Below are 40527 nucleotides of genomic sequence, written 5' to 3'. Positions count from 1 at the left end.
ACGTCCAGTACGAGGACTTCCGGCCGGCACACCGAGAGCACGCACCGGACGCCGCTCCTTGACGGGCAAACGTTGCCTGCCGCGGCACTAGAGGTCGAGGCGGCTTGCGTCGGCGATGGCTTCGGCGAGGTCGGCGACCTCCTTGTCCTCGGTCTTCCGCGTCAACGCGTCGGCCGTTTCGCCGAGTTCGCCCAGTGACGGGGCGTCGGGCAGCGAGCGCTCCGCGTCGCGCAGGGCGTCGGCGAAGTAGGCGGCCGTCGTGGTGACCTGGAAGCGGACGGGTGCGTCGGTGAGGTCGTCGTGCAGGGCGTCGGTCTCCAGCTGTCCGGAGGTCTCGTGCGGGGTGCGGGTGTCGGGGTCGAGCCAGCGGACGGTGGCCGTGGCGAGGTGGCCGTCGGCCCCGGACTTGGTGCGCACGGCGTACAGGGCGGTGACGGTGTGGCCGGGGCCCACCTCGCCGCCGTCGACGCGGTCGTCGCGGAAGTCGTCGTCGGCGACGCGGCGGTCGTCGTAGCCGACGAGGCGGAACTCGGCGACCGTCTCGGGGTCGAAGGCGACCTGGGCCTTGGCGTCACGGGCGGTGAGGTCGACGTTCTGCGGGAGGTCGGTGGAGAAGACCTTGCGGGCGTCCTCCTCGTTCGAGACGTAGGCGGTGTGGCCGTCGCCCTTGTCGGCGAGGCGTTCCATCAGGGCGTCGCCGTAGTCGCTGCCGACGCCCACACCGAAGAGGGTGATGCCGTGTTCCTCGCGGGCGTCGGAGATGCGGTCCAGGATGGAGTCGGCGTCCGTGTCGCCGGTGTTGGCGAGGGCGTCGGAGACGAGGACGACCCGGTTCGTGGCGCCCTTGCGCAGGCCCTCGACCGCGGTGTCGTAACCGGTCTCCACACCGGCGCCGAGGTTGGTGGAGTCGGTCGGCTCCAGGCTGTCGATGGCGTCGTGGACGCGGTCGCGGTGGTCGCCGAGCCGGGTCATCGGCAGGACGGTCTCGGCCTCGCCGCTGAAGGTGACGATGGCCACGGAGTCGTCGTCGCGGAGGCGGTCCGTCATCGTGCCGAGGGCGGACCGGGCGAGGTCCAGGCGGCCGGGTTCGGCCATCGAGCCGGAGACGTCGATGACGAAGGTGAGGGCGGCGGGCGGGCGTTCGCCCGCGGCGGCGGCCTTGCGGGTGGCGAGGCCCACGCGGACCAGGGACCAGTCGTCGTCGCCGGTGCGGGCGCCGTCGACGGTGACCGAGAAGCCGTTGCCGTCGGGGCGTTCGTAGTCCTGGCGGAAGCTGTTGACGAACTCCTCGGGGCGGACGGTCGAGGGGTCCGGGAGCCGGCCTTCGGCGAGGGTGCGGCGGGCGTAGCCGTAGGAGGCGGTGTCGACGTCGAGGGCGAAGGTGGAGAGGAGGTCGGGGGCGGCCTTGCGGTCCTCGTCCGTGAGGCCCTGCTCCGCGCGGGACTCGCCCGGGGCGGGGAAGCCGTCGCTGCGGTTCGCCGCTCCGTCCGAGGCCTTGCCGCTGTCGGAGTCGGCGCCCGCTCCGCAGCCGGTGAGCAGGAGTGCCGTGGCCGCCGTGGCGGCGAGGAGTCGTGGTATCCGGTGCGTCTTCATGTCCCGTGCCCCCTGTGTCCGTCGATGTCTGTGACTGTGACGGGGCAGGGGGCCGGAACGTGCGGCACGGGGGGTTGCGGATACGTCTCGAAGAGGGCACGGCGGCCGGTCTTCGAGACCGGTGGGTGATCTTCCGGTGACCTAGGAGACGACGTCCTTGCGGGCGAAACCCCTGAAGGCCAGGGCGAACAGGACGAGCGCGTACGTTACCGAGACGGCGGTGCCCTGGATCATGCCGGACCACTCGGGGGTGGGCTGGACGGCGTCGGCCCAGGCGAACTGCCAGTGCGCGGGCAGGAAGTCGCGCCAGTCGCCGAGGGCGGTGACGGCGTCCAGGACGTTGCCGACGATGGTCAGGCCGACCGCGCCGCCGACCGCGCCGAGCGGGGCGTCGGTCCTGGTGGAGAGCCAGAACGCGAGCCCCGCGGTGACCAGTTGGCTGACGAAGATGAACCCGATCACTATCAGCAGCCGCCCGGCCGCGGTGCCCGGGGCGAGCTCGCCGCCGGTGGGCAGTTCCAGCGGGCCCCAGCCGTAGGCCGCGGAGCCGACGGCGAGGGCGACGACCGGCAGCAGGACCATCGCGGCCAGGCTGAGGCCGAGGCCGACGACGAGCTTGGACCACAGCAGCCGGGCCCGGGGCACGGGCGCGGCCAGCAGGTAGCGCAGGGAGGACCAGCCGGCCTCCGAGGCGACCGTGTCCCCGCAGAACAGGGCGACCGGGATGACCAGCAGGAAGCCCGCCGAGACGAACAGGTTGACGGCGGCGAAGTTGGCGCCGGACGCGGTCGCGGTGTCCATCAGGGACACCGTGTTGTTGCGGCCGCCCGGCTCGCCGCCGATGGCGAAGGCGATGAGCAGGACGAACGGGAGGGCGGCGAGGACGGCGCCCATGACGATCGTGCGGCGGCGCCCCAGCTGGCGGACCAGCTCGACGCGCAGCGGCAGGGTGCGGCGGGCCTGGTAGCCGGAGGCGACCTCGGTGAGCGTGCTCATGCGGAACCTCCGATCAGGGTGAGGAAGGCGTCCTCCAGGCGGCGGTGCGGGCCGACGGAGGTCACGGGCACGTCGAGCCGGACGAGTTCGGCGACCAGGCGCTGTGCGGTGCCGTCGGCGTCCAGGCGGACGAGGAGTCCGAGTCCGTCGTCGGTGACGGCCGCGGAGGCGATGCCGGGCAGCGCCGAGATCTTCTCCACGACGGGCTCCTCCACCGGGGCGACGGTGCCCACGAGGAGGGTGTCGCCGGAGCCGATGATCGCGGCGACCGGGCCGGCCTGGACCAGCCGGCCCCGGTCCATGACCACGAGGTGGGTGCAGGACTGCTCGACCTCGGACAGGAGATGGCTGGAGACGATCACCGTGCGGCCGGCGGCCGCGTAGCGGATCATCACCTCGCGCATCTCGCGGATCTGCGGCGGGTCGAGGCCGTTGGTCGGCTCGTCGAGGATGAGCAGGTCCGGGAGGCCGAGCATGGCCTGGGCGATGGCGAGGCGCTGGCGCATGCCCTGGGAGTAGGTGCGCACCGCGCGGGCGAGGGCGTCGCCGAGGCCGGCGATCTCCAGGGCTTCGGCGAGATGGGCGTCCTCGGCCGGGCGGCCGGTGGCCTGCCAGTACAGCTCCAGGTTCTCCCGGCCGGTCAGGTGCGGGAGGAAGCCGGCGCCCTCGACGAAGGAGCCGACGCGGGAGAGGACGGGGGCGCCCGGGCGGATGGCGTGGCCGAAGACGCGGATCTCGCCGCCGTCGGGCTTGATCAGGCCCATCAGCATGCGCAGGGTCGTCGTCTTGCCCGCGCCGTTCGGGCCGAGGAGGCCGAGGACCTGGCCCTTCTCGACCTGGAAGGAGAGGTCGCGGACGCTGTAGCGGTCGCCGCCCGCGTACTTCTTGCTCAGGTCGGTGATCTGGAGCGGAACGTCGGCCAGCTCGGGGTCGGGTGCGGGGGCGGTGGTGACGCGGCGGCGGGCGGTCAGCAGCAGGGCCAGCGCGACGCCCGCGCCGGCGAGGGGCAGCCACCAGACCCAGGACGGGAGCGCGGCTGCCGCCGTCGTCACGGCCGGGGCGGTGGGGACCTTCAAGTCGCTCTTCAGGGAGACCGTGTACGTCGCCGGGGTCAGCGGGGAGGCGTAGCCGAGGTCGGTGGAGGCGAGGACCAGGCGCAGCCGGTGGCCCTCGTCGACCTCGTGGTCGATCGCCGGGAGCGTGATCGTGACGTCCTTGCCGGCCTTGGCGCCCTCGACCCGGACCGGGGCGACGAGCTGGGCGGGCAGCACCTGCCGGGCGCCGTCGGCGCCGACGTCGTAGACCTTGGCGAAGAGGACGGCCTGGTCGGTCGTCGACTTGACGTGGACGGTGACCGTCGGGGAGCCGGTGACGCGCAGGTCGCCGGTGACCGGGGCGGAGTCGAAGGAGGCGTACTGGCCGGGGAAGTCGAGCGAGACGCCGACGCCGAGGGAGGAGAGCTGGGAGAGACCGCCGCCGCCGAGGCCGGGCAGGGCGGAGACGGCGGGCGGGCTCGCGCCGGCCGGGTTGGCGAAGGACTGCTCCGCGCGGCGGCCGGCCAGCGGGAACGAGCGGTCGCCGCTGGTCAGGCCGGGGTAGCTGGTCGAGCTCGCGCCCCTGAGCAGGGCGGCGCCGTCGGTGGAGTCGACGCCTCCGGTGCGGGTGACGCGGAAGGCGGGGCCGGTGTCGGCGGCGGTGTCCTTCTTGAGGTACCGGTCGAACCAGGAGGTCACGCGGGCCTGGACGCGGCTGTTCTCCAGGTCGCCGCCGTCGTGACCGCCCGCGATCCAGTCGACGTCGACGGGTGCGCCGTTGGCCTTGATCGCCTTCTCGGCGGCGTCGGACTGGGCGAGGGTGAAGAGGGAGTCCGTCTGGCCCTGGATGAGGAGGGTGGGGACCTTGATGCGGTCGGCGACGGCGGACGGCGAGCGCTGTTCGAGGAGCGCGCGGGCGGCGGCGTCGGGCGTGCCGGACTCGGCGACGCGCTCGTACATCGAGGCCAGCGCGGGTTCGAAGTGGGCGGCGCCGCCGCCGGTGTTGAAGAAGATGCCGGCCCACAGCTTCTTGAACACGCCGTCGGGGAACAGGGCGTCCGCGAGGTTCCAGTAGGTGATCGCGGGGGCGATGGCGTCGACGCGGTCGTCGTACCCGGCGGCGAGCAGCGAGATCGCGCCGCCGTAGGAGGCGCCGGCCACGCCCACGCGCGGGTCGCCTCTCTTGTCGAGCTGGACCTGGGGCTGCTTCGCGAGCCAGTCGATCAGCTTCGAGACGTCGGCGACCTCGCCCTTCGGGTCGTTCAGCCCGATCTTGCCGGTGGACTCGCCGAAGCCGCGCGCCGACCAGGTGAGCACCGCGTACCCGTCCTGGGCGAGCTTCTCGGCCTGCCCGCGTACGTCGTCCTTGCTGCCGCCGAAGCCGTGCCCGAGGAGGACGGCGGGGCGGCGGCCGGATCCGCCGGCGGTGAAGTAGGAGGTGTCCAGGCGCACGCCGTCCACCGCCATGACCCGGTCGGCGCGGTGCACCGCGGGCGTGTCGTCGTCGGAGGCGACGGCCGTCCAGGTACCGGCACCGGCGAGTACGACCACTGCGGCCGCGGCGGAGATGATCCGTCGCGGCCGCCATGGTCCTCGCAGACCGGGCAATCGAAGATCCATGCTTCAACGGTACGGCGTCAACCTGTCGTGAAGTTGTCGACCGTAGACCGAACTGGCCGACCTCCTGAGGGCGTACGCGGCCGGCCGCGTGTACCGCGGGCGCGGTACGCGGCCCGAACACGATCAAGGGAAAACGTGAGGACGTTCGACGTACGGGCGTGTCAGTGTGACTCGTTGGAGTTCGGGGTCACAGACGATTCACAGGGGTGGGGCACATGAGACCGGGGCACAGCGCTGTCTGGGTGGGGATCACGGCGGCGGCGCTCATGGCGAGTACCGGGTGCGGCACACAGGCGGCGCAGGGGGCCGCCGAGGGCACGGCCGAGGTCGTGGACGACAGCGCCGCGATCCTGGCGGCGCTGACCCGGGCGGGCGACCGGACCGAGGACCTGGGGTCCGCCGAGGTCAGGATGACGACCGATCTGGGAACCGGGCAGCCGGTCGCCATGGACGGCGTCTACTCCTGGGGCGGCGGCTATGCCTTCGACGTCCGGATGGACACCGCGGCCGCCCAGTTGCAGACGCTGCAGGACTCCCCGAAAACCCGCATGCTGTTCGTCGACGGCGCCTACTACTACGACGTCGACCCGCAGCCCGCCGGCCCGCTCGCCGGCAAGGAGTGGATGAAGGTGGACGCGTCGGCGTTCTTCGGCGAGAAGGGCGCGCAGGCCTTCGCCGGGAGCGGCAGCGGCAGCCCGGCGGCCTCCATGCGGAGCCTGAAGTACGCCGACGACGTGGACGATCTCGGCAAGGAGACCGTCGACGGTCGGAGCACGACCCACTACCGGGCCGTGGTCGACAAGAGCCGGATGGGCAAGTTCAAGGACGCCTATACCGACGACGACACCCTGTTCAACTCGGTCACCGGCAGCACGGAGACCATCACCATGGACATCTGGGTCGGCGACAAGGACCTGCCGGTCCGGCTGAAGCAGACCGCCGGCAAGGTGACGGTCACCATGGACTTCGAGAAGTTCGGCGAGACGGCCGCGGTGAAGGCCCCGCCGGCCGCGCAGACCGGCGACCTCACCGAGGTCATCGAGGAGGCCGGCGCCGCACAGTGACGCGACCGCGCCCTGCCCCCTCGCGAGAGCGGGAGGGGCAGGGCGCGGTCGGGCGTCGGGCCTCGGGCGGTCGGGCCTCAGTGGTTGCGGGGGAAGCCCAGGTCGACGCCGGAGGGGGCGTCGGCCGGGTCGGGCCAGCGGGTGGTGACGACCTTGCCCCGGGTGTAGAAGTGGGTGCCGTCGTTGCCGTAGATGTGGTGGTCGCCGAAGAGGGAGTCCTTCCAGCCGCCGAAGCTGTGGTAGCCGACGGGGACCGGGATCGGGACGTTCACGCCGACCATGCCGGCCTCGATCTCCAGCTGGAAGCGGCGGGCCGCGCCGCCGTCCCGGGTGAAGATCGCGGTGCCGTTGCCGAAGGGGGAGCTGTTGATCAGCGCCACGCCCTCGTCGTAGGTGTCCACGCGCAGGACGCACAGGACCGGGCCGAAGATCTCGTCCTGGTAGGCCTTCGCCGTGGTCGGAACCTTGTCGAGGAGCGAGATGCCGATCCAGTGGCCGTCCTCGAAGCCCTCGACCGTGTAGCCGGTGCCGTCCAGGACGACCTCGGCGCCCTCGGCCGCCGCGCCGGTGACGTAGGAGGCGACCTTGTCACGGTGGACAGCCGTGATGAGAGGGCCCATCTCGGAGGTCGGGTCGTTGCCGGGGCCGATCTTGATCTTCTCGGCCCGCTCGCGGATCTTCTCCACCAGCTCGTCGCCGATCGCGCCGACCGCGACCACGGCCGAGATGGCCATGCAGCGCTCGCCGGCCGAGCCGTAGGCGGCGGAGACGGCCGCGTCCGCCGCCGCGTCCAGGTCCGCGTCGGGCAGGACCAGCATGTGGTTCTTCGCGCCGCCGAGCGCCTGCACGCGCTTGTGGTTCGCGGAGGCCGTGGTGTGGATGTAGCGGGCGATCGGGGTCGAGCCGACGAAGGAGACGGCCTTGACGTCCGGGTGCTCCAGGAGGCGGTCGACGGCCGTCTTGTCACCGTTGACGACGTTGAACACGCCGTCCGGCAGGCCGGCCTCCGCGAGCAGCTCGGCGAGCTTCAGGGACGCCGACGGGTCCTTCTCGGACGGCTTCAGCACGAAGGTGTTGCCGGTCGCGATCGCGATCGGGAACATCCACATCGGGACCATCGCCGGGAAGTTGAACGGCGTGATGCCCGCGACGACGCCCAGCGGCTGACGGATCGACGACACGTCGACGCGGCTGGCGACCTCGGTGGACAGCTCGCCCTTCAGCTGCACGGTGATCCCGCACGCCAGGTCGACGATCTCCAGGCCGCGCGCGACCTCGCCGAGCGCGTCCGAGTGCACCTTGCCGTGCTCGGCGGTGATCAGCTCGGCGATCTCGTCGCGGTGCGCGTCCAGCAGCGCCCGGAACTTGAAGAGGATCGTGGTGCGCTTGGCGAGGGACGAGGCGCCCCAGGTGGCGTAGGCGTCCTTCGCGGCCGCAACCGCCGCGTCGACCTCTTCGACCGAGGCGAACGCGACCTTCGTGGTGACCGCGCCGGTCGCCGGGTCGGTGACCGGCCCGTAGTTGCCCGACGCGCCTTCGACGGTCTTGCCGCCGATCCAGTGGTTGACGATCTTCGTCATGACCGAGTGCTCCTTCACAGATGGCGGCGTCGGGTAGAGACGTGCCGTTCGTACAGCTCACGTGCCTTCACCGCGGACGGTCGTGTCGCGGTCTCGGCCACAGGTACATCCCACCAGGCCTGCGCGGGCGGCGGGCCCGACACAGTGTCGGCCGTTTCGGTCTCCACGTAGACACAAGTGGGAGTGTCGGCGCGGCGCGCCTCGGCGAGCGCCTCGCGCAGTTCCTGGACGGTCTTCGCGCGCAGGACGCGCATCCCGAGGCTGGCCACGTTGGCGGCCAGGTCGACGGGCAGCGGGGCCCCGGTGAAGGTGCCGTCGTCCGAGGTGTAGCGGTACGCGGTGCCGAACCGCTCGCCGCCGACCGACTCCGACAGACCGCCGATCGAGGCGTAGCCGTGGTTCTGCACGAGCAGGATCTTGATCGCGATCCCCTCCTGCACGGCCGTCACGATCTCGGTCGGCATCATCAGGTACGTGCCGTCGCCGACCAGCGCCCAGACGTTGCGCTCGGGAGCGGCGAGTTTCACCCCGATGGCCGCCGGGATCTCGTACCCCATGCAGGAGTAGCCGTACTCCAGGTGGTACTGGTCCCGGGAGCGGGCCCGCCACAGCTTGTGCAGGTCGCCGGGGAGGGAACCGGCCGCGTTGATGACGACGTCCGACTCGTCGGCGAGGGCGTCCAGCGCGCCCAGCACCTGCGGCTGCGTCGGGCGCACGTCGGGCTCGTCGGCCTCGTAGCAGGCGTCGACGCGCTGCTCCCAGCGCTCCTTGTCCTCGGAGTACTCGGTGACGTAGGCGTCCGCGACGCGGTGGCCGTGCAGTCCGAGGGCCTGGGTCAGCTCGCCGAGGCCGCTGCGGGCGTCCGCCACGAGGGGCAGACCGGCGAGCTTGTGGCCGTCGTAGGGGGCGATGTTGAGGTTGAGGAAGCGGACTCCGTCACCGGTGAACAGGGTGCCCGAGGCCGTGGTGAAGTCGGTGTAGCGGGTGCCGACGCCGATGATCAGGTCCGCGGTGCGGGCGAGTTCGTCGGCGGTGGCGGTGCCGGTGTGGCCGACGCCGCCCACGTCCTGGGGGTGGTCATAGCGCAGCGAGCCCTTGCCGGCCTGGGTGGAGGCGACCGGGATGCCGGTGGCCTCGGCGAACTCGGCGAGCGCCTCCTCCGCGCGGCTGTGGTGGACTCCGCCGCCGGCGATGATCAGCGGGCGGCGGGCGGCGCGTATCGCGCGGACCGCCTCCGCGAGTTCGGTCGGGTCGGCGCCCGGGCGGCGGACGACCCAGGTGCGCTCGGCGAAGAACTCGTCGGGCCAGTCGTAGGCCTCGGCCTGGACGTCCTGGGGCATCGCGAGGGTGACCGCGCCCGTCTCCACCGGGTCCGTCAGCACCCGCATCGCCTGGAGGGCGGCCGGGATCAGGGCCTCGGGGCGGGTGACGCGGTCGAAGTACCTCGACACCGGGCGCAGCGAGTCGTTGACCGACACATCGCCCGCGTAGGGGACTTCGAGCTGCTGGAGCACCGGGTCGGCCACGCGGGTCGCGAAGACGTCGCCGGGGAGGAGAAGGACCGGGAGGTGGTTGACGGTCGCGAGGGCGGCGCCGGTGACCAGGTTGGTCGCGCCGGGGCCGATGGACGTCGTCACCGCGTGCGTGGAGAGCCGGTTCGACTGGCGGGCGTAGCCCACGGCCGCGTGCACCATGGACTGCTCGTTGCGGCCCTGGTGGAACGGCATCTCGGCGCCGTACTCGATCAGCGCCTGGCCGAGGCCGGCGACGTTGCCGTGGCCGAAGATGCCCCAGGTCGCGCCGATCAGCCGCTGCCGTACGCCGTCCCGCTCCGTGTACTGGGCGGCGAGGAAGCGCACCAGCGCCTGGGCCACGGTCAGCCTGGTGGTCGTCGAGGTCGACGTCATCGGTAACCCCCTGTGCTCTCTACGTGGTCCGGGTGGAAGCAGATCCGCCACTCCCGGGTCTGGCCCGGTCCCGCCATGACGTTCAGGTAGTACATGGCGTGGCCCGGCTGGGCGATGGCCGGACCGTGCCAGCCGTCCGGGACGAGGACGGCGTCACCGGAGCGGACCTCGGCGAGGACGTCGGCGCCGCCCTCGCGCGAGGGGGACACCCGCTGATAGCCGAAGCCGTTCGGGCCGTCGATCTCGAAGTAGTAGATCTCCTCGAGCTCGGCCTCCTCGCCCGGCCGGTGCTCGTCGTGCTTGTGCGGCGGGTACGAGGACCAGTTGCCGCCGGGGGTGATCACCTCGACGGCGATCAGCTTGTCGCAGTCGAAGGCGTCGGCGGAGGCGAAGTTGCGCACCAGACGGGCGCAGTTGCCGCTGCCGCGCTCTTCGACGGGGACCTCCGGCGCGGGGCCGTAGCGGGCGGGGAGTTGTCGCTCGCACTTCGCTCCTGCCAGGGCGAAGCGGCCTCCCGCGCCGGAGGCGATCTGGACCCGGGCGTCTCGGGGAACGTACGCGAAGTCGGAGACCGACGCGAACACGCTTTCCCTGCCCAGGAGTTGGAACTCGTTTCCGTCTGTTTGTACGGTACATCCGCCTTCGAGCGGAAGCACGATCCACTCACTGTCACCGGTGGTGAAGGTGTGCGTGCCACCCGCCTCCAGCTCGACGATCCGCAGACTGCTGTGGGTCCAGCCGGCCCGCTTCGGGTCGATGTCGAGAACGTAGTGCGCGTCGGCGGTGGCGCCGCGCGGAACGTACAGGCTGTTGTTCGTCATGCGGCCCTCACAGCAGTCCGACGGCGGTGTCCACGGCGGCGGCGACATCCCCGTCCGCCGGGTAGAGCAGCGAACGGCCGACCACCAGGCCCCGCACGGTGGGCAGTTGCAGCGCCCCGCGCCACTTCTCGTACGCGCCGTCCTGGTCGTCGCCGACCTCGCCGCCCAGCAGGACGGCGGGAAGCGTGGACGTCTCCATGACCTCGGCCATGTCGTCGGGGTTGTCGGTGACCGGGACCTTCAGCCAGGTGTAGGCGGACGTGCCGCCCAGCCCGGAGGCGATGGCGATCGACCTGGTCACGGCCTCCGCGGACAGGTCGTTGCGCACCTTGCCCTCGGGGGTGCGACGGCTGATGAACGGCTCGACGAAGAGGGGGAGCCTGCGGGCGGCCATGTCGTCGATCGCGCGGGCCGTGGTCTCCAGGGTGGTGAGGGAGCCCGGGTCGTCGTAGTCGATGCGCAGCAGCAGCTTGCCCGCGTCGAAGTTCAGCCGCTCGATGTCCTCGGCGCGGTGGCCGGTGAAGCGGTCGTCGAGCTCGAAGACGGAGCCCTGGAGGCCGCCGCGGTTCATCGAGCCCATGACGACCTTGCCGTCGAGAGCGCCGAGCAGCAGCAGGTCGTCGAGGATGTCGGCGGTCGCGAGAACGCCGTCCACGCCGGGGCGGGAGAGCGCCAGGCAGAGGCGCTCCAGCAGGTCGGCGCGGTTGGCCATGGCCAACCGGTCGCCGCCGACGCCGAGCGCGCCACGGGCCGGGTGGTCGGCCGCGACGATCATCAGTCGGCCGGAGTCGTTCAGCAGCGGCCTGCGCGGGCGGCGGGCGGCGGCCTCGGCGATCGCCTCGGGGTACTGCGTGCGCAGCCGGACGAGTTCACAGACGTCGACGGTCGTGGTCCCGGTCGGGATCTCGGGCTGGGCCTGGGGCACGGGCTCGCTGCTGCGTGGCTGCGTGGTCATGCCGAGGCAGCCCGTGTCGTCGGTCTCGTCGGTGGCACCGCGCTTGCGGCCCGCCATCACAGCACCGCTCCGGCGGCGATCGCGGCCTCGACCTCGGCGGCGGTCGGCATCGCGGAGGAGCACTCCAGGCGGGAGGCGACGATCGCCCCGGCCGCGTTGGCGTGACGCATGATCTTCTCCAGGTCCCAGCCCGCGAGCAGGCCGTGGCAGAGGGAGCCGCCGAAGGCGTCACCGGCGCCGAGGCCGTTGAGCACGTTCACCGGCAGCGGCGGGACCTCGGCGGACTCGCCCTTGCTGTTGACGGCGAGGACGCCCTTGGGGCCCTGCTTGACGACCGCGAGTTCGACGCCGGCGTCCAGCAGCGCCTGCGCCGCGGCCTGCGGCTCGCGCACTCCGGTGGCGACCTCCACCTCGTCGAGGTTTCCGACGGCGACGGTGGTGTGCTTGAGGGCCTCGGTGTAGAAGGGGCGGGCCGATTCCGGGTCCGACCAGAACATCGGGCGCCAGTCCAGGTCGAAGACCGTGGTGCCGGCCCTGGCCCGGTGGCCGAGCGCGGCGAGGGTCGCGGTACGGCTTGGCTCCTCGCTCAGGCCGGTGCCGGTGACCCAGAAGACGCGGGCCTCGCGGACGGCGCCGAGGTCGAGCTCATGGGCGTCGATCTCCAGGTCCGGGGCCTTGGGCTGCCGGTAGAAGTACAGCGGGAAGTCGTCCGGCGGGAAGACCTCGCAGAAGGTGACGGGCGTCGGCAGCCCGGGCACGGCGGTGACCCAGCGGTCGTCCACGCCGAAGCCGCGCAGGGCCTCGTGCAGATAGACGCCGAAGGGGTCGTCGCCGGTGCGGGAGATCACCGCGGTCTCCCGGCCGAGCCGGGCGGCGGCGACGGCGACGTTGGTCGCCGATCCTCCCAGGAACTTCCCGAAGGACGTGACCTGCGGGAGTGGCACACCCGTCTGCAGCGGATAGAGGTCCACTCCGATCCGCCCCATGGTGATCAGGTCGTACGCCATCGAGTTCCCTTCGCATTCGGCTCGCCCCGGCACACGTCCCTCGTCCACGCCCGGTGTCGGCTCTCACGGCTTTGTAGCCCCGCGCGGCGGGCCCTGTCAATGTTTTGTCCAGACATTCGGACCAGCCCTTGACACCCCCTTCGGGGAGACCGCACGCTGACGTCCATGACGTCGTTGTCACCTGAGTCCTCACTTTCCCGCATCCGGATCGGATCGGCCCCCGACAGCTGGGGCGTCTGGTTCCCGGACGATCCCGCCCAGGTCACCTGGCAGCGCTTCCTCGACGAGGTCGCGCAGTCCGGCTACGAGTGGATCGAGCTCGGCCCCTACGGGTACCTGCCGACCGATCCCGCAGTCCTCACCGAGGAGACGACCAGGCGCGGCCTGAAGGTCTCGGCGGGCACGGTCTTCACCGGCCTGCACCACGGCGAGGCCGTGTGGGAGAAGACCTGGGCGCACGTCGCGGACAACGCGGTGCTCGCGCAGGCGATGGGCGCGAAGCATCTCGTCGTCATCCCGTCCTTCTGGCGGGACGACAAGACCGGCGAGGTGCTGGAGTCCGACACGCTGACGCCCGAGCAGTGGCGCAATCTCACTTCGCTGACGGAGCGGCTGGGGCGGGAGGTGCGGGAGCGGTACGGGTTGCAGATCGTCGTCCACCCGCATGCCGACACCCACATCGACAGCGAGGAGAACGTCGTCCGGTTCCTGGACGGCACCGACTCCGACCTGGTCTCGCTGTGCCTGGACACCGGGCACTACGCGTACTGCGGCGGCGACAGCGTCAAGCTGATCGAGACGTACGGGTCGCGGATCGGGTACCTGCACCTCAAGCAGGTCGACCCGGCGATTCTGGCGGACGTGAAGTCGAAGGGCACGCCGTTCGGTCCTGCGGTCGCGCAGGGTGTGATGTGTGAGCCGCCTCGGGGCGTGCCGGAGCTGGGTCCCGTCCTGGCGGCGGCCGGCAAGCTCGACGTCGATCTCTTCGCGATCGTCGAGCAGGACATGTATCCGTGCGAGCCGGACACTCCGTTGCCGATCGCTCAGCGGACCAGGGCGTTTCTGCGGTCCTGCGGGGCGTAGTTCGTCGCCTGTGGGGCGTAGTTCGTTGCCTGCGGGACGTAGTTCGTCGTCTGCGGGACGTAGTTCGTTGCCTGCGGGACGTAGTTCGTCGTCTGCGGGGCGTGGGGGATGGTCGCGCAGTTCCCCGCGCCCCTTTCAGGACGTCGCCCTGCCGTAGCACCATGGGCACCCATGGCTGCCAGCACCGTGCACACTCGGTCGGGACAAGGACCAGGCGGGTCCTGGGAGTTCGCCATGGGCTCGCCGCACCCCCGGCTGCGGCCAGGTGTGATGAGTTATCGCGGGATTCGGCTGGCGCTCGACCGGCCCCGGCGGCGACTGGAGACTCCCATCGGCGCCGCCACCCTGCTGTTGGGGTTCGACCAGCCTGTCCGCATCTCACGGACAGGCCGAAGTCCCGACACCCTCGTGTCCGTGTACTGCGCGCCGACGACCATGCCGGCCGTCGGCGAGCACGGCGGGCGGATGTCGGGCATCGAGGTGCTGCTCACGCCCTGGGCCGCGTTCACGCTCTTCGGCACGCCTCAGCACGAGCTGGTCAACCGCACCGTCGACCCCGACGAGCTGCCGCACGCGCTGGCCACCTCCGTCGGGGAACTCGCCGCCGCGCTGGCCGCGTTGCCCGGCTGGGAGGAACGGTTCGGGCTGCTCGACGAGGTGTTCGCCCGGTGGTGGGCGGCCGGCACGCCGAGTTCGGAGCGGGTGGCCCGGGCCTGGGCCCTGCTGGTGCGGACGGGCGGCTCGATACCGGTGCCCCGGCTGGCCGAGGAGGTCGGCTGGAGCGTTCGGCACCTGGAGAATCGTTTCCGGGAGCAGATCGGGCTCGGCCCCAAGGCGGCGGCCCGGGTGCTGCGGCTGCAACGGGCCCGTCGGCTGCTGGCGGACGGACAGAGCGCGGCCGAGACCGCGGCGCTCTGCGGCTTCTACGACCAGGCGCATCTCAGCGGCGAGTTCAAGGCGATGACGGGGTATACGCCGAGGGAGTTCGCGCAGGCCAGACAGGGTCCGGTGGCGGTGTCCCCGGCGGCGGACCGGCTGAGCGGGGAGGCGACGAGCCTGGTCCTGCCGGTGCGGCCGAACGATTGGTCCGTACCGGGTGCGCATTTTTCCAAGACCTGGCGCGTCGGCTGAATACAGGCTGGGTCCCGCCAGTTGATCCGGTTGTTCCGGGGGGATGGCGGGGAACGGAGTCGGGTCGGGCCTGTCGCAGCGGGTCCGGCCCGCCTCCTGTCGACGGCCTTCTCCGACGACCTTCACCGACTGCCCGGGGCGTGCCTGGGGTGTCCGTTGGGGCATTCCCGGGGCGTTTGTCGACGCGCCCCTCCCGCGGGCCCCGCGCACGCCTATGCGTCACGTCTGTCACAAACACCCCCTTCTTGTCACACATGTCGCGTGTACGCGGGCCTTGCGTCACACGCGGTCAACAGCCGCCTCCCGACGGTCACCGAGCGTCGTTCACCGGGCACAGGCTTGGTGATCGCCAACGCAGCGCCGGGCTCCCCCGGGCGGCCTCCCGGCCGCCGCCCCCGCGCGCGCAGGAGGTGCAGCTCATGACCGACCGAAGGCTCTGGTCCTACAAGGAGATCGCGGCGCACATCAGGGTGCAGCCGGACACCGTACGGTCCTACCGCAAGCACGGACTGCTGCCCCCGCCCGACCACGTCGAGGGCGGCAAGCCCTTCTGGTACCCCGAGACCGTCCGCATCTGGGTCGCCGCCCGACCGGGCAATCGGGGGCGCAGGCTGGACTGACCCGCGGCGAAGAACGAGCCGGCTGTGCCCCACCGTCGCGTGGGGCACAGTGCTGTGCGCGGGAAAGGAGCACCGCCCTTGAAGGCCGCGGTCGGGTCTCAGGCCCACGGCTCGATCACCGTCGCTCCCGCGCCCGGCGTCGTGCCCAGCGCCGCCAGTGCGTCCGGGACGGCGTCCAGTGTGATCGTCGACGTGACCAGCAGGTCGGGGCGCAGCACCCCCGCCCGGACCAGCTCCAGCAGCTGCGGGTAGGCGTGGGCGGCCATGCCGTGGCTGCCCAGGATCTCCAGCTCCAGGGCGATGGCGCGGGCCATCGGGACGGGCGTGGCGCCGTCCGCCGAGGGGAGCAGGCCGACCTGGATGTGCCGGCCGCGGCGGCGCAGGCCGTTCACCGAGGCGGCGCAGGTGGCGGGGGAACCGAGGGCGTCGAGGGAGAGGTGCGCGCCGCCCCCGGTCAGCTCACGGACCGCCTCCGCGGTGTCCGGCACGTCCGTCCCGTCCACGCACTGCGCCGCGCCGAACTTCCGCGCCAGCTCCAGGGCCTTCGGCGAGACGTCCACGGCGACCACCCGCGCTCCCGAGGCCGCCGCGATCATCACCGCCGAGAGGCCCACGCCTCCGCAGCCGTGCACCGCCACCCACTCCCCCGCGGCGACCCGGCCCTGCTGCACGACCGCCCGGAACGCCGTGGCGAACCGGCAGCCGAGGGAGGCGGCGGTGGCGTACGACAGGTCCTCGGGGATCGCGACCAGGTTCACGTCGGCGTGGTCCAGGGCCACGTACTGGGCGAAGGAGCCCCAGTGCGTGAAGCCGGGCTGGGTCTGGCGTTCGCACACCTGGTGGTGGCCGGCCGTGCAGGAGGGGCAGTTGCCGCAGCCGCACACGAAGGGGACGGTGACTCTGGCGCCGGGACGCCAGTTCTTCACTCCGGCGCCGACCTCCTCGATCACCCCGGCCAGTTCGTGGCCCGGAACGTGCGGGAGTGTGATGTCCGGGTCGTGGCCCTGCCAGCCGTGCCAGTCGCTTCGGCAGAGGCCGGTGGCTTCCACCCGGACGATGACTCCGTGCGGGGCCGGTCGGGGGTCGGGGACCTCGCGTACCTCAGCGGGTCGACTGAACTTCTCGAAGATCACCGCTAGCATCCGGGCTCCTGTCGCCGTCGTTGTCTGCGGGTACATCGTGGCTGGTCGCGCCGGTCCCCGCGGCGCCGAGTTCCTCGCGGAAGCGCCGGACGATGAACAGGGCGTAGTCGACGGCCAGGCCGAGGCCGAGCGCCGTGGTGAGGTTGATCGCGAAGACGGAGACGTCGGTGAACCGCGTGAGGCCGCTGAGGACCGCGTTGGTGCCGAGGATCGCGACGATGCCGACGCCGAGCGGCAGCAGGGCGGCGACGGCGCTGCCGAAGACCGTCACCAGCAGGATCAGGGTGATCGGCAGGGCGATCAGCTCGGCTCGCGGCTCTGCAGAGCGCCGGGTACGCGTTCAACGCGGCGGGTACGCGTTCAACGCGGCGGGTACGCGTTCAACGCGGCGGGTACGCGTTCAACGCGGCGGTCTCGACGGAGGGCGTCGATCTGCGTGCGCTGCTGGAGACGGAGCTGCCGCACGGGCTGCTCGCCCCCTTCGGGCACGGCCTGTGGACGGCGATCGCGGGGGGCGCGCTGCTGGCGTGCCGCCGCCCGGACGGGCGTTTCCGGTTCGCCGCGCCCGTCGCCGGAACGTTTCTCGGCGTCTCGTTGCTGCACGCCTTGTGGGACTCGACGCACGGCATCGCGATCTGGCTGGTGGCGCGGCTGACCGTGGACGGCCCGCACGGCGGGCTGTTCGCCGAGGGGTACCTCCCGCGGCCGACGGCCGAGCAGGATCATCTGTTCGCCTTCTTCTCGATCGGCGGGACGGCCCTCGTGGCACTGCTCGGGGTGGCCTGGGTGCGCTCGGCGACGCGGCGGGACCCTTCTTGGAGAAATACCCCCTAGGGGTATAGTGTGGAGCAACGGGAGGCCCCTCGCGGCCCCGTCAGCCCCACCTGCCGCTACGAGGAGAACGACATGACCGCTCAGATCGACACCCCGGGCTCCGTCACCACCGTCTACAAGGTGAGCGGCATGAGCTGCGGCCACTGCGAGGGAGCCGTCTCCGGCGAGCTCTCGGAGCTCCCCGGTGTCACCTCGGTGAAGGCCGTCGCCTCGACCGGCGAGGTCACGGTCGCCTCCACCGCCGCGCTCGACGAGGCGGCCGTACGCGCCGCCGTCGACGAGGCGGGATTCGAGCTGGCCGGCCAGGCCTGAGGCACCCGTTGCCCACCACCCCCTCCTCCACCCACCGGGCCGTACCGACCAGCTGATACTGGTTCCGTGCGGTCCGGCCCGCTTCCTGGAGCACGGACATGACCAGCACCGCCACCGCGGACACCCCGACAGCGTTCCCGACCTCCGAGGTCGAACTGCTCATCGGCGGGATGACCTGCGCCTCCTGCGCGGCCCGCGTCGAGAAGAAGCTCAACCGCATGGACGGCGTCACCGCGACGGTCAACTACGCGACCGAGAAGGCGAAGGTCAGCTATCCGGCCGGCACCGAGGTCGCCGACCTGATCGCGGCCGTGGTGAAGACCGGGTACACGGCCGAGGAACCCGTGCCGCAGCCGCCGGTCCAGGACGCCGACCCCCAAGATCCCGATCCCGAACTGGCGGGCCTGCGCCACCGGCTCATCGTCTCCGTGCTGCTCGCCGCGCCCGTCGTGCTGCTGGCGATGGTTCCGTCCCTGCAGTTCGACAACTGGCAGTGGCTCTCGCTGACGCTCGCCGCTCCGGCGGTCGTCTGGGGCGGCGGGCCGCTGCACAAGGCCGCGTGGACGAACCTGCGGCACGGCGCGGCCACCATGGACACGCTGGTCTCCGTCGGCACGCTGGCCGCGCTCGGCTGGTCGCTGTGGGCGCTGTTCTTCGGTGACGCGGGCATGCCCGGCATGCGGCACCCCTTCGAACTCACCGTCTCGCGCACGGACGGCGCCTCGGCGATCTATCTGGAGGTCGCGGCGGGCGTCACCGCCCTCATCCTGCTGGGCCGCTACCTGGAGGCCCGCTCCAAGCGGCGCGCGGGGGCGGCCCTGCGGGCGCTGATGGAGCTCGGCGCGAAGGACGTCACCGTCCTTCGGGACGGCCGCGAGGTGCGGATCCCCGTCGACCGGCTGGCGATCGGAGACCGGTTCGTCGTGCGGCCCGGCGAGAAGGTCGCCACCGACGGGACGGTCGTGGAGGGCGCGTCCGCCGTGGACGCGTCGATGCTGACCGGTGAGTCCGTGCCGGTGGACGTCGGGCCGGGCGACGCGGTCACCGGGGCCGCCGTGAACGCCGGCGGGCGGGTGGTCGTCGAGGCCACCCGGATCGGCGCGGACACCCAGCTCGCGCGCATGGCCAAGCTGGTCGAGGACGCGCAGACCGGCAAGGCCGAGGTGCAGCGGCTCGCCGACCGGATCTCCGGGATCTTCGTGCCGGTGGTACTGCTGCTCGCGGTCGCCACCTTCGGCGGCTGGCTCGGCGCGACGGGCGACACGGCCGCCGCGTTCACGGCGGCCGTCGCGGTCCTGATCATCGCCTGCCCGTGCGCGCTCGGGCTCGCCACGCCCACGGCGCTCATGGTCGGCACCGGGCGCGGCGCCCAGCTCGGCATCCTCATCAAGGGTCCCGAGGTCCTGGAGTCCACGCGCCGCGTCGACACCGTCGTACTCGACAAGACCGGGACCGTCACCACCGGCCGGATGACCCTCCAGGACGTGCACGTCGCGGACGGCACCGACGAGCGGGAGCTGCTGCGGCTGGCCGGCGCCCTGGAGCACGCCTCCGAGCATCCGGTCGCCCGGGCGGTGGCGGCGGGCGCCGGGGAACGGGTCGGGGAGCTGCCGGCGGCCGAGCGGTTCGAGAACGTGCCGGGGCGGGGCGTGCGCGGGCTCGTGGAGGGCCGCGAGGTGGCTGTGGGACGCCTTTTCGAGGCCGTCCCGGAGAAGTTGGCGCGCGCCAAGGACGAGGCCGAGCGGGGCGGTCGTACGGCCGTCGTCGTCGGGTGGGACGGAGTGGCGCGCGGGGTGCTGGCGGTCGCCGACGCGGTCAAGGAGACCAGCGCCGAGGCGGTGCGGGAACTACGCGCGCTGGGGCTCACGCCGGTGCTGCTGACCGGGGACAACGAGGCGGTCGCGAAAGCCGTCGCCGAGGCCGTCGGGATCGACCGCGTCATCGCCGAGGTGCTGCCCGAGGACAAGGTCGAGGTCGTGCGGCGGCTGCAGGGCGAGGGGCGGGTCGTCGCCATGGTCGGGGACGGCGTCAACGACGCGGCCGCGCTCGCGACGGCCGACCTCGGGCTGGCCATGGGGACCGGCACGGACGCGGCGATCGAGGCGAGCGATCTGACGCTGGTGCGCGGGGATCTGCGGGCGGCCGCGGACGCCATCCGGCTGTCCCGGCGGACGCTGACCACGATCAAGGGCAACCTGGTGTGGGCCTTCGGCTACAACGTGGCCGCGCTGCCGCTGGCCGCGGCCGGGCTGCTGAACCCGATGATCGCGGGGGCGACGATGGCGTTCTCGTCGGTCTTCGTCGTGACGAACAGCTTGCGCCTTCGCTCCTTCAAGTGACCGTCCGGAAAAGTCATACCCCCTGGAGTCCCGGGCGCGCCTCACATAAGCTCTTCACAAGGCTCGCGCATCATCCTTACGCTTGGGCCTCGATCGCCGTATCTGGTCTCTTGCGCATCTAACGGACATATGCAAGAGACTCAGATCACAGTGATGTGAACGTAACCATCGAAGGGGCTCGACGGTCTAAGTTGACGATGTCAGGAAGCGTCTTGGGGGGCGTGACCTGACGTCTGGGGATGTCTTGGGGGACTTCCTCAGAGATGCGTTGCCGGGGCACGTACACCGGGAAGCTTTGAGCGGCCCTCCCAGCGTGCGCTGTCCCGGCAGATCGCACACAGGTGGTAGTACGACGAGTTCTGCTCGTTCTGCTCAACCGCAGGCACAACAACCGCACATGGTTACAAAACAGCGAATTCAGGCGCTGTCCTCACAACGCCCGGCCGGATCCCGTGGGGGGAATCCGCACCGGGACATGGGAAGGCGCCCTGGTCGTCGGCCCGTGGGGGGACCGCCGCCGGGGCGCCTTCCGTATGCCTACGCGCAGGCGGCGTGAGCAGGGACCTTTGAGTGGGACCGGTCGAACTGCCCGAGGGGCGCGGAGAACCGCGCGACCAGCCCCACGCACCCGCCGCCGAAAACGCAGCCGACAACGAACGGCGGGGAACCAGCCGGCCCCCCGCCGGAGGCGTCAGCGCTGCTCGACCGGAACGAAGTCGCGCTCCACGACGCCCGTGTAGATCTGGCGCGGGCGGCCGATGCGGGAGCCGGGCTCCTTGATCATTTCGTGCCACTGGGCGATCCAGCCCGGGAGGCGGCCGAGGGCGAAGAGGACCGTGAACATCTCGGTCGGGAAGCCCATGGCCCGGTAGATCAGGCCGGTGTAGAAGTCGACGTTGGGGTAGAGGTTGCGCGAGACGAAGTAGTCGTCGGAGAGCGCGTGCTCCTCGAGCTTCAGCGCGATGTCCAGCAGCTCGTCGGACTTGCCGAGGGCCGAGAGGACGTCGTGCGCCGCCGCCTTGATGATCTTCGCGCGCGGGTCGAAGGACTTGTACACCCGGTGGCCGAAGCCCATCAGGCGGACGCCGTCCTCCTTGTTCTTCACCTTGCGGATGAAGGAGTCGACATCGCCGCCGCCCGCCTGGATGCCCTCGAGCATCTCCAGGACGGACTGGTTGGCGCCGCCGTGCAGCGGGCCCCACAGCGCGTTGATGCCGGCCGAGATCGACGCGAACATGTTCGCCTGGGACGAGCCGACCAGACGGACCGTGGACGTCGAACAGTTCTGCTCGTGGTCCGCGTGCAGGATGAGCAGCTTGTCGAGCGCGGAGACGACGACCGGGTCGAGGTCGTACTCCTGGGCGGGGACCGAGAAGGTCATCCGGAGGAAGTTCTCGACGTAACCCAGGTCGTTGCGCGGGTAGACGAACGGGTGACCGATCGACTTCTTGTAGGCGTACGCCGCGATCGTCGGGAGCTTGGCGAGCAGCCGGATCGTGGAGAGGTTGCGCTGCTTCTCGTCGAACGGGTTGTGGCTGTCCTGGTAGAACGTGGACAGCGCGGAGACCACCGACGACAGCATGGCCATCGGGTGGGCGTCCCGCGGGAAGCCACGGTAGAAGTTCTTGACGTCCTCGTGCAGCAGGGTGTGCTGCGTGATGTCGTTCTTGAAGACGCTGAGCTCGTCGACGCTCGGCAGCTCACCGTTGATCAGCAGGTAGGCGACCTCGAGGAAGGTCGAACGCTCGGCCAGCTGCTCGATCGGGTAGCCGCGGTACCGGAGGATGCCCTGTTCGCCGTCAAGGTACGTGACGGCGGATTTATACGCGGCGGTGTTGCCGTAGCCGCTGTCCAGGGTCACCAGACCGGTCTGGGCGCGAAGCTTCCCGATGTCGAAGCCCTTGTCGCCGACGGTGCTGTCGATCACCGGGTAGGTGTACTCGCCGTCGCCGTACCGCAGTACTACAGAGTTGTCGCTCACGTCATCCCTCACCGACGTTGTGCCTCTTCTTCGAGGTTGCCCTGACTGTCTCTACCATCCCCCATTTGGCGCAGGAGAGTGCACTCGGGGTCGCCCATTGGGCTTATTGGCGGCACTCAGTGCCGCCAACTACTTCATCCTGCCGCCTTGGTCACGGTTGGGGAAGTGCCCTGTGACCTTTGTGACTCATTTGATCGATCATTTATTACGATGACCCGCGAGCCGGAAGTCCAGGGCCGTGCAGCGCCGGCCCGCCGACACCGTGCGCACTGCCTGGCCGATCGCCTTGCGGGAGCCGACGAGGACGACCAGCTTCTTCGCGCGGGTGACGGCCGTATACAAAAGGTTGCGCTGCAACATCATCCATGCTCCCGTGGTGACGGGGATCACCACGGCGGGATATTCACTTCCCTGTGAACGGTGGATGGTCACCGCGTACGCGTGCGCCAGTTCGTCCAGTTCGTCGAACTCGTACGGAACCTCCTCGTCCTCGTCGGTCAGCACCGTGAGGCGCTGGTCGACCGGATCGAGCGAGGTCACGACGCCCACGGTGCCGTTGAAGACACCGTTCTTCCCCTTGTCGTAATTGTTGCGGATCTGCGTGACCTTGTCGCCGACGCGGAAGACCCGGCCGCCGAACCGCTTCTCGGGGACGTCGGGGCGGCCCGGGGTGACGGCCTGCTGGAGCAGCCCGTTGAGCGCGCCGGCCCCGGCGGGCCCGCGGTGCATGGGCGCGAGCACCTGGACGTCCCGGCGCGGGTCGAGGCCGAACTTGGCGGGGATCCGGCGGGCCGCCACGTCCACCGTGAGCCGGCCGGCCTCCTCGGTGTCGTCCTCGACGAAGAGGAAGAAATCCTTCATGCCGTCGGTGAGCGGGTGCTGTCCGGCGTTGATCCGGTGGGCGTTGGTCACCACGCCGGACTGCTGGGCCTGGCGGAACACGCGCGTGAGGCGCACGGCCGGGACGGGACTGTCGGCGGCGAGCAGATCGCGCAGCACCTCGCCCGCGCCGACGCTGGGGAGTTGGTCCACATCCCCGACGAAGAGCAGGTGGGCGCCCGGAGGCACGGCCTTGACCAGCTTGTTGGCAAGGAGCAGATCCAGCATCGACGCCTCGTCGACCACGACCAGATCGGCGTCCAGCGGGCGGTCGCGGTCGTAGGCCGCGTCGCCGCCGGGCCTGAGCTCCAGCAGGCGGTGGACGGTGGAGGCCTCGGCGCCGGTGAGTTCGGCGAGGCGCTTGGCGGCGCGGCCCGTGGGGGCGGCCAGCACGACCTTGGCCTTCCGGGCGCGGGCCAGCTCCACGATCGAGCGGACGGTGAACGACTTGCCGCAGCCGGGGCCGCCGGTCAGTACGGCGACCTTCTCGGTCAGCGCGAGTTTGACGGCCGCCTCCTGCTCGGGCGCGAGCTCGGCCTTCGTACGGCCCTTCAGCCAGGCCAGCGCTTTGTCCCAGGCCACGTCGCGGAAGGCCGGCATCCGGTCCTCCTCGGTGCGCAACAGCCGCGACACCTGGGCGGCGAGGGCGAGTTCGGCGCGGTGGAAGGGGACCAGGTAGACGGCGGTGACGGGTTCCGGGCCGCCTTCGGGGCCCGGGACCTTCTCACGGACGACGCCCGGTTCCTCGCCGTCCTCGCCGGGCGCCGCGAGTTCGGCGAGGCACTCGATGACAAGGCCGGTGTCGACCTGGAGGAGCTTGACCGCGTCGGCGATCAGCCGCTCCTCGGGGAGGTAGCAGTGGCCCTGGTCGGTGGCCTGGGACAGCGCGTACTGCAAGCCCGCCTTGACGCGCTCCGGGCTGTCGTGCGGGATGCCGACGGACTGGGCGATCTTGTCGGCGGTGAGGAAACCGATGCCCCAGACGTCGGCCGCGAGCCGGTAGGGCTGGTTCTTGACGACGGAGATCGAGGCGTCGCCGTACTTCTTGTAGATGCGGACCGCGATGGACGTGGACACCTCGACGGTCTGGAGGAAGAGCATTACCTCCTTGATCGCCTTCTGCTCCTCCCAGGCGTCGGCGATCTTCTTCGTGCGCTTCGGACCGAGCCCGGGGACCTCGATGAGCCGCTTCGGCTCCTCCTCGATGATCTGCAGGGTGTCCATGCCGAAGTGCTGGGTGATGCGGTCGGCGAAGACCGGGCCGATGCCTTTGACCAGGCCGGATCCCAGGTAGCGGCGGATGCCCTGGACGGTGGCGGGCAGGACGGTCGTGTAGTTCTCGACGGTGAACTGCTTGCCGTACTGGGGATGGGAGCCCCAGCGGCCCTCCATGCGCAGCGACTCGCCGACCTGGGCGCCAAGCAGCGCGCCGACCACCGTGAGGAGGTCGCCGGCGCCTCTGCCGGTGTCGACCCGGGCGACCGTGTAGCCGTTCTCCTCGTTGGCGTACGTGATGCGCTCGAGCACGCCTTCGAGCGCGGCCAGTCGCCGTTCTCCCGCCTGGGCGGCCCCCGCCTGATCGGTCATGGTCAGACGGTACCGCCCGGCACTGACAGGCCTGGCCGGCACTGACAGGCCCGGCCGGGACAGGCCCGCCCGCCCGTGCGCCGGCGGGCAGCCCGGAGGATCCGTGTCCCATTCATCACAATCGGGCCTCGGGATGCGGCCGAAGCCTTGCTTTCTCGCATGTAATCGATTCCAATCGACTGCGCAGGGAGATGTAATCGATTCCATGCGCACCCACAAGGAGGTGGTCCTGCGATGGCGAGCATCAAGGATGTCGCTGCCGAGGCGGGAGTATCCGTCGCCACGGTGTCGCGCGTCCTCAATCACCATCCGTCGGTCAGCGACGACGCACGCACGCGCGTGCTGGCCGCCGTCGAGGCGCTGGGTTACCGCCCGAACGCCGTCGCACGATCACTGCGCACCGACCAGACCCGCACCCTCGGCCTGGTCATCAGCGACGTGATGAATCCTTACTTCACCGAGCTGGCCCGCTCCGTCGAAGAGGCGGCCCGGGCGCTCGGCTACAGCGTGATCATCGGCAACGCCGACGAACGGCCCGAACTCCAGGACCACCACGTACGGACCCTGTTGGACCGCCGGATCGACGGACTCCTCGTCTCCCCCACCGACGGCGGCTCGCCGCTGATCCTGGACGCCGCGCGCGCGGGGACGGCCATGGTGTTCGTCGACCGGTGGATCCCGGGCGTGGACGTGCCCGTGGTCCGGGCCGACGGACGGGCCGCCGTACGGGAGCTCGTCGCGCATCTGTACGCGCTCGGGCACCGGCGGCTCGCCATCATCGCGGGCCCGGCGGCCACCACCACCGGCAGCGAGCGCGTGGAGGCCTTCCGGGATGCCATGGCCGAGTACGGGCTTCCCCTCCCGGACGCCTACATAGGCCAGGGCGACTTCCAGGCCGCGAGCGGACGGCGGGTCACCGAGGGCTTCCTCGACCTGCCCGAGCCGCCCGAGGTCGTGTTCGCGGCCGACAACCTGATGGCACTGGGCGCGCTCGACGCCGCGCGCGCGCGTGGGTTGCGCGTTCCGCACGACCTGGCGCTGGCCGCGTTCGACGACATCCCCTGGTTCGTGCACACCGATCCGCCGGTCACGGCGATCGCCCAGCCGACGGGCGAGCTGGGGCGGGCCGCCGTGCGGGCGCTCGTCGACCGCATCGAGGGACGCCCCCCGCAGTCCGTCACCCTGCCCGCCCGCCTGGTCGTACGCCGCTCCTGCGGCGAACCGGCTCTCGGCGAGCCGCCGACGTCCTTGACGTCATCCCCTCCCCCGGAGCCGTCTGCGCAGGCACGTTCTGCGCAGTCCCCAGTAATGAACAGGAGCCAGACGTGAGCAACGCGGACGAACTGTTGCGCATCGAAGGCATACGCAAGACCTTTCCCGGTGTGGTCGCGCTCGACAGCGTCGACTTCGACCTGCGTCGGGGCGAGGTGCATGTGCTTCTCGGTGAGAACGGCGCGGGCAAGAGCACCCTCATCAAGATGCTCTCCGGCGCCTACCGGCCCGACGCCGGGCGGATCCTGGCCGGCGGCGAGGAGGTGCGCATCCATGGCGCGCAGGACTCCGAACGCCTCGGGATCGCCACCATCTACCAGGAGTTCAACCTCGTCCCCGATCTGACGGTCGCCGAGAACATCTTCCTGGGGCGGCAGCCGCGCCGCTACGGGATGATCGACCGCAAGCGGATGGAGGCCGACGCGGCCGTCCTGCTGGAGCGGGTGGGCGTGGCCGTCTCGCCCCGCGCGCTCGTGCGTGAACTCGGCATCGCGCGGCTGCAGATGGTCGAGATCGCCAAGGCGCTCAGCCTGAACGCGCGCGTGCTGATCATGGACGAGCCGACCGCCGTGCTCACCTCCGAGGAGGTCGAGAAGCTCTTCGCCATCGTGCGCAAACTGCGCGAGGACGGCGTGGGCATCGTGTTCATCACGCACCACCTGGAGGAGATCGCCGCCCTCGGCGACCGGGTCACGGTCATCCGGGACGGCCGGTCCGTCGGCCAGGTGCCCGCCTCCACGCCCGAGGACGAGCTGGTCCGGCTCATGGTGGGCCGCTCCATCGAGCAGCAGTACCCCAGGGTGCGTGCCGAGGAGAGCGCCGAGGCGGGCGCGGCCCTGCTGTCGGTCGAAGGGCTCACGAAGGACGGCGTCTTCCGCGACATCAGCTTCGAGGTGCACGCCGGTGAGGTCGTCGGCATCGCCGGGCTCGTCGGCGCGGGTCGTACCGAGGTCGTACGGGCCGTCTTCGGGGCGGACCCCTACGACCGGGGAGCGGTGCGGGTCGCGGGTGCGAAGCTCGCCCGGCACGACGTGGTCGCGGCGATGGCGGCCGGGATCGGGCTGGTGCCCGAGGACCGCAAGGGTCAGGGACTGGTGCTCGACCAGACGGTCGAGGAGAACCTCGGGCTCGTGACCATGCGCTCCGCGACCCGTGGCGGGCTGGTGGACCTGAAGGGCCAGCACGAGGCGGCGGCCCGGATCGCCGAGCAGCTCGGCGTGCGGATGGCCGGCCTCGGCCAGCATGTGCGCACCCTTTCCGGCGGCAACCAGCAGAAGGTCGTCATCGGCAAGTGGCTGCTGGCCGACACCAAGGTGCTGATCCTCGACGAGCCGACGCGCGGGATCGACGTCGGCGCGAAGGTCGAGATCTATCAGCTCATCAACGAGCTGACGGCCGCCGGCGCCGCCGTGCTCATGATCTCCAGCGATCTGCCCGAGGTGCTCGGCATGAGCGACCGGGTGCTGGTGATGGCCCAGGGCCGGATCGCGGGCCAGCTCGCCGCCGAGGAAGCCACCCAGGACGCCGTGATGGCACTCGCCGTCAGCACGCCCACCCCCCATACCCCTAGTACCCCCAGTACCACTACGACTGAAGCGGAGGCTGGCCGTGGCCGCTGACACGCTCAAGAGCACCAAGAGCACATCGGGCGCCGGGGGCGCCTCGGCGGTCCGCCGTCTGCTCCTCGACAACGGCGCGCTCACCGCGCTGATCGTCCTCGTCATCGCCATGTCGGCGCTGTCGGGCGACTTCCTGACCACGGACAACCTGCTCAACGTGGGTGTCCAGGCGGCCGTGACCGCCATCCTCGCCTTCGGCGTGACCTTCGTGATCGTCTCGGCGGGCATCGACCTGTCGGTCGGCTCGGTCGCCGCGCTGTCGGCCACTGTGCTGGCGTGGAGCGCCACGCAACAGGGCGTTCCGGTCGTCATAGCCGTCCTGCTCGCCGTGGCCACGGGTATCGCGGCCGGTCTCGTCAACGGTTTCCTCATCGCGTACGGCAAGCTGCCTCCGTTCATCGCGACGCTCGCGATGCTGTCGGTGGCGCGCGGTCTGTCGCTGGTGATCTCCGGGGGCTCTCCGATCGCGTTCCCCGACTCGATCTCGCACCTCGGTGACACGCTCGGCGGCTGGCTGCCGGTGCCCGTGCTGGTCATGATCGTGATGGGCGGGATCGCCGCGTTCGTGCTCGGCCGCACGTACATCGGCCGTTCGATGTACGCCATCGGCGGCAACGAGGAAGCGGCCCGGCTGTCGGGTCTGCGGGTGCGGCGGCAGAAGCTCGCCATCTACGCGCTGTCCGGTGTGTTCGCCGCCGCGGCGGGCATCGTGCTCGCCTCCCGGCTGTCCTCCGCGCAGCCCCAGGCGGCCGACGGCTACGAGCTGGACGCCATCGCCGCGGTCGTCATCGGCGGCGCCTCCCTCGCGGGCGGTACGGGCAAGGCCTCGGGCACCCTGATCGGCGCGCTGATCCTGGCGGTGCTGCGCAACGGCCTGAACCTGCTCTCCGTGTCCGCGTTCTGGCAGCAGGTCGTCATCGGTGTCGTCATCGCGCTGGCGGTGCTCTTCGACACCCTGCGCCGCAAGACGGGCACGACCCCGACGCCGGCCGGGACGGGCTCCGGCGGGGGCAAGGGCAAACGGGCGGCGACATACACGCTCGCGGCCGTGGTGACCGTGGCGATCGTCGGCGCGACCTCCTTCCTGCACAGCGGGAACTCGGCGGCCACGAACCCGAAGGTCGGCCTGGCGCTGTCCACCCTCAACAACCCGTTCTTCGTGCAGATCCAGTCGGGCGCGAAGGCCGAGGCGAAGAAGCTGGGCGTGGACCTGACGGTCACCGACGCGCAGAACGACGCCTCGCAGCAGGCCAACCAGCTGCAGAACTTCACCGGTTCCGGCTTCGACTCGATCATCGTCAACCCGGTGGACTCGGACGCGGCGAGCAACTCGGTGAAGGCCGCCGACAAGGCGGGCATCCCGGTCATCGCCGTCGACCGGGGCGTCAACAAGGCCACGGTGGACGCGCTGGTCGCCTCCGACAACGTGGCGGGCGGTGAGCTCGCGGCGAAGACGGTCGCCGAGAAGCTGGGCGGCAGCGGCAAGATCGTGATCCTTCAGGGCCAGGCGGGCACCTCCGCGGCCCGGGAGCGGGCGGCGGGCTTCGCCAAGGGGCTGAAGGCCTACCCCGGCATCAAGGTGCTGGCGCAGCAGCCGGCCGACTTCGACCGCACCAAGGGACTCGACGTGATGTCGAACCTGCTCCAGGCCCACCCGGACGTCCAGGGCGTCATCGCCGCCAACGACGAGATGGCGCTCGGCGCGGTCAAGGCGCTGGGCTCCAAGGCCGGCAAGTCCGTCCAGGTCGTCGGCTTCGACGGAACCCCCGACGGTCTCAAGGCCGTCGAGAACGGGACGCTGTACGCGTCCGTGGCGCAGCAGCCGTCCCAGCTGGGCAAGATCGCTGTGGACAACGCGCTGAAGGCGCTGCAGGGCAAGAAGGTCGAGGAGACGGTGAAGGTGCCGGTGAAGGTGGTCACGAAGGAGAACGTGGCCGGTTTCAGCGGCTGACATCGAAGACCGGGCGGGCGGTCACCCTGACAGGGGCCGCCCGCCCCACGTCACGTATCGGCCACGTAGCAAGGGAGTCATTTCATGGACGACTACGATCTCCTGGTCGTGGGATCGGCCAACGCCGACCTGGTGATCGGCGTCGAACGGCGACCGGCCGCCGGCGAGACCGTGCTCGGTTCCGACCTGGCGGTCCACCCCGGCGGCAAGGGCGCGAACCAGGCCGTGGCGGCCGCCCGGCTCGGGGCCCGTACGGCCCTGCTGGCCCGGATCGGCGACGACGCGTACGGCCGGCTGCTGCTCGACTCGCAGCGGACGGCCGGGGTCGACACCGTGGGCGTGCTGGTGGGCGGGGCGCCGACGGGCGTCGCGCTGATCACCGTGGACCCGTCGGGCGACAACAGCATCGTGGTGTCACCGGGGGCGAACGGCCGACTCACCCCGGAGGACGTCCGCGCCGCCGCCTGTCTGTTCCAGTCGTCCCGGGTGGTGTCGGCGCAGCTGGAGATCCCGCTGGAGACGGTCGTGGCGGTCGCGGGGAGCCTGGCGCCGGGCAGCCGGTTCGTGCTGAACCCCTCCCCGCCGCTGCCGCTGCCGGCCGAGGTGCTCGACGTCTGCGATCCGCTGATCGTCAACGAGCACGAGGCGAAGGTGATCCTCGGCGACGCCTGTGCGAGCGAGGAACCCGAGGACTGGGCGCGGATCCTGCTCTCGAGGGGCCCGAAGTCGGTGGTCGTGACGCTGGGTTCGCAGGGCGCGCTGGTCGCGTCCGCGGACGGCGGTGTCGAGCGGGTGGCGCCGGTGAAGGTGGACGCCGTGGACACGACCGGCGCGGGCGACTCCTTCACGGCGGCGCTGGCGTGGAAGCTGGGCACGGGCGCGTCCCTGGCCGAGGCGGCGGCGTACGCGGCGCGGGTCGGGGCGGTCGCCGTGACCCGGCGGGGCGCGCAGGAGTCGTTCCCGACCGCGGAGGAGGTGGCCTCGCTATGAAGAAGGCCGGAATACTCAACCGTCATCTCGCCGGTGCGCTGGCCGAGTTGGGGCACGGGGACGGGGTGCTGGTGTGCGACGCCGGCATGCCGATCCCGGACGGCCCTCGGGTGGTCGACCTCGCCTTCCTGGCGGGGGTGCCGTCCTTCGCGGAGATCGTGGAGGGGCTGCTCACCGAGCTGGTCGTGGAGGGGGCGACGGCGGCGGAGGAGATCCGCGACGCGAACCCGGCGGCCGCGGCTCTGCTGGGCGAGCGCTTCCCCGAGCTGGCGTTCGTCCCGCACGAGGAGCTGAAGAGGTTGACGGCGGGGGCGCGGCTGGTGGTGCGCACGGGCGAGGCACGACCGTATGCGAACGTGCTGCTCAGGTGCGGGGTCTTCTTCTGAGGTTTCATGGACCGATCTGCGTCCTGGAAGGCTTCGAGGGGGTCCGGTCCGTCGACCGGGCCCCCTCGGCTTTTCCCCTCCGCATCAGAACCCCCGCGATCCCCCCGGATCCCCCTCCAGAAGCCCTGATGCCATGTACGACACACTGCGGGTGGGAAGGGTTGCATAGTCTTCCAAGATTTCTTCCACGGGGAGAGCAGGGGGAAGAGCAGGGGAAAGGGAGGACGCCGTGATCGGGACGCTGTTCCGGACTGACGACGTGCCGGTGGAGGACAGGTTCGACTACTGGCGGGAACTGATCCACCGGGCGATCGCGCCCAGCGACATCAGCAGCGAGTACGCCGCCGACTTCTGGGCCGAGCAGCGGCTGATGGAGCTGGGGCCGGTGATGGTGTGGCCCACGTCGTGTCTGACGGCGCGGTTCGTGCGCAACGACCGGCTGATACGGCAGTGCGACCCCGAGATGTACCACCTGTCGCTGGTGCTCGGCGGCGGGCTGGGGCTCGACCACGTCGGGCGAACCGACTTCTACGGCCCGCGCGACCTGTGGCTGACCGACACCTCACGGCCGTACGAGGTGCATCCGCCGTCCGACGGGAACCGCCATGTGGTCACCGGGGTGGGCGTGGACTTCCCCAAGGCGTTGCTGCCCCTGTCGCCCGACCGGATCCGGCCGCTGCTGGGCCGACGGCTGTCGGGGCGGGAGGGCACCGGCGCTCTGCTGACGGGCTTCCTGGCCGGCCTGGACCAGCAGTCGGAGTTCCTCCAGCCGTCCGACGCGCCGCGGCTGGGCGTGGTCCTGGTCGACCTGCTGGCGGCCTGGTTCGCCCAGGTGCTGGAGGCGGAGGCCGCCCTGCCCCCGGAGACGCGGCACCGGGCCCTGATCACGCGCGTCCGGGCGTTCGTCCGGGAGAACCTGCACGACCCGGAACTGACGCCGCCGGTGATCGCCGCCGCGCACCACATCTCCCTCAGCTACCTGCACCGGCTCTTCCAGGAGGACGCGCAGGGCGAGACGGTCGCCGCCTGGATCCGCGCCCAACGCCTGGAAGGCGCCCGCCGCGACCTGGCCAACCCCGCGCTGCGCGGCACGCCGATACGCGCGATCGCCGCCCGCTGGGGCCTCCTGCGCGCCTCCGACTTCACCCGCGCCTTCCGCACCGCGTACGGACTCTCGCCCATGGAGTACCGGGTGCGCGAGTGGTCGGGGTGGGAGGGCTCGGGGCGGGAGGACTCGGGGCGGGAGGAGCTCCGCAGTGGACGCAGAGCCAACAACAGCCTGGGACGCTCTGGTAACGACAGCCCCACGACTCACCCCGCATCCTGATCAGACGGCACCGGGCGGGCGACGAGCCGGTCTTGGTGCTCCATTCCCGCGGGGGTGGGATGGGGCACCAGGACGACGCCTCCGCACGGCGATCCGGCTGACGTACACGGGAAGCGAACCTACGGTTGTCGGCGGGCAGTCCCTCAGCGGTTCAGGTCCATGACCCCGACCCCGAGTCCTCCATAGGGTTCCGGTGCCACGGTGGCGATCAGTCCACCCGTGGGGAGGGTCTGGTTCGGTCGCGCGGTGTGCACGGCGGCCGACACACCGAAGTCGACGCCCTCGCGACCCAGTTGGGCGATGGTCACCGCCATGGCGTAGTCGTCCTCGACGAGATGCAGCACATCCACCAGCACGCCCACGTGGTCGACGATTCCGGCGCGTCGGCGCTCGGCCTCCAGTAGGCACAGGACAGGTACCCAGAGGCGCATGTCACCGCTGGCGGCCGCGGCGTGGACGAGGCCGGACACCTGCTTGTCACCTCCCATCGCCAGCAGGGTGGGGGTGTCGAGAACGTAGTGCTCGGTCTTGCTCAACGGGACGACTCGGCCTCAGCCAGGACCGCGCGGCGGGCAGCGGCGGCCTCCCGCATCTTGCGCCGCATCTCGGCGGACTCCTCGTCCGACACATAGTGCCCGAAACGCTCGGCGAGCAGCGTACGTGTGCGGTCGGCCCGCTCCTTGATCTGCTCGGGAGTCAGCGTCTCAGCAGCTATGTCCTGCATGAGGGCACGCAGGCTGGTGCCTCGCGACTCGGCCACGGCGGCAAGCTGGTCACGGACTTCAGCGGGTACACGGATCATCACGTCGGCCATGCAGCGAGTATACGGTACGTATACGACAGTCGCCGGAGAGGATCACTCGCCCCTCTCCGGCCGTCGCCGAGTGCTACGCCGTGTGCTCCACGAACCGTGCCGCCGTCTCCGCCAGCACCTCTCTGCCGTCCCGGGCCCACAGCTCGTCGTTGAAGAGCTCCACCTCGATGGGGCCCGTGTAGCCCGCCGCCTCCACGTAGGACTGCCACTCGCGCATGTCGATCGCGCCGTCGCCGATCTGGCCGCGGCCGTTGAGGACGCCCTCGGGGAGGGGGGTCGTCCAGTCGGCGAGTTGGAAGGTGTGGATGCGGCCGCCCGCGCCCGCCCGGGCGATCTGGGCGGGGGCCTGGTCGTCCCACCAGATGTGGTACGTGTCGACCGTGACGCCGACCTGGTGGGCCGGGAAGCGTTCGGCCAGGTCGAGGGCCTGGGCGAGGGTGGAGACCACACAGCGGTCGGAGGCGTACATCGGGTGGAGGGGCTCGATGGCCAGCCGCACGCCGTGCTGCTCCGCGTACGGGCCCAGCTCGCCGAGCGCGTCCGCGATGCGCTCCCGGGCGCCGTGCAGGTCCTTCGAGCCGGGCGGGAGGCCTCCTGAGACCAGGACCAGGACCTCCGTGCCGAGGGCGGCCGCCTCTTCGATCGCCCGGCGGTTGTCGGCCAGGGCCGCGGTCCGCTCGTCCGGGTCGATCGCCGTGAAGAAGCCGCCGCGGCACAACGTTGTCACCGTCAGGCCCGCGTCGCGGACCAGCTTGGCGGTCGCGTCGACGCCGTACGTCTGCACCGGCTCGCGCCAGAGGCCGACGCCGGGGATGCCCGACTCCAGGCAGCCCTCCACCAGTTGGGGCATCGACAGCTGCTTCACCGTCATCTGGTTGATCGAGAAGCGGGAGAGGGACGAGCGGGAGAGGGATGCGGTCACTGGGGGACTCCGTACAGGGCCAAGAGGGTCTTCATGCGTTCCTGCGCCAGCTTCGGGTCCGGGAACAGGCCGAGGCCGTCGGCGAGTTCGTAGGCGCGGGCGAAGTGCGGGAGGGAGCGGGCCGACTGGAGGCCGCCGACCATCGTGAAGTGCGACTGGTGGCCCGCCAGCCAGGCGAGGAACACCACGCCCGTCTTGTAGAAGCGGGTGGGCGTCCGGAAGAGGTGGCGGGACAACTCCACCGTGGGGTCGAGCAGCGAACGGAAACCCGCCACGTCGCCCGTGTCCAGGATCCGCACCGCTTCCGCCGCCAGCGGGCCCAGCGGGTCGAAGATGCCGAGGAGGGCGTGACTGAAGCCCTTCTCGTCGCCCGCGATCAGCTCGGGGTAGTTGAAGTCGTCGCCCGTGTAGCAGCGGACGCCCTGCGGCAGCCGGCGGCGGATGTCGATCTCCCGCTGGGCGTCCAGCAGGGAGACCTTGATGCCCTCCACCTTGTCGGGGTGGGCCGCGATCACCTCCAGGAAGGTGTCGGTCGCCGCGTCCAGGTCCGACGAGCCCCAGTAGCCGTCCAGCGCCGGGTCGAACATCGGGCCCAGCCAGTGCAGGACGACCGGCTCGGTGGCCTGGCGGAGCAGATGGCCGTAGACCTCGAGGTAGTCCTCGGGGGACGAGGCGGCCGCCGCCAGGGCTCGGGACGCCATCAGGATGGAGCGGGCGCCCGAGGCCTCCACCAGGGCCAGTTGCTCCTCGTAGGCCGCGCGGACCTCGGCGAGGGTCGCCGGGCCGGTGAGCTGGTCCGTGCCGACGCCGCAGGCGATCAGACCGCCCACCGCCTTGGCCTCGGCCGCCGACCTGCGGATCAGTTCGGCCGCGCCCGCCCAGTCCAGGCCCATGCCGCGCTGGGCGGTGTCCATCGCCTCGGCGACGCCGAGCCCGTGGGACCACAGGTGGCGGCGGAAGGCGAGGGTGGCGTCCCAGTCGACGGCCGCGGGGGAATCGGGGCTCGTGTCCGCGAACGGGTCGGCGACCACGTGGGCCGCCGAGAAGACCGTCCGGGAGGTGAAGGGGGCGCCGGTGGTGAGGGCGAGGGGTTCGGTGCGCGGTTCGTAGGTCCGCAGACCGCCGCCCGCGTCCGGCAGTCGGATGCTCACAGCGTGACCTCCGGAACGTCCAGGCGGCGGCCCTCCGCCGAGGACTTCAGGCCCAGCTCGGCGAGCTGGACGCCGCGGGCGCCGGCCAGCAGGTCCCAGTGGTAAGGGGCGTCGGCGTAGACGTGCCGGAGGAACAGCTCCCACTGGGCCTTGAAGCCGTTGTCGAACTCGCCGTTGTCGGGGACTTCCTGCCACTGGTCGCGAAAGACCTCGGTGGCGGGGATGTCCGGGTTCCAGACCGGCTTGGGCGTCGCGGAGCGGTGCTGGACGCGGCAGTTGCGCAGGCCCGCGACGGCCGAGCCCTCGGTGCCGTCGACCTGGAACTCGACGAGTTCGTCGCGGTTGACCCGGACCGCCCAGGAGGAGTTGATCTGGGCGATCGCGCCGCCCTCGAGCTCGAAGATGCCGTACGCCGCGTCGTCCGCCGTCGCGTCGTAGGGCTTGTCGTTCTCGTCCCAGCGCTGCGGGATGTGGGTGGTGGCGATGGCCTGGACGGACTTCACCCGGCCGAACAGCTCGTGGAGCACGTACTCCCAGTGCGGGAACATGTCGACGACGATGCCGCCGCCGTCCTCCGCGCGGTAGTTCCAGGACGGGCGCTGGGCGGTCTGCCAGTCGCCCTCGAAGACCCAGTAGCCGAACTCGCCGCGGATGGACAGGATCCGGCCGAAGAAGCCGCCGTCGATGAGGCGCTTGAGCTTCAGCAGGCCCGGCAGGAACAGCTTGTCCTGGACGACGCCGTGCTTGACGCCCTTCGCGTTCGCCAGCCGGGCCAGCTCCAGGGCGCCGTCGAGGCCGGTGGCCGTCGGCTTCTCGGTGTAGATGTGCTTGCCGGCGGCGATCGCCTTGGTGATCGCCTCCTCGCGGGCGGAGGTGACCTGGGCGTCGAAGTAGATCTCGACGGTCGGGTCGGCGAGGACCTCGTCGACGTCCGTGGACACGTTCTGCGGGTCCAGGCCGTGCTGCTCGGCGAGCGCCTTCAGGGCGTGCTCGCGGCGGCCGACGAGGACGGGTTCCGGCCACAGCACGGTGCCGTCGCCGAGGTCGAGGCCGCCTTGTTCGCGCAGGGCGAGGATGGAGCGGACGAGGTGCTGGCGGTACCCCATCCGCCCGGTCACCCCGTTCATGGCGATACGGACTGTCTTGCGTGTCACGTCGATCCTTTCGCAGGCCAGGCGCAGGCGTAGGCCTTGGTGTCGTGCGCAGCGTGGCTGCGCGTTTCGTACGCGGTTGTGCGCGCCGCGTACGCCTCTACCTGATCAGCGTTACAGCAAGCGCTTTCTATCCAAGGAGAAGCTAGCCTCTGACCGGTGGTCCGGACAAGACCGTGTCCATCCTGAGTTGTTCGAGGGGGCGAACAGCAAGGCTCCTGGGCCGTAAGGTCTGCTCGACACGCCCGGAACCGCGCCCACGAGGCTGCTGTCTACCAGGGCGTACGGCGACATATGTCGTCGTACGACGACGTACGACGACGTACGACACGATGCGTTTACCGGAGGACGACGAGATGACGGTGACCCTGGCGGACGTGGCGGCCCGCGCGCAGGTCTCGCCCGCGACGGTGTCGCGCGTGCTGAACGGGAACTACCCCGTGGCCGCTACCACCAGGGAGCGGGTGCTGCGGGCGGTCGACGAGCTGGACTACGTCCTGAACGGGCCGGCCAGCGCCCTGGCGGCGGCGACCTCGGATCTGGTGGGGATTCTCGTCAACGACATCGCCGACCCCTTCTTCGGGATCATGGCGAGCGCGATCCAGCTGGAGATCGGCGGGCCGGGCGGCCGGGCGGGCGGCGAGCGGCTGGCGGTGGTCTGCAACACCGGGGGTTCGCCCGAGCGCGAGCTGACCTATCTGACCCTGTTGCAGCGGCAGCGGGCCGCGGCCGTCGTGCTGACCGGCGGGGCCATCGAGAACGAGCCGCACGCGGCCGCGATGGCGGCGAAGCTGCGCAGGCTGGCGGAGGCGGGGACCCGGGTGGTGCTGTGCGGGCGGCCGCCCGCGCCGGACACCCAGGCGATCGCGCTGACCTTCGACAACCGCGGCGGCGGACGGGAGCTGACCGAGCACCTCATCGGCCTCGGCCATCGCCGCCTCGGCTACATCGCGGGCCCTGAGGAGCGGACGACGACCCGGCACCGGCTGGAGGGCCACCGGGCGGCGCTGGCCGCGGCCGGCATCGAGGAGGACCCGCGCTGGACCGTGCACGGCCGCTACGACCGGCGGGCCGGCTACGAGGCCACGCTGGAACTGCTGCGCCGGGACCCTTCGCTGACGGCGGTCGTCGCCGCCAACGACTCCGTCGCCCTGGGCGCGTGCGCCGCCCTGCGCGACTCCGGGCTGCGCATCCCCGAGGACGTCTCGGTCGCCGGCTTCGACGACCTCCCGTTCAGCATCGACGCGATGCCCTCCCTGACGACGGTGCGGCTGCCGCTGGCGGAGGCGGGGGCCCGGGCGGGACGCATCGCCATGGGCCGCGAGGAGCCGCCGCCGGGCGGGATCGCCACGGTGCGCGGGGAGTTGATGGTGCGGGGGTCCTCGGGGGTGCCCCGCAGTTGAGGCTGCCCGCCGCGCACGAACGGGGCGAGCTGCTCGAGGTCGTCCGGATCGCCGATTCCGCCCGTCCCTTCACCCCGCGGGGGCTGGCGGGCGAGGTGGTCGAGGTCTGGGCCGGGGACGAGGTGCGGGAGGCGCTGGCACTGATCGGCGCTCTCCCGGACAGCGGGCGGTACCGCTGTTTCGTGCCCGGCTGGGGGATCCGCGTCTACGACGCCACCGACCCCGATCCGCTGTTCGAGATCGCGTTCTGCTTCCGGTGCAACGGGGCACGCGTGCAGGGCCGGGACGTTCCCTCGGAGCTGCGGATCCAGGACTTCGAGGCGGAGAGCACGGCCGGGCGGGAACTGCTGGGGCGGTTCCGCGCGTGTGTCTCCGACGGTCAGGCGGCCGGCGGGTCGGCGGCCGGCGGGTAGGCGGCCGGCGGCCGGAGGGCCGACGCCCGGGTCGGCGACGGCCCGAGGGCCGGTGCCCGGGGGGTCGACGGCCAGGTGCCCGGCGGGCAGGCCTCCGGCGGGTCGGTGTTCGGGGGGCGTCCACTGGACCTGCACCCGGCAGCGGAGCGACAGTAGAAGCATGAGGTTCGCGTTCTCCACCCTCGGTGTTCCCGGTCTGCCGCTGTCCGAGGTGCTTCGGCTCGCGGTCGCGCACGGCTATCACGGCGTGGAACTGCGCGCCCATCCCGAGGAACCGGTCCACCCGGGACTGGGTCCGGACCAACGGGCCGATGTCGCCTCCGAGTTCAAGGCGGCGGGCGTCGACGTCCTGGGGGTCGCGGGGTACGCGCGGGTCGCCGCGCCGGGGGACGACGAGCCGGTGATCGAGGAGATCCGCGGGCTCGTCTCGCTCGCCCGTGATCTCGGGGCGCCCTTCGTCCGCGTCTTTCCCGGCGGTACGGACGCCCGGTCCCCGGCCGAGGCCGACGCCGTCGCCGCCGGGCGGCTCGGCACCGCCGCCGAGTACGCGGCCGACCTCGGCGTGCGCATCCTGCTGGAGACCCACGACTCGCATCGCACCGGCGCGGACGCCATCCGCGTCCTCGGCCTGGTCGGGCACCGGCAGGTGGGCGCGCTGTGGGACGTGATGCACACCTGGCTGGGCGGCGAACAGCCGCACGAGACGTACGCGGCGCTCTCCCCATATCTCGGATACGTGCAGGTCAAGGACATCGCGTCGGCCGAGGACACCACGCCGCTGGCGCTGGGCGCGGGGGTGCTGCCGCTCGCCGAGTGCGTCGAGGTCCTGGCGCGGCACGGCTGGGACGGGTGGCTGTGCTGGGAGTACGAGAAGCGCTGGTACGAGAGCGCGGAGCCGCTGGCCGGGCTGCTGGGCGAGGGGCGGGAGCATCTGGGGCGGCTGCTCAACGACTCCGCTTGAGCGACGCTTCTTGAGCGACGCTTCTTGCAACCACGCTTCTTGAACCACGCTTCTTGAGCGACTCTGCTCGCGCGAGGCCGGGTGAGGGGGCGGGAGGCTCGCCCCGATTAAACGGCTCGCTCCTCGGTGGCGTGGCGGGTTAGTCTCCCCGCCGTGCATCAGCAGCCCGCGGCGTCCGTCGCCGCCGTCGTTCCGTCATGAGCCTCCTGACCAGGACCCTCGTCGACGTTCGTCCTCTTCGTACCTCCCCCGTCTTCCGGCGGCTGCTGATCGGGCGCACGGTGTCCGTGCTCGGCGGCTTCATGACCATGGTCACCGTGATGTTCCAGGTCTGGGACACGACCCACAGCTCGCTCTGGAGCGGGGCGGTCGGTCTGGCGCAGGCGCTGCCGCTGATCGGGGTCGGGCTGTTCGCGGGCGCCTGGGTCGACCGGGCCGACCGGCGACGCGTGTATCTCCTGAGCACCGTCGGCTCGGCGGTCTGCTCCGTCCTGCTGGCCGTGCAGGGCTTCACCGGGCATGTTCCGGTGCCCGTGGTGCTGGCGCTGGTGGCGGTGCAGTCGTCGTTCGGGGCGGTCGGCGGGCCGGCGGCGGGCGTGTTCGTGCGTCGGCTGCTGCCCGAGGACCAGGTGGCGGCCGGTCTCGCCCTGAACCAGGTCACCGGCCAGGCGATGATGCTGCTCGGGCCGGCCGTCGCCGGTGTCGTGCTCGGGTGGTGGGGGCTCGGCGTCTGCTATCTGCTGGACGCCCTCAGCTTCGGCATGTCCTTCTACGGCGCGTACGGGCTGCCCGCGCTGCCGCCCGAGGGCGAGAAGTCCCGTCCCGGTGTGCAGGGCGTCCTGGACGGCCTGCGGTTCCTGACCGGTCACCGGGCGGTGCGGGGCGCGCTGCTGGTCGACCTGGCCGCGACCGTCCTGGCGATGCCGGTGAGTCTGTTCCCGCTGGTCAACGAGGAACGCTTCGGGGGCGACCCGCGCACGCTGGGTCTGTTCCTGTCCGCGCTCGCCGTGGGCGGGGTGACGGCGACCGCCTTCTCCGGGCCGGTCACGCGGCTGGCCCGCCCCGGCCCGGTGATGCTGTGCGCCTCGGGGACGTGGGGCGCGGCCCTCGCCCTCTTCGGACTGACGACCAGCGCGTGGGCGGGCCTGGGGATGCTGGCGGTGGCCGGGGCGGCGGACTCGGTGGCCGTCCTGTCCCGCGTCACCATCGTGCAGACCCACACCCCGGACGCCCTGCTGGGCAGGGTGACGGCGGCCGAGGCGGTCGTCGGCCAGGCGGGACCCAACCTCGGCAACCTGCGCGCGGGCGCGGTCGCCGGCTGGACGACGGGCACGACCGCCCTGATCACCGGCGGCCTGATGTGCCTGGCGGCGGTCATGGGGGTGGGCACGACGACTCCGGAACTCCGGGGCGGGCGGAGGCGCGCGACGACGGCACAGCCGCCGCCGACGGTGCCGGACCAGCCGGGCGCGGCGGCTGCGGACCGGTCGGCTGCGGCGGACCGGGCAGCCGGGTCGGATGCGGCGGCCGCCGGGTCGGATGCGGCGGCCGCCGCTTCGGACGTATCGCCGACGGCCGCCCCACCGACTGCCTAGTGCCGCGGCAGGCAACGTTTGCCCGTCAAGGAGCGGCGTCCGGTGCGTGCTCTCGGTGTGCCGGCCGGAAGTCCTCGTACTGGACGT

Annotated in this window: 33 protein-coding genes and 1 pseudogene; 17 read left to right on the top strand and 17 right to left on the bottom strand. The window is 71.4% G+C overall.

Going from position 1 to position 40527, the window contains the following annotated elements; translation table 11 throughout:
• Positions 1-87 precede the first annotated feature (87 nt).
• From AB0J04_RS30410 to AB0J04_RS30400, 3 genes are all read right to left on the bottom strand, one after another.
• On the bottom strand, positions 88-1593 hold the full coding sequence (locus AB0J04_RS30410; protein ID WP_363171780.1) for a von Willebrand factor type A domain-containing protein: 1506 nt from the start codon (positions 1591-1593) through the stop codon (positions 88-90).
• Between the two features lie 141 nt (positions 1594-1734).
• Positions 1735-2589, bottom strand: a complete 855-nt coding sequence (locus AB0J04_RS30405) for an ABC transporter permease (protein WP_363171779.1) — start codon at positions 2587-2589, stop codon at positions 1735-1737.
• A complete protein-coding gene (locus tag AB0J04_RS30400; RefSeq protein WP_363171778.1) occupies positions 2586-5243 on the bottom strand; it encodes an alpha/beta fold hydrolase in 2658 nt (885 codons plus the stop codon). Before AB0J04_RS30400 ends, AB0J04_RS30405 begins: the two co-directional genes overlap by 4 nt.
• Before the next feature lie 215 nt (positions 5244-5458).
• On the opposite strand from AB0J04_RS30400, the gene AB0J04_RS30395 reads away from it, so the two are divergent.
• Entirely contained in the window at positions 5459-6307 is an 849-nt protein-coding gene (locus AB0J04_RS30395) for a hypothetical protein (protein ID WP_363171777.1), read from the top strand.
• A 77-nt stretch (positions 6308-6384) separates the two neighbouring features.
• On the opposite strand, the gene mmsA is transcribed toward AB0J04_RS30395, so the two are convergent.
• Genes mmsA through iolC form a run of 5 tightly spaced genes read right to left on the bottom strand, consistent with a single transcriptional unit; the run spans position 6385 to position 12577 of the window.
• On the bottom strand, positions 6385-7887 hold the full coding sequence (gene mmsA, locus AB0J04_RS30390) for a CoA-acylating methylmalonate-semialdehyde dehydrogenase (RefSeq protein ID WP_363171776.1): 1503 nt from the start codon (positions 7885-7887) through the stop codon (positions 6385-6387).
• Between the two features lie 14 nt (positions 7888-7901).
• Complete coding sequence (gene iolD, locus AB0J04_RS30385; protein WP_363171775.1) at positions 7902-9794, bottom strand: 3D-(3,5/4)-trihydroxycyclohexane-1,2-dione acylhydrolase (decyclizing); 1893 nt, start codon at positions 9792-9794, stop codon at positions 7902-7904.
• Entirely contained in the window at positions 9791-10615 is an 825-nt protein-coding gene (gene iolB / locus AB0J04_RS30380) for a 5-deoxy-glucuronate isomerase (RefSeq protein WP_363171774.1), read from the bottom strand. The genes iolD and iolB overlap by 4 nt, the downstream gene beginning before the upstream one ends.
• 7 nt (positions 10616-10622) lie before the next feature.
• Positions 10623-11627: a deoxyribose-phosphate aldolase gene (locus AB0J04_RS30375; protein ID WP_363171772.1), complete on the bottom strand. Its 1005-nt coding sequence runs from the start codon at positions 11625-11627 to the stop codon at positions 10623-10625.
• Positions 11627-12577 carry a 5-dehydro-2-deoxygluconokinase gene (gene iolC / locus AB0J04_RS30370; protein ID WP_363171771.1) on the bottom strand — a complete coding sequence of 317 codons (951 nt, stop codon included), beginning with the start codon at positions 12575-12577 and terminating at the stop codon, positions 11627-11629. The genes AB0J04_RS30375 and iolC overlap by 1 nt, the downstream gene beginning before the upstream one ends.
• A gap of 165 nt (positions 12578-12742) precedes the next feature.
• Between iolC and AB0J04_RS30365 the strand changes: the two genes are divergently transcribed.
• The 3 genes from AB0J04_RS30365 (at position 12743) to AB0J04_RS30355 (ending at position 15411) form a co-directional block, all read left to right on the top strand.
• Positions 12743-13660 carry a sugar phosphate isomerase/epimerase gene (locus tag AB0J04_RS30365; RefSeq protein WP_363171770.1) on the top strand — a complete coding sequence of 306 codons (918 nt, stop codon included), beginning with the start codon at positions 12743-12745 and terminating at the stop codon, positions 13658-13660.
• Positions 13661-13831: 171 nt separating this feature from the next.
• On the top strand, positions 13832-14791 hold the full coding sequence (locus tag AB0J04_RS30360; protein ID WP_363171769.1) for an AraC family transcriptional regulator: 960 nt from the start codon (positions 13832-13834) through the stop codon (positions 14789-14791).
• Positions 14792-15210: 419 nt separating this feature from the next.
• Entirely contained in the window at positions 15211-15411 is a 201-nt protein-coding gene (locus tag AB0J04_RS30355) for a MerR family transcriptional regulator (RefSeq protein WP_363171768.1), read from the top strand.
• A 98-nt stretch (positions 15412-15509) separates the two neighbouring features.
• Here the strand turns inward: AB0J04_RS30355 and AB0J04_RS30350 are convergent, their stop codons facing one another.
• Positions 15510-16553 (bottom strand): zinc-dependent alcohol dehydrogenase family protein, encoded by a 1044-nt coding sequence (locus AB0J04_RS30350; protein WP_363171767.1) that lies wholly within the window; start codon positions 16551-16553, stop codon positions 15510-15512.
• A 67-nt stretch (positions 16554-16620) separates the two neighbouring features.
• A pseudogene (locus tag AB0J04_RS30345) lies at positions 16621-16866 on the bottom strand (MMPL family transporter); the annotation flags it as partial.
• Between the two features lie 5 nt (positions 16867-16871).
• Here AB0J04_RS30345 and AB0J04_RS30340 point away from each other — a divergent pair.
• From AB0J04_RS30340 to AB0J04_RS30330, 3 genes are all read left to right on the top strand, one after another.
• Positions 16872-17387 (top strand): PrsW family glutamic-type intramembrane protease, encoded by a 516-nt coding sequence (locus tag AB0J04_RS30340; RefSeq protein ID WP_363171782.1) that lies wholly within the window; start codon positions 16872-16874, stop codon positions 17385-17387.
• 72 nt (positions 17388-17459) lie between these two features.
• On the top strand, positions 17460-17699 hold the full coding sequence (locus AB0J04_RS30335; RefSeq protein WP_363171766.1) for a cation transporter: 240 nt from the start codon (positions 17460-17462) through the stop codon (positions 17697-17699).
• Between the two features lie 98 nt (positions 17700-17797).
• Entirely contained in the window at positions 17798-20038 is a 2241-nt protein-coding gene (locus AB0J04_RS30330; RefSeq protein WP_363171765.1) for a heavy metal translocating P-type ATPase, read from the top strand.
• 691 nt (positions 20039-20729) lie between these two features.
• Here AB0J04_RS30330 and AB0J04_RS30325 read toward each other — a convergent pair.
• Both AB0J04_RS30325 and AB0J04_RS30320 read right to left on the bottom strand, forming a co-directional pair.
• Positions 20730-22019 carry a citrate synthase gene (locus tag AB0J04_RS30325; protein WP_363171764.1) on the bottom strand — a complete coding sequence of 430 codons (1290 nt, stop codon included), beginning with the start codon at positions 22017-22019 and terminating at the stop codon, positions 20730-20732.
• Between the two features lie 198 nt (positions 22020-22217).
• Positions 22218-24485, bottom strand: a complete 2268-nt coding sequence (locus AB0J04_RS30320; protein ID WP_363171763.1) for an ATP-dependent RecD-like DNA helicase — start codon at positions 24483-24485, stop codon at positions 22218-22220.
• A 234-nt stretch (positions 24486-24719) separates the two neighbouring features.
• Here AB0J04_RS30320 and AB0J04_RS30315 point away from each other — a divergent pair, with 234 nt between their 5' ends.
• From AB0J04_RS30315 to AB0J04_RS30290, 6 genes are all read left to right on the top strand, one after another.
• Positions 24720-25814, top strand: coding sequence for a LacI family DNA-binding transcriptional regulator (locus AB0J04_RS30315; RefSeq protein ID WP_363171762.1), 1095 nt, complete (start codon positions 24720-24722; stop codon positions 25812-25814).
• Positions 25811-27376 carry a sugar ABC transporter ATP-binding protein gene (locus tag AB0J04_RS30310; protein ID WP_363171761.1) on the top strand — a complete coding sequence of 522 codons (1566 nt, stop codon included), beginning with the start codon at positions 25811-25813 and terminating at the stop codon, positions 27374-27376. The genes AB0J04_RS30315 and AB0J04_RS30310 overlap by 4 nt, the downstream gene beginning before the upstream one ends.
• Complete coding sequence (locus tag AB0J04_RS30305) at positions 27366-29327, top strand: substrate-binding domain-containing protein (protein WP_363171759.1); 1962 nt, start codon at positions 27366-27368, stop codon at positions 29325-29327. The genes AB0J04_RS30310 and AB0J04_RS30305 overlap by 11 nt, the downstream gene beginning before the upstream one ends.
• An 84-nt stretch (positions 29328-29411) precedes the next feature.
• Positions 29412-30317, top strand: a complete 906-nt coding sequence (locus tag AB0J04_RS30300; protein WP_363171758.1) for a ribokinase — start codon at positions 29412-29414, stop codon at positions 30315-30317.
• Entirely contained in the window at positions 30314-30703 is a 390-nt protein-coding gene (gene rbsD / locus AB0J04_RS30295; protein ID WP_363171757.1) for a D-ribose pyranase, read from the top strand. The genes AB0J04_RS30300 and rbsD overlap by 4 nt, the downstream gene beginning before the upstream one ends.
• Before the next feature lie 229 nt (positions 30704-30932).
• The gene (locus tag AB0J04_RS30290; protein WP_363171756.1) at positions 30933-32030 is read left to right on the top strand and encodes an AraC family transcriptional regulator; all 1098 of its coding nucleotides are present in this window, start codon (positions 30933-30935) and stop codon (positions 32028-32030) included.
• Between the two features lie 143 nt (positions 32031-32173).
• On the opposite strand, the gene AB0J04_RS30285 is transcribed toward AB0J04_RS30290, so the two are convergent.
• The 5 genes from AB0J04_RS30285 to AB0J04_RS30265 all read right to left on the bottom strand — a co-directional run bounded on the left by AB0J04_RS30285 (position 32174) and on the right by AB0J04_RS30265 (position 36071).
• A complete protein-coding gene (locus AB0J04_RS30285) occupies positions 32174-32566 on the bottom strand; it encodes a hypothetical protein (RefSeq protein ID WP_363171755.1) in 393 nt (130 codons plus the stop codon).
• The gene (locus AB0J04_RS30280) at positions 32563-32844 is read right to left on the bottom strand and encodes an Arc family DNA-binding protein (protein WP_363171754.1); all 282 of its coding nucleotides are present in this window, start codon (positions 32842-32844) and stop codon (positions 32563-32565) included. Before AB0J04_RS30280 ends, AB0J04_RS30285 begins: the two co-directional genes overlap by 4 nt.
• 73 nt (positions 32845-32917) lie before the next feature.
• Positions 32918-33715 (bottom strand): sugar phosphate isomerase/epimerase family protein, encoded by a 798-nt coding sequence (locus AB0J04_RS30275; protein ID WP_363171781.1) that lies wholly within the window; start codon positions 33713-33715, stop codon positions 32918-32920.
• 47 nt (positions 33716-33762) lie between these two features.
• The gene (locus AB0J04_RS30270) at positions 33763-34917 is read right to left on the bottom strand and encodes a dihydrodipicolinate synthase family protein (RefSeq protein ID WP_363171753.1); all 1155 of its coding nucleotides are present in this window, start codon (positions 34915-34917) and stop codon (positions 33763-33765) included.
• Positions 34914-36071: a Gfo/Idh/MocA family oxidoreductase gene (locus AB0J04_RS30265; RefSeq protein WP_363171752.1), complete on the bottom strand. Its 1158-nt coding sequence runs from the start codon at positions 36069-36071 to the stop codon at positions 34914-34916. The genes AB0J04_RS30270 and AB0J04_RS30265 overlap by 4 nt, the downstream gene beginning before the upstream one ends.
• Positions 36072-36424: 353 nt before the next feature.
• Here AB0J04_RS30265 and AB0J04_RS30260 point away from each other — a divergent pair, with 353 nt between their 5' ends.
• The 4 genes from AB0J04_RS30260 (at position 36425) to AB0J04_RS30245 (ending at position 40440) form a co-directional block, all read left to right on the top strand.
• Positions 36425-37471 carry a LacI family DNA-binding transcriptional regulator gene (locus AB0J04_RS30260; RefSeq protein WP_363171751.1) on the top strand — a complete coding sequence of 349 codons (1047 nt, stop codon included), beginning with the start codon at positions 36425-36427 and terminating at the stop codon, positions 37469-37471.
• Complete coding sequence (locus tag AB0J04_RS30255; RefSeq protein ID WP_363171750.1) at positions 37468-37884, top strand: hypothetical protein; 417 nt, start codon at positions 37468-37470, stop codon at positions 37882-37884. Before AB0J04_RS30260 ends, AB0J04_RS30255 begins: the two co-directional genes overlap by 4 nt.
• 160 nt (positions 37885-38044) lie before the next feature.
• The gene (locus AB0J04_RS30250) at positions 38045-38845 is read left to right on the top strand and encodes a sugar phosphate isomerase/epimerase family protein (protein ID WP_363171749.1); all 801 of its coding nucleotides are present in this window, start codon (positions 38045-38047) and stop codon (positions 38843-38845) included.
• A 197-nt stretch (positions 38846-39042) separates the two neighbouring features.
• The gene (locus AB0J04_RS30245) at positions 39043-40440 is read left to right on the top strand and encodes an MFS transporter (RefSeq protein ID WP_363171748.1); all 1398 of its coding nucleotides are present in this window, start codon (positions 39043-39045) and stop codon (positions 40438-40440) included.
• Positions 40441-40527 lie beyond the last annotated feature (87 nt).

This window comes from Streptomyces sp. NPDC050263, from assembly GCF_040655955.1.
Classification (GTDB): Bacteria; Actinomycetota; Actinomycetes; order Streptomycetales; family Streptomycetaceae; genus Streptomyces.
This window is presented reverse-complemented; position numbering and strand designations above follow the sequence as displayed.

Excerpts from the sequence above, each read along its gene's own strand:
- AB0J04_RS30410 (WP_363171780.1), bottom strand. The coding sequence starts at position 1,593 with ATGAAGACGCACCGGATACCACGACTCCTCGCCGCCACGGCGGCCACG.
- AB0J04_RS30405 (WP_363171779.1), bottom strand. The coding sequence starts at position 2,589 with ATGAGCACGCTCACCGAGGTCGCCTCCGGCTACCAGGCCCGCCGCACC.
- AB0J04_RS30400 (WP_363171778.1), bottom strand. The coding sequence starts at position 5,243 with ATGGATCTTCGATTGCCCGGTCTGCGAGGACCATGGCGGCCGCGACGG.
- AB0J04_RS30395 (WP_363171777.1), top strand. The coding sequence starts at position 5,459 with ATGAGACCGGGGCACAGCGCTGTCTGGGTGGGGATCACGGCGGCGGCG.
- mmsA (WP_363171776.1), bottom strand. The coding sequence starts at position 7,887 with ATGACGAAGATCGTCAACCACTGGATCGGCGGCAAGACCGTCGAAGGC.
- iolD (WP_363171775.1), bottom strand. The coding sequence starts at position 9,794 with ATGACGTCGACCTCGACGACCACCAGGCTGACCGTGGCCCAGGCGCTG.
- iolB (WP_363171774.1), bottom strand. The coding sequence starts at position 10,615 with ATGACGAACAACAGCCTGTACGTTCCGCGCGGCGCCACCGCCGACGCG.
- AB0J04_RS30375 (WP_363171772.1), bottom strand. The coding sequence starts at position 11,627 with ATGGCGGGCCGCAAGCGCGGTGCCACCGACGAGACCGACGACACGGGC.
- iolC (WP_363171771.1), bottom strand. The coding sequence starts at position 12,577 with ATGGCGTACGACCTGATCACCATGGGGCGGATCGGAGTGGACCTCTAT.
- AB0J04_RS30365 (WP_363171770.1), top strand. The coding sequence starts at position 12,743 with ATGACGTCGTTGTCACCTGAGTCCTCACTTTCCCGCATCCGGATCGGA.
- AB0J04_RS30360 (WP_363171769.1), top strand. The coding sequence starts at position 13,832 with ATGGCTGCCAGCACCGTGCACACTCGGTCGGGACAAGGACCAGGCGGG.
- AB0J04_RS30355 (WP_363171768.1), top strand. The coding sequence starts at position 15,211 with ATGACCGACCGAAGGCTCTGGTCCTACAAGGAGATCGCGGCGCACATC.
- AB0J04_RS30350 (WP_363171767.1), bottom strand. The coding sequence starts at position 16,553 with ATGCTAGCGGTGATCTTCGAGAAGTTCAGTCGACCCGCTGAGGTACGC.
- AB0J04_RS30335 (WP_363171766.1), top strand. The coding sequence starts at position 17,460 with ATGACCGCTCAGATCGACACCCCGGGCTCCGTCACCACCGTCTACAAG.
- AB0J04_RS30330 (WP_363171765.1), top strand. The coding sequence starts at position 17,798 with ATGACCAGCACCGCCACCGCGGACACCCCGACAGCGTTCCCGACCTCC.
- AB0J04_RS30320 (WP_363171763.1), bottom strand. The coding sequence starts at position 24,485 with ATGACCGATCAGGCGGGGGCCGCCCAGGCGGGAGAACGGCGACTGGCC.
- AB0J04_RS30315 (WP_363171762.1), top strand. The coding sequence starts at position 24,720 with ATGGCGAGCATCAAGGATGTCGCTGCCGAGGCGGGAGTATCCGTCGCC.
- AB0J04_RS30300 (WP_363171758.1), top strand. The coding sequence starts at position 29,412 with ATGGACGACTACGATCTCCTGGTCGTGGGATCGGCCAACGCCGACCTG.
- rbsD (WP_363171757.1), top strand. The coding sequence starts at position 30,314 with ATGAAGAAGGCCGGAATACTCAACCGTCATCTCGCCGGTGCGCTGGCC.
- AB0J04_RS30280 (WP_363171754.1), bottom strand. The coding sequence starts at position 32,844 with ATGGCCGACGTGATGATCCGTGTACCCGCTGAAGTCCGTGACCAGCTT.
- AB0J04_RS30275 (WP_363171781.1), bottom strand. The coding sequence starts at position 33,715 with ATGACGGTGAAGCAGCTGTCGATGCCCCAACTGGTGGAGGGCTGCCTG.
- AB0J04_RS30260 (WP_363171751.1), top strand. The coding sequence starts at position 36,425 with ATGACGGTGACCCTGGCGGACGTGGCGGCCCGCGCGCAGGTCTCGCCC.
- AB0J04_RS30250 (WP_363171749.1), top strand. The coding sequence starts at position 38,045 with ATGAGGTTCGCGTTCTCCACCCTCGGTGTTCCCGGTCTGCCGCTGTCC.
- AB0J04_RS30245 (WP_363171748.1), top strand. The coding sequence starts at position 39,043 with ATGAGCCTCCTGACCAGGACCCTCGTCGACGTTCGTCCTCTTCGTACC.